Below are 55948 nucleotides of genomic sequence, written 5' to 3'. Positions count from 1 at the left end.
ACTGCACTGCCGGCGGCGACTACACCGCCCGGAGTGACCTGCACGTTGCCGACGATGCCGGCCACCGGGCTGGTGATGCGCACGCGGCCACTGGCATCGGGCGCACCGTTGGCAGCGGCCTGGGCCTGCGCGGCAGCGGCCTGGGCCTGTGCTGCCAGCGACCGTGCGCGCGAGGCTTCCATCTCCTGGCGGGCGACCACGCCCTGGTCGACCAGCGCCTTGTCGCGACCATAGGCCAAGCGCGCGGCCTCGGCTTCGGCCGAGGCGGCCAGCGCATTGGCGCGGAACACCGCCGCTTCGCCGCTGACCACGATCGCCAGTGCCTGGTTCTGCTTCACCGCGGTGCCCGGTGCGACCAGCACGCGTTCGACGCGGCCGGTCACGGTCGACGCCACCGAGGCGCGTGCACCGACCGACGGTTCGACCCGGCCGGACAGGCGCGTGGAGCTACCGCCACCACGACCGACCGCGACCACTTCGATACCGGACGCCTTGATCTGCTCAGGAGTCAGCTGCACGACACCCTCATCGCCATCGGCGGGCGCCTTTGCGGATTCGGCCTTGGCCGCCTTGCTGTCGGCGGCATGGCCGTGGCCATCGTCGGTGCCGGCCTTGGCCGCAGCCGGGTCTTCATTGGCAGGTGTCTGCGCGTTGCCAGCGCAGCCGGCCAGCAGCGCGGCCAGCAGCACGCCGCCGATCAGCGGGAAAGTACGGGAGAGCGTCATGGGACCTCCACAAAAGGTGCGCGCCCTTCAAGGCGGGCAAGATCGATTTCCGCGGCGACGCGCGACAGGCGCGCATCCACGGCGGTGCCGCGGGCGGCGATGAGGGCGCTGCGCGTGCTGCGCAGTTCCAGCTGCGAGATGCGCCCGGCGTCGAAGCCGATGCGGGCCAGGCGATACGCCTCTTCGGCGGCGACCACGCTTTCATCGGCGGCGCGGGTACGGCTGCCGGCGGCCTTCAAACCGGCCACCGCGGAGAGGCGTGCCGCCTCGCTGTCGCGGCGCCGCTGGTCCAGGCGTGCCTCGGCCGCGCGCTGGTCGGCATTGGCGGCGCGTATGCCCCCGCGGTTGCGGTCGAACAGCGGGATGCTGAGGCTGACCCCGAGGTTGTAGGCGCGCTCGCCCCCCTCGCGGAAGCGGGTCTGCGCGGCAGTGACGCTCAGGTCGGGCAGGGCGCGCTTGCGCTCCACGTCGACCAGCTTGCCCGCCGCATCCGCTTCGGCTTCGGCGATGCGCACCGCCAGCGCGGTATCGGTGGCACCGCGTGGCAACGGCGGCGCGCGGTCGAGCAGGCTGTCGCCGATCGACTGCACCGGCGCATCCAGCAGCGCGGCACCGGCCAGGCGGGCCAGCGCGGCATCGCGGAAGGCCTGCGCCTCATCCAGCGCGGCGCTGGCGTTGGCGACTTCGCTCTGCGCCTGCACGGCGCGCAGCTGCGGCTCGCGGCCCTGCTTGACCATCGCGTTGACCGCGTTGGCGTCAGCGCGGGTGAGGCTCAGTGCTTCTTCGGCCAGGGTGTAGCGGCGCAGTGCACTTTCCGCCTGTGCATAGACCACCGCCAGCTGGCTGGCCACGTCGCTGCGGCTTTGGGCACCACGCAGGTTGGCGGCCTGTGCCTCGGCACGGGCGGCACGGACACGCGCGCCACGCTGGCCCCAGACCTCCAGCGGCTGGGACAGGGTGAGCACGGTATCGGCCTTGCCCATGCCGCCATAGGAGCCGGTGCCCCAGGCGTTTTCGGCGGAGTAAGAGAGGGAAGGGTTGGGCAACGCACGGGCCTGGTCGGCGCGCGCGTCGGCGGCCTCGGCCAGCGCCGCACCGACGCGGGTGCCGGGCAGCTGGTCCAGGCGTTCAAGCAGGGTGTCGTAGGAAGGGGCGGCTTGCGCCATCACCGATGCCGCCGGGGCCAGGCCCAGCAACACGGCGACGACCCGCCCGGCCGCACGCAGCGGCCGACGTGTCAGGGTCGACATGAAGAATTTCCGGAGGTGAGGGGAACCGAAGCCCGCGAATGCGGGACGCGCTCAACTCACGCCCGGGGAGGACGCGTCAGTTCATCCTGGGCGACCGCATAGGTCGCCGCGTCGCCGGCATTCATCCAGCGCGCCGGAAGCGGCGCACCGAAGGCGGCGAAGGTACTGGCCGGCAGGCTCAGATTGGAGTGGTGGCAGTGGTTGTGGCCACAGGCACCGACGTGCTTGCCGTCGGCATCGCCATCGGCATCCGGTGCGGACTCCACATGCACCGTGCTGGCATGCGGTTCCACCGTGCAGGCCAGCGCGTCGGCCACCGGCACGACCACGAATGCCGCCATCAGCAGCATCAGCAGGGTCGAACGGAGGTGGCGGGTGATCCAGCGCATGGACGGCAGGCTAGCAAGCGGTTTTCGCCGGATACAATATCAATGGACGCTTCGGGAATTCGTCGGAATCTCCCGTTCAGCTGGGCCGGGCGCGGGGTCGGATCCCTTTCCTCCGGAAAGGGCTCTGACCCCACCACATCGTTCGGGTGCGCGCACATGTGCTCTGGTAGGTGTCGACCTTGGTCGACACGCTTTTCGACCCCACCGCGTTGCCGCCAGCGGCCGGCACTACCCGTATCACGGCAGCTTCGCGATCACCTTGATCTCGAACTGGAACCCATACAGCCAGGTCACGCCGATACCGGTCAGGGTCGGGTGCGGCGCCTCGCCCCAATACTCCGGCACGATTGCCCAGGCCTTCTCAAAGTTCTTCTCTGGATCGACCAGGAACACGGTCACGTCGATCACGTCATCGAACGTGCAGCCGGCAGGAGCCAACACCGCATTGAGATTCTCGAAAGCGCGGCGCACCTGCGTTTCGAAGTCTGGCTCGGGCGAGCCGTCCTCACGGCTGCCGACCTGGCCGGATACGAACAGGAAGCCGTTGGAACGGATCGCAGGCGAGTAGCGGTTGCGCTCGTACAGGGCCTGGCGGCCGGCGGGGAAAACGACATCACGCTGTGACATGGGGAAGATCCCGTGGGAGAGAACGCCATCCTCCCCGTCAGCGCTGTCTGGATAAACCGCGATGATCGGCCTAGATTGATTGTCAATTCCAAACAATCATGGCCCGCCATGGACCGTTTCGAGGCGATGCGGGCCTTTGCCCGGGTGGTGGAAACCGGCAGCTTCACCCGCGCCGCGCAGACCCTGCAGATCAGCCGCACCACGGCCACCCAGCTGGTGCAGCAACTGGAGGCACACCTGCGGCTGCGCCTGCTCAACCGCACCACGCGCCGGGTCAGCGTCACCGCCGACGGCGCGGCCTACTACCCGCGCATCGCCCGCCTGCTGGCCGAGCTGGAAGAGGTGGAAGGCGGGCTGGGTGACGCGGCCAGCCAGCCGCGCGGACGCCTGCGCGTGGATGTGCCCGGGCCGTACGCGCGGCTGCGGCTGGTGCCGGCGTTGCCGGATTTCCAGGCGCGCTACCCGGAGATCCAGCTGGACATCGGCGTGAGTGACCGCGAGGTCGATGTCATCGCCGACAACGTCGACTGCGTGATCCGGGGTGGCACCCCGGCCGACCCGGCACTGGTAGCGCGGCCGCTGGCGGCGCTGCCGATCGGCTTCCACGCCAGCCCCGGCTATGTGCAGCGTTTCGGCCTGCCGACCGATCCGCGCGCGCTGCAAGGGCCCGATCACCACATGGTTGGCTTCCTCAGCCCGCGCAGTGGCCGCGCACGCGTGTTCATTGCACAGCGCGGCGATGAACGCGTTGAGGTGCAGGGCCGCTATACGGTCGGCTTCGATGATGGAAACGCCTATCTGGCCGCTGCGTTGGCGGGGTTGGGCGTGGTGGCGCTGCCCAGCTACATGGCCGAGCCGCACGTGGCGCGCGGCGAGCTGTTGCCGGTGTTGCCGGACTGGCAGCTGCCGCCGATGCCGATGCATGTGATGTTCCCGCCGAACCGGCACATGAGCCAGCGGCTGCGGGTGTTCATCGATTGGGTGGTGGAGGCGTTGGGTTGATCGCGCGCGCGCATCTGTAGAGCCGAGCCCACGCTCGGCTGCTTCTGGCATCACCAAGCCCGCGCTACGCGCGCCAGCCGGGCGTGGGCCCGGCTCTACCGGCATGCGAAAATCACTACAGCACGTAACAGGAAACATCGCCACGCATGAGTCGCATCGTCGCACTGGATACCGAAACCACCGGCATCTCCCACCGCCTGGGGCACCGGGTGATCGAAATCGGTGCCGTCGAACTGATCGATGGCCAGCTCACCGGCCGCCAGTTCCACACCTACCTGCAGCCGCAGCGCAGGGTCGACTGGGGTGCACAGCGCGTGCACGGCATCAGTGATGCGATGCTGGTGGGCAAGCCACTGTTTTCCAGCAAGGCCGCCGAACTGCTGGACTTCCTGCGCGGCAGCGAGATGGTCGCGCACAACGCCACCTTCGATGTGGGCTTCCTGGACAACGAGCTGCGTCTGTCCGGTATTCCCGGCACGCTGGCCCAGCATTGCCGCATCACCTGCAGCCTGAAGCTGGCGCGCGGGCGCTGGCCCGGCCAGGGCAACAAGCTCGATGATGTGCTGCAGCGCCTGCGCATTCCCAGCCAGCGCGGCCTGCACGGCGCGCTCAAGGATGCCCATCTGCTGGCGCAGGTGATCCCGCACCTGCGCTGAGGCCTGGCCGCTGTTACACCGGCCGTAACCAGCGCTCGATCATCGCCACGCCACAGGCCACCCCGTCCTCATGGCCCATCGCCACGCCCAGGGCCGCCGCGCGTGCGCGTGTTGCGTCGGTTTCAACGAAGGTGATGGCTGCCGCCAGCGTTGCTGCATCCAGTCGCTTCGGTGACAACGGTGCCGGTGCCACGCCCAACCGATACAGGCGATCGGCCCAGAAGAACTGATCCGCGGCGAACGGCATCACCAGCGAGGGAATGCCGGCGCGGCAGGCCGAATGCGTGGTGCCGCTGCCACCATGGTGGATGGCGAGTGCGCAATGCGGGAACAGTGCTTCGTGTGGCGTCGGGCCGAGCACGAACACATCTGCTGGCAGCGCACCCGTCGGCAATCCGGCCCACCCTGGAAACAGCAGCACCCGGCGCGGTGCCAGCGCCTGCAGCAGGGCCGGCAGCACGCGCTCGCGATCGAATCCGGTCATGCTGCCAAAGCCCAGATAGACCGGCGGCGGCCCGGCATCGAGGAAGGCCTGCAGATCGGCTGGCGGCGTCCAGGGCGCATCAGGAAGCCGCCATTGGCCACAGGCGATGTGGTCGACCGGCCAGTCCGCCGGTGGCGGCAGCAGCTGCGGCGAGATGCCATAGAGCATCGGCAGGCCGGACCACAGCGCGCGACGCGGCGATTGCCCCAGTTGCTGGCGTGCCGCGTTGATCGGCCGACGGAACTGGCGCCAGATCAGGCCGTTGACCCACCCGTAACTGGCCCGGTTCAACCAGCCCGGCGAGCGTCCGGGCGGCAGGAACGGAGAGCGGAAGGCCCGCGTCGGGGTCAGCGGAATCATGCCGGTGCCGATGACCGGCAGACCCCGACGTTCGCCCACGCTCATGCCGACAAGGGCCGCCAGTCCGCCGGTCAGAATCGCATCGCAGCCTTCGGCGGCGGCATCGGCCTGGCGCATCCAGCCGCTGACATGCTGCAGCGCCATCCGTGCCAGACCGGTACTGGCGGCGGCAACACCGTTGCCCCGCGAGACAAGGGCGACCACTTCGTCATGGATGTCACCCTCAAGGGCCGCGTGGGGCACATCCAGGGCCTGCGCGCTGCCCAGGGTGCCGCCATCGGCCAGCAGTGTCACCGCGTGGCCTGCGCTGATCAGCCCATGGCAGAGCATGGCCAGCGGACGCGTATCGCCTTCGGTTCCGTAGGTCAGGGCCAGCAGCCGCATGGAAAGCTCCGCAGTGATCCGGGCCAGTATGCCGGTTGGCGAAGTCCCCCCGCCCCGCCGGTCCAGTCCCCGCCTGTGGGTAACTTGCGCAAGTGTTTGAACCCGTGCATAATGCGCGGCTCGCTGTGTCCGGTTTTCTACCGGGCGGCGCCCCCGGGAGCACGTCCCCGGCCGCCCAACGCCAGCGTAACCCTTTGATTCTCTTGACGTGTGGTGGGCAACCATCGAGGCCGCCGTCGCCCGGGCTACGGGCTGACAACTACTACTATCGAGGTGCGCAATGTCCCGCGTATGCCAGGTTTCCGGCAAGCGAGTGCAGACGGGTAACAACGTCTCGCACGCCAACAACAAGACCCGTCGTCGTTTCCTGCCGAATCTGCACGAGCGCCGTTTCTGGGTGGCCAGCGAGAACCGCTGGGTCAAGCTTCGTGTTTCCGCGCATGCACTGCGCACCATCGACAAGAACGGCATCGATTCCGTTCTGGCTGAGCTGCGTGCGCGCGGCGAAAAGGTCTGAGGAGTAAAGCATCATGGCAGGCAAGCGCGATAAGGTCCGTATGATTTCCTCGGCCGGTACCGGCCACTTCTACACGACCGACAAGAACAAGAAGAACACCCCGGGGAAGATGGAATTCCTGAAGTACGATCCGGTCGTGCGCAAGCACGTCCTGTACAAGGAAGGCAAGATCAAGTAATCCGCAAGGATTGCTGGTCCCCGCGAAGAAACCCGCCCTTGTGGCGGGTTTTTTCATGCCTGGCGTGCAGACTTCGGTAGCGGCCGACCTTGGTCGGCACTGCCGCACTCCCTGCGCACGCTGTCGCCAATGGCACCCTGCCTGAGGTGAAGGGCCGAATGCGATAAGTGATTGTTCCTACCGGTTCTGCCGCCTCGCGCGGTTCAAATCGATTGGAACGACGGGCCCCGCCGTGCCCATGATGGCTGGCCGCTGCGGTTGCAGTGGTCGGGCTTGCAATCCCGTCGAATCGGTAGCCAGTAAACTCGCCCGCCGTTGCCGGAAAGCTCCGCCGACGGCGGGCGACCCATCTGCCTCTATGGCGGACGGTGCGTGGGGGCCTCGCGCCCGCCGGTTTGGTGGCTACCGTTCCCGGTATTGCAACCACGCATCGTCCGCCACCTTCACGGTGGCCAGATCCGTTGAAGGAGGTTGCATGAACACCCCATCACACCGGCAGGACCTGGAACTGGGCTGGCTGCGCCTGCAGCGCATGCTGCAAGGCATCGAGGGCATGGCGCTGCTGCTGTGCGACCACCATCTGGCACTGGCCAACGGCGCGCCGTCGCCGCTGCCCGAGGCGCAGCTGGAGCGGGCCGCACAGGCGATCGCCTGCATGGCGCTCAACGGCCGCCGCCATGCCGACACGGTGCGGCAGCTGTGCGAGGTGCCGGTGCGGCATTGATCCATCCTGTAGAGCCGAGCCCACGCTCGGCTGCTGTGCGGTCGGACCGGAAGGCCGTCGAGCGCGGCTCGACTCCACAAGGGCCGGTGGGCAGAATGGCCCATCACCTCCCGACGGGCGACACGATGCTGTTCGAGTGGTTGCTGGGTTCGTACCTGCTGCTGATCGACTGGCTGATCCGGCTGGTTGCACTGTGCTGGATCCCCACCCGCACCACGCCGGGGGCGGCGCGTAGCTGGCTGCTGCTGGTCGGCTTCGTGCCGCTGCTGGGCCTGCCGCTGTACCTGCTGTTCGGCCACCCATGGCTGTCGCGCGAGCGCATCCGCCGCCAGGCCGAGGCCTCGCAGGTCATCCGCGAGGAACAGGCGCTGCAGCATCGCCTGCGCTGGACACCGCAGCCGGACACCGCCAGCGCCGAGATCGTGCCGCTGGTGCAGCGCCAGGGCGACTTCATGCCGGTGCACGGCAACGCCGTCGATCTGCTGACCGACTACGACGAATCACTGCACACGCTGATCGCCGACATCGACCAGGCCGAAGACCGCGTGCACCTGCTGTACTACCTGATGTTCGACGACGCGGTGGGCGAGGCGATCGTCGAGGCCCTGCAGCGTGCGGCTGCACGTGGCGTGCAGTGCCGCGTGCTGCTCGACGCGGTGGGCGCCAAGCGCGGCCTGCGTGCCTATCGCAAGCGCCTGCAGGCGCGCGACATCGAAGTGCGCGCGATGCTGCCCGGTGGCCTGCGCTGGCGCCGCAGCGGGCGCATGGACCTGCGCAACCATCGCAAGATCGCGGTGATCGACAACGAAGTGGCCTATGTCGGTTCGCAGAACCTGGCCGGCCCGCAGTTCGTGCCTGGCCACCCGAACCGCGAGCTGGTGGCGCGCGTGCGCGGCCCGGCGGTGGCGCATCTGGAAGCGGTGTTCGCCAGCGACTGGTACATGGAAACCGGCCAGCGCCTGGACGTGATCGCCGATGTGCCCGAGTGCAGCGACGACATCGCCACCCAGTTGCTGCCCAGCGGCCCCGCCTATCCCTACAGCAACGCACGCGATGCGGTGGCGGCGCTGATCCACCTGGCGCGGCGCCGGCTGGTGATGGTCACCCCGTATTTCGTGCCCGACGAAGCCACGCTCAGCGCCTTGCGCATTGCGGCCTTGTCCGGCGTGCAGGTGCAGCTGATCCTCTCGGCCAGCAACAACCAGCGGCTGACGTCGTGGGCGCAGGAGGCCTACTACGACGAGCTGCTGCGCTGTGGCGTGCGCATCGCGCTGTACGAGCCGCAGTTCCTGCACGCCAAGCACATGAGCGTGGACGAGGACATCGCCGTGCTCGGCTCGATCAACATGGATATCCGCTCGTTCGCACTGAATGCCGAAATCGGCCTGGTCTGCTACGACCGTGCGCTGGTGCAGCAGCTGTGCGCGATCGAGGATGGCTACCTGCGCGAGTCGCGGCAGCTGGACCTGCAGCAGTGGCGCAGCCGTCCCACGTGGCGGCGCAGCCGCGAAGGCATCGCACGGCTGGCCGATGCGTTGATGTGAAACGGCGGCAACCGCCCGCTTCGGCAATCCGGCCCGTCATCGCCGATGGCCTACAATCGGCGCATGACTGATTCACCGCGTAATGGCGAACTGGACCTGGCAATCATCGGTGGTGGTGCGGCCGGGGTGCTGGTGGCGATCCAGGTGTTGCGCCAGGCCCAGGCGCCGCTGGCGCTGGCCATCTTCGAACCGGCTTCGCAGCTGGCGCAGGGCATCGCCTATGCCACGCCGTGGCCGGAGCACCTGCTGAACGTGCCGGCGGCGAAGATGAGTGCGTTTGCCGACCAGCCCGGCGATTTCCTCGACTACCTGATGGCCGCCAACGCCTACCCGGGCGAGGCGCGCGAGGTGCTGGGCGAGCGTTACGTGTGCCGCCACTACTTTGCAGCGTACCTGCAGCGGCGCCTGCAGGAGGCCGCCGCGGCCAGCCCGGCACAGCTGCAGGTGATCGCGCAGCCGGTACTGGGCCTGCAGCCGGATGACCACGGCTACCAGCTGGCACTCGGCGATGGCCAGACGCTGCACGCCGCACAGGCAGTGCTCGCCACCGGCAACAGCATGCGGCCGCTGCCGGTAGCCGGTGCCGAGGCACTGCCCGCCGATGACGTGATCGAGGCCTGGGACTACGACGGCATACGCACCCTGGCCGGTGAGCAGGCCGTGGCCATCGTCGGCTCCGGCCTGAGCATGGCCGACACCGTGCTGGCGCTGGTTGCAGCCGGCCACACCGGCCCGCTGCACGTGATCTCGCGCCATGGCCTGCTGCCGTTGCCGCATGCGCATGGCGGCCCGCCCTCGTTCGACCCGGCTGCGCTGCTGCCGATGAGCCTGCGCCAGCGCCTGCGCGCGTTGCGCGGGTTCGCGCGCCAGGCGCAGGCCGATGGCCTGCCGTGGCAGGGGGTGATGGACCGCATCCGTCCGCACGGGCAGGCACTGTGGTGCAGCCTCGACGCGGCCGACCAGCGCCGCTTCCTGCGCCATGTGGTGCGCTACTGGGACGTGCATCGCCACCGCATCGCCGAAGAGGTCGACGCACAGCTGCAGGCGCTGATCGAAAGCGGCCAACTGCGTATTCACCGGTCCCGCCTGCAACGCGTCGGCCGCGAAGGCGATGCCCTGCGGCTGTCGGGCCGCGATGCCACCGGCAATGATCAGCAGTGGACGATCAGCGGGGTGATCAACGCCACCGGCGTGGAAACCCGCGCCAGCGCGCTGCGCAATCCCTTGCTGCAGCAGCTGCAGAGCGATGGCCTGGCCCGCCCCGGCCCGCACGGGCTGGGTCTGGACAGCACGGTGCCGGGCGACCGCCTGCGTGCCGCCGGTGGCCAGCCGCAGGCGCGGCTGGGCGTACTCGGCAGCCTGCGCATCGGCAGCCTGTGGGAAAGCCTGGCGGTGCCTGAACTGCGTCAGCAGGCGCAGGCACTGGCCACCCAGGTGGTCGCAGGAGCCGCGACGGCGATGCCGTAAAATGGGGGCATGGATGTCTCCCACCTGCTTGATGGCCTGAACCCGGCCCAGCGCGAAGCCGTCTCCGCTCCCCCCGGCCACCACCTGGTGCTGGCCGGTGCCGGTTCCGGCAAGACCCGCGTACTCACCCACCGCATCGCCTGGCTGCATGAAGTCGACGGCGTGCCGACCCACGGCATTTTCGCGGTGACTTTCACCAACAAGGCGGCCGGCGAGATGCGCCACCGCATCGACGCACAGCTGCCCCATGGCAGCCGTGGCATGTGGATCGGTACCTTCCACGGCCTGGCCAACCGCCTGCTGCGCCTGCACTGGCAGGATGCGAAGCTGCCCGAAGGCTTCCAGGTGATGGATTCGGACGACCAGCTGCGGCTGGTCAAGCGCGTGGTGCAGGCGCTGGAGCTGGACGACGGCAAGTACCCGCCCAAGCAGATCGCGTGGTGGATCAACGCGCAGAAGGACGAGGGCCGCCGCCCGCAGCACATCCAGCCCGAACCGCACGACGCGTGGCTGGAAACCATGCGCCAGGCCTACATCGAGTACCAGGCGCGCTGCGACCGCGCCGGCCTGGTCGACTTCGCCGAGCTGCTGCTGCGCGCGCACGAACTGCTGCGCGACAACCCGGCGCTGCTGTCGCACTACCGCGCCCGCTTCCGCGAGATCCTGGTGGACGAGTTCCAGGACACCAATGCCATCCAGTACGCCTTCGTGCGCGTGCTGGCCGGCGATTCCGGCCACGTGTTCGTGGTCGGCGACGATGACCAGGCCATCTACGGCTGGCGCGGCGCCAAGGTCGAGAACGTGCAGGGCTTCCTGCGCGATTTCCCGGGCGCGCAGACCATCCGCCTGGAGCAGAACTACCGCTCCACCGCCAACATCCTCGGCGCTGCCAACGCGGTGATCGCGCACAACCCGGATCGCATCGGCAAGCAGCTGTGGACCGACAGCGGTGACGGCGAGCCGATCGACCTGTACGCCGCGTACAACGAGATGGACGAGGCACGCTACATCGTCGAGCGTGCCCGCCAGTGGGTGCGCGACGGTGGCAGCTACACCGAAGTGGCCGTGCTCTACCGCAGCAACGCGCAGTCGCGCGCGCTGGAAGAAGCGCTGCTGAGCGAGCAGGTGCCATACCGCGTGTATGGCGGCATGCGCTTCTTCGAGCGTGCCGAAATCAAGGACGCGCTGGCCTACCTGCGCCTGCTGTCCAACCGCAACGATGACGCCGCGTTCGAGCGCGCGGTCAACACCCCCACCCGGGGCATCGGCGACCGCACGCTGGACGAAGTGCGCCGCGAGGCGCGCGCGCAGGGTATCTCGCTGTGGGAAGCAACGATGCTGGTCACCCAGGGCAACGCGCTGGCCGCACGCGCGCGCAATGCGCTGGCCGGCTTCCTGGGGCTGGTCAACGAGCTGCAGGCGCAGACCGTGCACATGACCCTGGCCGAGCGCGTGGACCACGTGCTGGCCCGCTCGCAGCTGCGCGAGCACTGGAGCAAGGAAAGCCGCAACGCGCTGGACTCGGAGTCGCGCACCGACAACCTCGACGAACTGGTCTCGGTGGCCTCGCGCTTCGTGCGCCGGGCCGACGACATCGAGGAAGTGGGCGAGGACATGGACGAGCTGGTCGCGTTCCTGGCCTATGCCGCGCTGGAGGCCGGTGAGGGCCAGGCGCAGGCGGGCGAAGAGGGCGTGCAGCTGATGACCCTGCACTCGGCCAAGGGCCTGGAATTCCCGCTGGTGTTCCTGGCCGGCCTGGAAGAAGGCCTGTTCCCCAGCGCACGCTCGCTGGAGGAAAGCGGGCGGCTGGAAGAAGAGCGCCGCCTGGCCTATGTCGGCATCACCCGCGCGCGCCAGAAGCTGGTGCTGAGCTATGCCGAATCGCGCCGCATCCACGGCCAGGACAACTACAGCCTGCCGTCACGCTTCCTGCGCGAGATTCCGCGCGAACTGCTGCACGAAGTGCGCCCGAAGGTGCAGGTCTCGCGCCCGGCTTCGATGGGCGCCAGCCGGGTGATGGGCCATGCCTCGATCGAGGCGCCGCCGGTCAAGCTCGGTGCGCTGGTTACCCATCCCAAGTTCGGCGAAGGCATGGTGACCGACTACGAAGGCAGCGGCGCGCACGCCCGCGTGCAGGTCGAGTTTGCTGATGCCGGCAGCAAGTGGCTGGTGATGGCCTACGCCAACCTGACGGTGATCTGATCACCGTCAGGGGGCGGGAATTCCTGTAGAGCCGAGCCATGCTCGGCTGCTTCAGGCGGGAAAACCAGCCGAGCATGGCTCGGCTCTACAACAGCGGTCGGCTATCAGCCGATGGTGAACTTCTCCACGGCTGCCACCAACCCGGCGCGGTCCATCGCTTCTTCATCCTGGCGGTTGCGGATCAGCGCGTAGTGGCCTTCCGCCGGCGACAACACCTCGATCACTTCGCCGCGGTAGTTGGTGATCTCGATGAAGCCGTTGCTCACTCCGCTAACGTTGTCGATCTCCGCTATCAATGTCTCCAGGCTCACAATGGCACCGTCCTTGTCCGTGCCGCCACCAGTGCGGGGATTGTCGAAGTACACGCTGATCTTCGGCTGCCTGGTCCTATGCCAGTTGTTGACGTCAACGATGTGATGTGTGGACCACCTGAAATCCTCTGCTGATTCGTTGCCGTTGAACTCACACCGGAAGATCGGCAGGCACAGGAACAGACCCGTGCGCTTCTCGATCCCATTCAGAAGCCCGTGATAAGTGCTGGGAACCACCATCGCATGAGTGAACCCATAGGCGTTGGAAGGAATTTCAAAGATCGTTGGCCCATCATGTGAAAGACGGGGCGGCGCGTTCAGCACAACGCTGGCGGCGAACTCCGGATCATCGACATTTTTGGACGCGATCGCGAGGTCATGTTCCTTGGCATTTCTGATGCAGCAATAGAGCACGTACGTCGCGACTACGTACTTGCTGAAGTAGCAGTCGTGCGCCTCGGCTACCTCTGCGAACGTCGTTAACAGGTCATCCTTGGTGATCATGGGCATCTGGACGGTGGAAAGGCCCATGATGGTCTTTCGAGTGTTTTCCGGCCATGCAACTTGTCCGAATGTACCTGAGTGGGGTCAGAGCCCTTTTCCGTTGGAAAAGGGATCCGACCCCGATTAGGCTGCGCTCATGACCCGCAATGTGCTCTTCCTCTGCAGCCAGAACCGCCTGCGCAGCCCGACGGCCGAGCAGGTATTCGCCGATTGGCCGGGCATCGAGACCGCCTCGGCCGGGCTGCTGGCCGACGCCGAGGAAGTGCTCAGCCCCGAGCTGCTGCAGTGGGCCGATATCGTGTTCGTGATGGAGCGCGCCCACCGCAACCGGCTGTCCAGCCGCTACAAGGCCTGGTTGAACGGCAAGCGGGTGATCTGCCTGGATATTCCGGATGACTACGAGTACATGGACCCGGTGCTGGTGGAACTGCTGAAGCGCAAGGTCACGCCGTTCCTGCGTTGACAGGCTGTTGTAGAGCCGAGCCCATGCTCGGCTGCTTTTCCGGCCAGAAGCAGCCGAGCATGGGCTCGGCTCTACAATAGGTGGCACTTCTTCCAGGAACGCCCCCATGACCGAACCCACGCTGCACGTCACCGTGAAGTTGAACGCCCGGCTGCAGCCGGAGCACCGCCACGAACTGTTCGAGGATCCGCTCGACGCGCTGCTGCAGGCGGCCCAGGTGGGCGAGCTGACCGGCGGCGGCACCGCGATGTCCGACCTGGGTGAGGTCGAATACGGCGATATCGAAGTGGCGCTGGTCGATGCGGCTGGCGTGCCGAAGCTGATCGACCTGCTGGAGCAGTTGGGTGCACCGAAGGGTTCGCAGCTGCAGGGCGCGGGTGAAGCCGACCGCAGCTTCGGCGTGACCGAAGGCCTGGGCATCTACCTGGATGGCCTGAACCTGCCGGACGAGGTCTACGAACAGTGCGATTCCAACCACGTGTTCGAGCAGCTGTCCGGGAACATCGACGGCCTGGGCGAGATCTGCAGCTGGTGGCAGGGCCCGACCGAGACCGCGCTGTACATGTACGGCCAATCGTTCGAGGCGATGCGCGATGCGATTGACGAGTTCGTGGCCAGCTACCCGCTGTGCCAGAACGCGCGCGTGGTGCAGATCGCCTGAGCGACGTTGTTGTAGAGCCGAAGGTAGCGGCAGGAGCCGCTGCCAACGTCGCTTGCGACGGCCCGAAGGGTGCCGGTCAGGACGACCGGCATAGCCCATGCTCCGCTGCTTTTCCCGCCAGAAGCAGCCGAGCACGGGCTCGGCTCTACAGAAGAGGGCGGGCCGAGCCTGTCCCCCGGACCACGTGACGGTGCGCACACGCCGCTGCGCGGCGCCGGATTGATCCTGCTCAAGGCGCCGCCTGCACATACGGTGTGCAATGGTGTCGTTCCCATCCGGCAGACCGCCACGGAGCCCCACCATGTACAAGCGCATCCTGATTGCCACTGACGGGTCCGAACTGGCCGACAAGGGCCTGGCCAAGGGCTTGGAGCTGGCCAAGGACCTTAACGCCGAGGTCGATATCGTCACTGTTTCCGAGCCGTGGGCCGTCGGCATGTACGACGCCATGGGCTGGAGCGTGGGCTACATGAACAGCCCCGAATACAAGGCCGACCGCGAGGAAGGCGCGCAGAAGGTGCTGCAGCCGGCGCTGGCCAAGGCCGCCGAGCAGGGCATCACCGCCAACCCGGTGCACGTGCTGGACCGCTATGCGGCCGACGGCATCATCGAGACCGCCGGCGAGCGCAACAGCGACCTGATCGTGATGACCTCGCACGGCCGCCGCGGCGTGACCCGTGTACTGCTGGGCAGCCAGACCGCCGAGGTGCTGGCGCGCAGCACGCTGCCGGTGCTGGTCATCCGCTGATCCATACCCGCTGATTCAAGCGTTCCCGGGGAGGGGACCCGACGCCGGCCGCAGGATGCGCGCCGGCGTTGTTTTTTGTGGGGGGATCGGGGCCGTGCCGGTGGCCCTGAGGGGGTCAGAGCCCTTTCCTGTGGAAAGGGATCCGACCCCGGTCACAACCCCGGTCACCTCACCAGCTGTACAGCTTCCAGTAGACCGGCGACACGCCGTCCTTGTCGTTGTCCATGCGGCCGTCGCCGTTCTTGTCGTACATGTAGAACGGGGCACCGCGCGACGGGGTCACCTTGACCATGCGCAGCTGGCCGGACACGCGGTATTCCTCGATGGTGTCACCGTTGTCCATGGTGCGCTTGGATACATCCGCGCCCTTGACGTCCACCGGGGGAGCGCCCGCGCCACCCATGCTGGCGCAGCCAGCGAGCAGGAGCAGGGAAGCCAGCATCAGGGTCTTCATCGGCGGGGCCTTTGCCTGGAAAGAGCCCTGATTATGCCCCATCGCGGTGTACGGGCCGTGTCGCCGCGGTGCAGGCACGGGCGCGTAGAATCGGCACATGAGCAGATTAGTCCTGATCGACGGGTCCAGTTACCTGTACCGCGCGTTCCACGCGCTGCCGCCCCTGTCCAATGCACAGGGTGAACCCACCGGCGCGCTGTTCGGCGTGGTCAACATGCTGCGTTCGACGCTGAAGGAGCGCCCGGCCTACGTGGCGTTCGTGGTCGACGCGCCGGGCAAGACCTTCCGTGACGACCTGTACGACCAGTACAAGGCCAACCGCCCGCCGATGCCCGATGAGCTGCGCAGCCAGGTCGAGCCGATGTGCCGCATCGTCGAAGCGCTGGGCATCAGCATCCTGCGCATCCCCGGCGTGGAGGCCGACGATGTGATCGGCACGCTGGCCCTTCAGGGCCTGGCGCAGGACCTGAAGGTGACCATTTCCACCGGCGACAAGGACTTCGCCCAGCTGGTGCGCCCGGGCATCGAGCTGGTCAACACCATGACCGGCAGCCGCATGGATTCGGATGCGGCGGTGATGGAGAAGTTCGGCGTGCGCGCCGACCAGATCATCGACCTGCTGGCGCTGATGGGCGACGCGGTCGACAACGTGCCGGGCGTGGAGAAGTGCGGGCCGAAGACCGCCGCCAAGTGGCTGGCCGAGTACCAGCACCTGGACGGCGTGATGGCGGCCGCGCCGGCCATGAAGGGCAAGATCGGCGAGAACCTGCGCGCCGCGCTGGAGCGGCTGCCGCTGAACCGCGAGCTGGTGACCATCCGTACCGACGTGCAGCTGGACGCCAGCCCGACCACGCTGGCCCTGCGCGAGCAGGATGTGCCGGCGCTGACCGAGCTGTATACGCGCTATGGCTTCACCCAGGCGCTGAAGGAGCTGGGCGCGCCGGTGCCGGCACCGGTGGCCGCCAGCGAGGCGACCCCGAGCCTGCGTGGCACCGCCGCTGGCTTCGCCCGTGGCAGCGTCGAGGCGCCCGCCGCTGGCACGCTGGATCCGGCACTGTCCGCGCCGGGTGAGTACGAGACCGTGCTGACCGCCGAGCAGCTGCAGGCCTGGGTCGAACGCCTGCAGCAGGCCGAACTGATCAGCTTCGATACCGAGACCGATGCGCTGGACGCGATGCGCGCGCGCCTGGTGGGCATCAGCCTGGCCGTCGAGCCGGGCAGGGCGGCGTACATTCCGGTCGGCCACGATTACCCGGGTGCGCCGGCCCAGCTGCCCATGCAGCAGGTGCTGGACGCACTGCGCCCGGCGCTGCAGGACCCGGCGAAGAAGAAGCTGGGCCAGCATGGCAAGTACGACCTGCATGTGCTGCGCCGCCACGGCGTGGCGGTGCAGGGCTACCACGACGACACCATGCTCGAGAGCTTCGTGCTCAATTCCACCGCCACCCGCCACGACATGGATTCGCTGGCGCTGCGTTACCTGGGCTACAGCACCATCAAGTTCGAGGACGTGGCCGGCAAGGGCGCCAAGCAGATCCCGTTCTCGCAGGTGGGCATCGACGAAGCCAGCCGCTACGCCGCCGAGGACGCCGACATCACCCTGCGCCTGCACCACGCATTGCAGCCGCAGCTGCTGGCCGAGCCGGCGCTGGACAGCGTGTACCGCAACATCGAGATGCCGCTGGTGCCGGTGCTGGCCAGCATTGAAGCCAATGGCGTGCGGATCGACACCGACGAACTGCGCCGGCAGAGCCAGGACCTGTCCTCGCGCATGCTGGCCGCGCAGCAGAAGGCCACCGAGCTGGCCGGGCGCAGCTTCAACCTGGATTCGCCCAAGCAGCTGCAGGCGGTGCTGTTCGACGAGCTGAAGCTGCCGGCGGTGGTGAAGACCCCGAAGGGCCAGCCCAGCACCAATGAAGAGGCGCTGGAGGCGATTGCCGACCAGCATGAGCTGCCGCGGGTGATCCTGGACTACCGTGGGTTGGCCAAGCTGCGCAGCACCTACACCGACAAGCTGCCGGAGATGGTCAACCCGGACACCGGCCGGGTGCATACCAGCTACCACCAGTCCGGTGCCGCCACCGGCCGCCTGTCCTCGTCGGACCCGAACCTGCAGAACATCCCGATCCGCACCGAGGACGGCCGCCGCATCCGCCGCGCGTTCATCGCCCCGGAAGGCTTCCAGCTGCTGGCGGCCGACTATTCGCAGATCGAACTGCGGATCATGGCCCACCTGTCCGAGGACCCGGGCCTGGTGCGTGCCTTCGAGCAGGGCGCCGACGTACACCGTGCCACCGCCGCCGAGGTGTTCGGGCGCACGCTGGAGGAAGTGACCCCGAACGAGCGCCGCGCCGCCAAGGCCATCAACTTCGGCCTGATGTACGGCATGAGCGCCTTCGGCCTGGCCCGCAACCTGGGCATCGACCGTGGCCAGGCGCAGGACTACGTGGCGCTGTACTTCAGCCGCTACCCGGGCGTGCGCGACTTCATGGAGCGGATGCGCCAGCAGGCTCGTGACCAGGGCTACGTGGAAACCCTGTTCGGCCGTCGCCTGTACCTGAACGACATCCACGCCCGCAACCAGGGCCTGCGTGCCGGTGCTGAACGCGCGGCGATCAACGCGCCGATGCAGGGCACTGCCGCCGACATCATCAAGCGCGCGATGGTGGATGTGGACCAGTGGCTGCGTGACAGCGGGGCGCCGGCACGGATGATCCTGCAGGTGCACGATGAACTGGTGTTCGAAACCGAAAGCAGTTTCGTCGAGGACCTGCGTTTGCAGGTGGTGGAGCGCATGTCGCAAGCGGCCAAACTGCGGGTGCCACTGGTGGTCGACACGGGCGTCGGCAACAACTGGGACGAAGCGCACTGACGGTGTTTCAGGCCGAAAACGACGTGAATTTGTTCATGAGTCGGGTGTTTCTGACTCGACCATGAATGTTGCCCCTATTGAAATTCATTAAATGGGGCCCCTTCACGAACCGTTAGTGTTCGAAGTGCTTCTATAACTCCCGACAGGCGCAACGCCTGTTGTGGATCTCTCCCATCCCCTGGAGCAGATCTCGGAACGGGGACTCCTCCCCAAGTGCCCGTTCCCCGGCCCCGTTGACCTCCCCCTGGTCAGCGGGGCTTTTTATTTGCGCCAACGGAACACACACTGGGGGTCAGATCCCTTTGCCCGCCGGGCAAAGGGATCTGACCCCAGGTGCTAGGCTGGGCCACCGTTCTGCAGGGGAAGACCACATGCCCGACCTGTTCGCCCTGGCCATGCCGTGGTGGGAATTCATCCTGCGCGCGGTGGTGGTCTATGTCGTGGTGCTGGGCATGGTCCGGCTGGGCGGCAAGCGGGCTCTGGGGCAGATCACGCCTTTCGACGTGCTGCTGATCGTGCTGCTGGGCAACGCGGTGCAGAACGCGCTGCTGGGCACCGACACCTCGCTGGGCGGTGGCCTGCTGCTGGCGGCCACCCTGATCGTGCTGAACTACGGGGTGGGCTGGTTGACCACCCGGAATCGGCGCATGGAGCGGATGATCGAAGGAGAGCCCACCGTGATCGCGCGTGATGGCCGGCTGTTGGAGGGCGTTCTCCGCCGCGAACTGATCAGCCGGGCCGATTTCGATGCCGCGCTGCGCCAACAGGGCGGCCTGCGGATCGAGGACGTGCAGATCGCCCTGCTGGAGACGACCGGGCACATCACGATCATCGCGCGGAAGAGCACCTGACCTCGTAGCGCCGGGCCCATGCCCGGCTCAACAGGTGCCTGGCCTCAGGGAGCGGCTTCAGCCTTCAGCGCCGGCCAGTTGCGCGTCGCGTCCACATCGCAGGCGACGTGGGTGCCCTTGGCGTCCTTCGCGCAGATCGCCGCCATGGCCTGCGGAATCTTCGGATCCGCAGTATGCGCATACACCGCGGCCATTGCCAGGCAACCTTCGCGCACACCCGCGCTGCACAGCGTCTGGAAGTAGGACAGCGATGCGGCCCATTGTTCGTTTTTGAACAGTGCCTCGCCGGCAACCTTGCAGCCCAGCAGCTTGCCATCGGTGCAGCAGGCCTTGGCGCCGTCCTTGCGGTCCAGGGTCGGGCAGTCCAGCGGCAGGGGGATCTCCACGAAGGCCACCGGCGGTGCGCAGCTGGCATTGCCTGAGCCCGGCTTGCGCTCGTAGTAGGCGAAGCGGTTGCCGCCGTCGACGCTGGCCAGGTTTCCGTTCTTCAGCGGCTGCAGTACGAAGTCGCTGCCGACGTCGCGATGGATGAGGATGCGCCCGTCCTGCAGGCTCGCGCGCAGGCGCTGGTCGCGGCCCCCGGCTTCCACCAGGCCACCATCGAGGAAGCGCAGCTGCGAGAGCACGCCGTACTCCGCTTCATAGCCCCCACAGGGCAGCGCGGAAGCCGGCACCGGGGCCAGTGCAGCGGCCGGTACCGAGGCCAGTCGGGCAAGCGCCTCGGCGCGGCCGCAGGCCACGCCCTCCGCGCGCTGGGCGCACGACAGCTGCAGCGCCTCATGGGCCTGCAACAGGCGCCCACCACTCCACAGCGCCTCGGCAACGTCGGCGCAGAACGCCTCGCCGTGCTGCTGCCGGCACAGTGCGGCCAGTTCATCGAGCTGTGCGGTCGGCAAGACAGGGTCGTTCGAATGCTGCAGGCCGAGCACGGCCTTGCCCATCATCTCGGCGCCGACCACCTCGGCGATCGCCCTGCAGCCCTGGGCATTGAACGACGCCGAATCCTCCTTGCAGATCTCCGGCATCGGCGGCTCGGAACGTGCAGGCGCCGGCGCTGCGTCCTTGGCCTGCCGCTGGTAGGTCTCCAGCAGCTGCAGGCAGGCCGCGCCCACGCCTTCGGCGCACCAGGCATGCAGCTTCAGCGGTTCGGCTTCCGGCAACGCCTCCAGGCACTCGGAGGTGTTCATTACGCAGCCGCCCTCGATGGGCTCCGGCATCGTCTTGCAGACGGCGGTGTGCTCGCGGGTGAATTCGCGATAGGGGGTGCTGATCGTGCGATCGTTGTCCGAGAAGTACCAGTTTTCCAGGCGGCCGGTGGACAGGTTGCCGGTGCCGAGCACGTCCTCCTGGCGGGCGATGCGCAGCTGCTCGGTGGCTTGGTAGGGGCCGGACAGGAAACCATGGCCTTCACTTTCGATGGTCAGCGTGGTGTTGCCGTCGACGTCCTTGTAGGTACCGCAGGCCATCGATTGCGCGGCGGCCGGCAGGCTGGCCGAGGCCAATGCAAGCAACAGCAGGGAGCGCCAGCCCGCGGCGCGGGGGCGGAAGGGAACAGCAGCAGGCATGGGGTCATCCTTGAAGGAGGCAGTGCAGGGCCTGTCCGGCGCGGGGCGCACCACAGGCGTAAGAAGGCGCCACGGATCAGGCGTGGCGCCGGACGATCAGAGCCAGTCGCGTGGCACCAGGTAGTCGGCCAGGCGCGCCTCGGCGCTGCCCGCTTCCGGGGTGAAGCCGTACTCCCAGCGCACCCGCGGCGGCAGGCTCATCAGGATGCTTTCGCTGCGGCCACCGCTCTGCAGCCCGAACAGGGTGCCGCGGTCGTAGACCAGGTTGAACTCCACGTAGCGGCCGCGGCGGTACAGCTGGAACTCGCGTTCGCGCTCGCCATATGCGGCGTCCTTGCGCTGCTGCACGATCGGCAGGTAGGCGTCGAGGAAGCCATCACCGACCGCACGCAGATAAGCGAAATCGCGCTCGAAATCGCCGTGCAGGTCATCGAAGAACAGGCCGCCGACGCCGCGCGTTTCATTGCGGTGGCGCAGGAAGAAGTATTCATCGCACCAGCGCTTGTGCGCGGCATAGCGCTCGTCGCCGAACGGCGTGCACAGGTTGCGTGCGACCCGGTGCCAATGCTGCACGTCCTCGTCGAACGGGTAGAACGGAGTCAGATCGAAGCCGCCGCCGAACCAGCTGGCCACCACTTCGCCGTCGCGCTGCGCCTGGAAGAAGCGCACGTTGGCATGGGTGGTCGGCACGTAGGGATTGAGCGGGTGGAACACCAGCGACACGCCGGTGGCGCGCCAGGAGGCGCCGGCCAGTTCCGGGCGGTTGGCCGAGGCCGACGGCGGCAGGCGGCTGCCGGCCACGTCGGAGAAGCCGATGCCGGCCTGCTCGAACACCGCGCCGTCGCGCAGCACGCGGGTACGCCCGCCACCGCCCTCGGCCCGCTGCCACAGGTCTTCCTGGAAGCGGGCCTGGCCATCGACGGCCTCGATCGCCGCACAGATGCGGTCCTGCAGGTCGGTGAGGTAGGTGCGCACGCGCTCGAATTCGTTCATGGCGCTACTTTACCGCAGGGCCCGCCCGAAGCTGCGGGCAGGCCTTGGCCGGCTCATCGCTTGCGGTTGGAAGCGCGCGGCGCCGGAGTGTCCTCGGCCGTCGCTTCGTCCACCGCCTCCTGCAGGACACGGCCCAGCTCCAGGGCGCTCCAGTTTCCGGTGTCCAGCACGTCGCAGGCGACGTGGCGCCCGCTGCGGTCGGCGGCACACAGCCGCTCCAGCGTCGCATGGGCGTCGATGTCGCTGCTGCGGCCCTGCGCTGCGACCAGGTTTTCGCAGCCCTCGCGCACGCCGGCACGGCACACGGTGGTGTAGTGCTCTGCCGCCTGCCGCCACTGGCCGGACAGCGCAAGACGGTTGCCAAGAATGTTGCAGCCCTGCAGCTTACCCTGCGCGCAGCAGGCTTCGGCACCGCCGCTGGCCAGCGCCTGCGGGCAGTCCTGAGGCAGCGGCAGCACCGTGTAGTGTTTCGGCGGGCTGCAGGTGCTCGCGCCCTCGCCGGTCGGCACGAACACCTGGAAGCGTGTCCACGTGTCCAGGCCCAGCAGCTGGCCCCCGGGCAACGGCCGCAGCACGAAGTCGCCGCCCTTGTCGTGGCGGATGCGGATGTCGCCGTCTTCGACACGAGCACGCAGTTGGCTGTCCCAGCCGATGCCGACCCGTCCTGCATCGCCGAAGTCCAGCGTATCCATCAGGCCACCTGCGGCGCGGAAGGTGCCGCAGGGCAGCGCCGTAGCCGGCTGCGGCCGCAACGAGGCGCCCAGCGCCTGCAATGCGGGCAGGCGCTCGCAGGCGGCGCTTTCCTTACCGGGCGCGCACGCTGTGGTCAGTGCCTGCACCGCCTGCAAGGGGTCGCCGGATTCCCACGAGAGCTCGGCCACGCGGCTGCAGAAGCCGCCATGGCCGACCTGCTGGCACAACTGCAACAGCTGCTGGCGCTGCGCGGCCGGCACCACCACCGGCGTGGAGGGTGACAGCACGGAGCTCACGGCTTCGACCATCGCCGCACCCATCGCGGCCTTGACGATCTGCTCCTGCAGCGCCGGATCCGCTTCCAGCGCCGCTGCACAGGCCGGTGTCTCGTTGCTGAAGCCGCCATTCCGGCACGGCACAGGCAGTTCGATGCCGGCCAGTGCGGTATCGAGGATGGCCTGTTGCTGCGCCTCATCCGGCGTGGCCGGCGCCCTGGCCTCGTCATGCCAGCGATCGGCCAGCTGCAGGCACATGCCGGGCACGCCTTCCCGGCACCCTGCTTCCAGCGCGGCCGGGGGCGCTTCACGGCGGTTGTCCAGGCACGCCGCCGCATCGGCCAGGCAGCTGCCTTCAGCCGGCCTGGCTGCGGCGGCGCACTGTGCGGGGGCCTGCAGGATGTAGACCGTGCCATCCACCTCGACCGTGCGGCCACGATCGCGCACCTGCAACGCGCTGGGCAGGCCGTACTCCAGATTCACCAGTTGCAGCTTTCCGTCGATCTGCTGGAACGCGACCGGAGACGGCGCACTGCCGAAGTGCTTCTGCTCGCCGCGGTTCGGTGAGCTGATGCGCAGCGTGCTGCTGCCTTCGTCGGCCTTGAACAGGCCGCATTGCGGTGACTGTGCGGCGGCCATCGGCGCGGCCAGCAGCAGCGCCCAGACCAGCCAGCGGCGGCGCGGTGCGGGTGAATGCATGTCGTCTCCTTGACGATCGAACGGGAAACTCCAGGCGCTACGGCGAACCACGGCCCTCGCGCGGGGGCGTGCATTGTGCCGTGCCGGGCACCGGCTGGTAGCGCTGGTAACCGGTCTGCGTATCCATGCCAAGCAGATCGCCGTTGCCCAGCTGGCGCAGGACAAGGGTTTCGCCGTCCTGCTGAAGGTGGATGGCGCCGTCTTCCAGTCGGCCGCGCGTGCCATCGCCGAAGTCGAGCCTGTCGATCGCGCCGCCATCGGCCTGATAGCGGCCACAGGGCACTTGCTGGAGAGGCACGAGGCGTAGATCGGTGCCGAGTTCACGCAATGGCGCACTACGTTCGCAGGCACTGGCGCGCCCAGCATCGCAGACCACCTGCAGCGCCTGCACGGCCAGCGCGGGTTCCAGCGCGATCAACTGCTGCTCGGCAACCTCGGTGCAGAAGCGACCACCGCGCTGGTGCAGGCAGAGCCGCTGCAGCGTGGTGCGCTGCGCGGCAGGCAATGGCGCGTCCTGCTGCCCGGCTGCGGCGGCGGGTGCAGCGAGAAAGTGGCGCAACAGCGCCGAGCACCCGGCGCCGACGCTTTCCTCGCACGCGCGTTGCGCCTGTTCCGGCGGCGCATCCGCGAGCCGCGCAATGCACAGCGCAGGTTGGCCCAGGCAGCCGTCGGTGACGGGCGCAGGGGCGCGCTGGCAGGCCTGGGGTCGATGCAACTCGAAGTCGGTCATGCCGTCGTTGATATGCGCCCCGTCAGCAGCCACGCTGATGGCGGTGGATACACCGTCGTCGAGAAATACCAGGCGCAGATCGCCGCCGCTGCGGTCGATGCGCACAGGCGCGTGTTCCTGGCCTTCCAGAGCGCGATAACCGGCAGCGGATGATTCGAACACCAGCGCCATGGCGCCCTCGGTGCTGCGGTACTCGCCACATCGCAACGCGTCGGCGGACGCAGGTTGCGCGGCGAACAGCAGCAGTGCGGGGAGCAGGGTCAGCACGCGCATGCGACGGTCCTTGTCCAGCGGGAATCGGATGGGGCTCAGCGGAAGCGCGAGCGGATGTCCGGCCTCAACAGGCGCCAGGCCAGCCAGCCCTGCAGGCCGAGGAACAGGATCGAGGTACCGACCACGATGAAGGTGACCATCCAGCGCCGCGGCTGCAGCTCCTGCTGCAGGGCCGGGTCATCGGCCAGCAGTGCGATGAGATCGCGCATGCACGCGTCCAGCCACCAGGCGATCGCGAAGTTGGCCAGTGCGCTCAGCAGCAACAGCGCCACGAAGCCCCACAGGCCCCAGCGGCGTTCGCGCAGCAGGCCCCAGCTGGCTGCGGTCGAGACCAGGCAGGCCAGCGCGATGATCATCGAGGCGCCCACCGGGTGGGCCAGCAGCCAGGTGACGCTGTGCACCCGGTGCGCCTGCGCCATTCCGGCGAGCGACTGCCACAGCGGGGTGCCGTGCAGTGGCCACAACAGCAGCGCCTGCAGCACGAAGTAGAGCGTCAGCAGCAGGCACAGCCAGAACGACGCCTGCGCCATCGGGCGCACCCAGGCGTGAGCGGGTGGCGTGGTGCGGGTGGGAAGCGGCGGGAGCGGCACTGACATCCGATGTCCTTGCAGTCGGCGCCCGCCTGCTCAGCGGGCCGTCACCCGGGTGGCGACCGCCGGCAGGATATGGTGTTCGCTCAAGGGTGCCAAGGGCAGGCCATGCGGTGGTTGCAGCGGCACCCAGGCCAGTTCGGCAATTTCGGCGCGCGCCTGCGGCGTGCCGTCCACCTGCACCCACCACGCCTGGGCCTGCACGCGGTGGCCGGGCTCGTTCACCGCCCAGTCCTCGAAGGTGCCCAGCGCGATGGCAGCATCGGCGCACAGCCGTACGCCCAGTTCTTCGTCCAGCTCGCGCGCCAGCGCCTGCAACGGTGCTTCGCCGGGTTCTGGCTTGCCACCGGGCTGGATGAAGCGGCGGGCACCGTGCTTGCGCACCAGCAGTGCCCGGCCGCGGTCATCCAGGATGACCGCGGCCACGATCCGGATCGTGCCCGCGGCGTTGCTCACTTCAGGTTCTGCTCGAACAGCTTGAGGATGCGCTTGTACTGGTCCAGCCAGGAATCGGCACGCACGTAGCCGTGGCGTTCCAGCGGGTACGGTGCGATCGACCAGTTGTCCTTGTGCAGTTCGATCAGGCGCTGGGTCAGGTTCACCGAGTCCTGGAAGAACACGTTGTCATCCATCATGCCGTGGGCGATCAGCAGGTTGTCCTGCAGGTTCTGCGCGTACTCGATCGGCGAGGACACGCGGTACGCCTCCGGATCGATGTCCGGGGTGTTGAGGATGTTGCTGGTGTAGCCGTGGTTGTAGTTGTGCCAGTCGACCACCGGGCGCAGCGCGGCGCCGGCCTTGAACGTGCCCGGTGCACGGAACAGCGCCATGAAGGTCATGAAGCCGCCGTAGGAGCCGCCGTAGATGCCGGCGTGGTCACGGTCGCCCTGCTGGGTGTCGACCAGCCAGTCCAGGCCATCCTTGTAGTCTTCAAGTTCCGGGTGGCCCATGTTGCGGTAGATGGCCGTGCGCCAGTCGCGGCCGTAGCCCTCGCTGCCGCGGTAATCCATGTCCAGCACGATGTAGCCCTTCTGCACCAGCAGGTTGTGGAACATCTGCTCGCGGAAGTAGGCCGGGTAGCGCTGGTGCACGTTCTGCAGGTAGCCGGCGCCGTGCACGAACATCACGATCGGGTACTTCTTCCCCGGTTCCTTGTTTTCCGGCTCGTAGTACTTGGCCCAGACCACGCCCGCACCGTGCCTGGACGGTACCGCGACCAGCTTCGGCTGGATCCACTGGCGTGCCTTGTAGTCGGCGGTGCGGGTGTCGGTCAGCACGCGTGCCTGGCCGCCGGTGCTGGGCAGCACCGCCAGCTGCGGCGGCAGGTAGGCACCGGAGTAACGCACCAGCAGCTGCTGGCCATCCGGCGACAGCGAGAAGTCTTCCACGCCATTGAGGCTGGTCAGCTCGCGTACCTGGCGGTTGCCGGTGTCGACCGCGCAGACTTCGTAGTCATGCGGCGCCTGCTGGTTGCACAGGAAATAGAAGCCCTTGCCATCAGCCGACGGCACCGGTGCCGAGGTTTCCCACTTGCCGCTGGTCAGCGCCTGCGGCTTGGCGGTGCCGGCCTGGGTGTACAGGTGCGAGAAGCCCGATTCCTCGGACAGCAGCCACAGCGTGCGGCCATCGGCCATCCAGCCGAAATCGTTGAAGCCCCAGTTGATCCAGGCGTTGTCGGTCAGGCGGTGGCGGTTCTGCACGCGACCGTCGGCGGCATTGACGCTGATGATCCAGCGGTCCTTGTTGTCGTTGGCACGCAGCATCACCGCGGCCTGCTGGCCGTCGGCGCTCCAGCGGATGCCGCCGCCCATGAAGTCGCTCATCACCTGCACGCTGCGCTCGCCCTTCAGCGCATCCTTGCCGGCCTTGCGGCGCAGCTCGGCCAGCGGGTCGGTGCTGATGCCCGGCAGGCTGGACAGCGAGACTTTCTCGGCCTTGCCGGTGCGCACGTCCACGTACCACAGGGTGTGTGGCTCGAAGCCGTTGCGGCCGACGCGGGTGCGGGTGTCCTCGGTTTCCTCGTAGCCCGACTCGGTCACGTACAGCGGCATCTTGCTGGTGCGGCCGTCGTCGAAGTCCTTCGGCTTGGTCACCACAATCAGGTGGGTCAGGTCCGGCGACAGCACGCTGTCACCGATCTCGACGTCGGCGCCCAGGTAGACCGGGCCCGGTGCGCGGGTCGGGTCGGCCTGGCGCCAGCGCTGGTCCTGGTCCTTCAATGCCTCGCGCTGCTCGCGGTCGCGGCGCAGGGTTTCCAGCGTGCGCAGCTGCTGGTCGCGCAGCACGTCGGCCTTCGGTGGCGTACGCGGGTCCTTCTCGGCCTTCAGGCTGGCCACCTGCTGCACGCCGCTGGCGGCGGTCCAGTGGAACCAGTTCTGGCCGACGCGCCAGATCACGCCGTTGTCGGCGGCAAAGTTCACGTTGCCCGCGCGCTCGTTGCTGCGGGTGAGCTGGGTCAGCGCGCCGCTGCGCAGGTCGCGCACGAACACATCGCCATTGCGCACGAAGGCGCTGCGGCTGCGGCTGCGGTCGTAGACCGGCTCGGCCACGTCCAGGGTGCCGCGCTGGTCATCGGCCACCTGCGCGGCCACGCCACCGGCCACCGGCTGGCGGAAGGTATCGCGTACCGGGCTGCCGTTGCGCTTGAGCTGGTACTCCACCTGCTGGCTGTTCCACGACCACCAGGCCTTCTCGACCGGCGGACCGATCCAGTCCGGGTCGGCCATGGCCTGTTCGATGGTGATCGGCGTCGGCGCGGCATGCGCAGCCGGTGCGGCCAGCACGGCCGACAGCAGGAGGGACAGGGGCAGCACTCGGGACATGGGCGGACGGCACCAGTAGAGGAAACCGGGCAAGCGTAGCAGCCGCACGGGCCCGGGGCAGGGGCCACAGGTCATGGCAGCGGAATCGGCAAAATGGCCCCCTCCAGGTCGCTGCGACGGCGTGTGCGGCATGATGGCCATTCCGTTCGGATGGAACCGATATGTACTGCTACGACTACAGGATTTCGCTGCGCGTGCAGCACCCAACAGAGGCCGGCGCCGGGATTGCCGCCCGGCTGGATCTGGAACCGGCGTTTTCCCGAGACGTCGGAACCGGATACCGGGATCGCGACGGCAGCCTGATCAGCGGGCATGCGGAGACCCGCGTGGTGTTCGTACTGGAGAGGGGCAAGGACGGCTGGCTGATGGACGCCTGGCCGGCGTTGGTCGATCTCCTGCGGGCACGCGCCGATGTGATCGGGGAACTGCTGCAGGAGGGGGCTTCGATCGGCGTGCGTGTCGGCATCTTTGGAAAGACCGCATGGGCGGGTTTTGTGCTGGATCAGCAGTTGCTGCGACTGTTGGCGGACCTGCAGCTGGGTTTCCAGGTGGAGACCTATTTCCCGGACCCGGCGGACACGCCCGGCGCCAGCGACGAGGTGGCAGGCAGCTAGTGCAACCGGTTGCCGTGGTCGCGCATCCATTCTCCTGAACCCGCATCATCCATCGAACAGGAGCCCGACCATGCAGGAACTGATCCCGATCACCCTCTTCATCTGCATCGCCTACGCGATCCATGCCATTGCCGATGCGCGCGCGCGCAGCAAGCTGGTGGCCCCGCACGTGCCGGAGGAAGTGATCCGCTCGCTGGCCGTGCTGGAAGAAGAGCGGCGCCGCCAGGGGGCGTTGCGCTGGGGCATCAGCCTGGTCTGCCTGGCCCTGGCCATGGCCCTGCTGGAGGCCATCGGTGCGCGTGACCTGACCTTCGGTGCCGCTGCCGCGCTGGTCGGCAGTGCCGGCCTGGGCCAGCTGCTGGCCTGGCACTTCACCCGTCCTGCCGCACGCAAGGGCTGAGCCGGCGCATGCCACGGGCACAGGGGGCGCCCCGCGCATGAGCCTGCTCGGCGAAGCGCTGTCGGCACTGCGGGGCCGTCGCCGCGAGGATACGGCGGCGACGGCGGCTCCCGCCAAAGCGCTGGACGCGGACCAGGCCCTGGTGCGGGCCATCATCGATGGCTCGCAGTCGGCCTTCGCGCAACTGGTTGAAGCCCAGCAGCGCACCTGCGCGCATGTGATCGGACGCATGGTGGGCGACCGCGACCAGGTGGCTGACCTGCTGCAGGAAACCTTCCTGGCCGTGTTCCGCCAGCTGCACCGGTTCCGCTTTGAATCTTCGTTGCGTACCTGGGTTTCGCGGGTGGCCTACACCACTGCACTACAGCACCTGCGCCGGCGGCGGCTGGAGGCGCAATGGATGGTGGCGGTGGAGGTGCCGGAGGAACTGGGGATCGGCGATGAAGGCCCCGGGCCCGCCGAGTTGAGCGAGGCGCTGCAGGCCGGGCGCCAGCTCGGCGCGGCACTGGAACGGCTGAGCGCGCCGCAGCGCCTGATCGTCGGCCTGCATTACCTGGAGGATTTCGATCTGGCCGAGATCGAGCAGGTGACCGGACTGGCACGCGGTACCATCAAGAGCCACCTGCACCGCGCGCGCCAGGTCCTGAAGCAGGAACTGACGCGGCATGCCACTGTCGGAGAGCTGCTGTGAACCCACCCACCGATCCTCGCGATGCGGAAGCGCGCGTGCTGGCACAGGCGTTGCGCGAGCAGGCGCAGCAGGAAGCAACGCCGGATGTGAGCGAGGCGCTGCAGAAGCGCATTGCCGCTGAGTCGCGCGACGGTGGCGTGGGCTATGTGGTGGTGCAGGTGCTGTTGTTTGGCGCGCTGCTGGCTGCAGCGGCCTGGTATTTCTGGCTCTGAGGCGCCCTCCGGGCGGTGGGCCGTTCCAGTCGCCGTTGGCAGATGCCGACCTGGGTCGGCGTTTGGGCGTGTGTGCCAACCAAGGCTGGCAGCTACCAGAACGGTTGACCCCTGCGACAAAGTGAAGCAGCGCGTCACCCGGTCGCATCCCACCTTAACGAAATCCTCCTAAAGTGGTCCGGTATCCCACCGGTCGCAGGCAGGAGGCGTCCCTTGGACGCGTTGTTGTTGTCCCGGATCCAGTTCGGATTCGTCATCAGTTTCCACGTGCTGTTCCCGGCCTTCACCATCGGCACGGCCAGCTGGCTGGCCTTCATCGAATGGCGCTGGCTGCGCACGAAGTTGCCCGTGTGGCGCGAGCTGTATTTCTTCTGGCAGAAGATCTTCGCGGTGTCGTTCGGCATGGGCGTGGTCAGCGGCATCGTCATGGCCTTCCAGTTCGGCACCAACTGGCCGCGGCTGAGCGAGGTGGCCGGTACGGTCATCGGCCCGCTGCTGACCTACGAGGTGCTGACCGCGTTCTTCCTGGAAGCCAGCTTCCTCGGCGTGATGATGTTCGGCTGGGGCCGGGTCTCGCCGCGCCTGCATTTCCTGTCCACCTGCATGGTGGCGCTGGGCACGTTGTTCTCCACGTTCTGGATCCTGTCGTCCAACAGCTGGCTGCATACGCCTGCCGGCTACGAGATGGTCAACGGCATCGTGCATCCGGTGGACTGGTGGCAGGTGGTGTTCAACCCCTCGTTCCCGTACCGCCTGGCGCACATGGCGCTGGGCTCGTTCATCACCACCTGTTTCGTGATTGGTGGCGTCGGTGCGTGGTACCTGCGCAGGGGCCCGCACGTGGAAGCGGGGCGGCGCATGCTGATCGCCGCCGTTGCATTCGCGGCATTGACCGTGCCGGTGCAGATCTTCGTCGGCGACATGCATGGCCTGAACACGCTCAAGCACCAGCCGATGAAGATCGCGGCGATGGAGGCGCACTGGCATGAAACCAAAGAAGGCGAGGGCGTGCCGCTGGTGGTGTTCGCGCTGCCGAACGAGAAGGAAGAGCGGAACGATTTCGAAGTGGCCATTCCGAAGCTGGGCAGCGTGATCCTTACCCACAGCCTGGACGGCACCTTCGATCCGCTCACCTCAGTACCGGCCAGCGAGCGGCCGCCGGTGACGCCGGTGTTCTTCGCCTTCCGCATCATGGTCGGGCTGGGCACGCTGATGCTGCTGTTGGCCTGGGTGTCAGCGTTCCAGCTGTGGCGCAGGAAGCTGCTGGATTCACCGTGGCTGCTGCGCGGATGGAACTGGATGCTGCCGAGTGGCTTCATCGCGCTGCTGTCCGGTTGGTTCGTCACCGAGATGGGGCGCCAGCCGTGGGTGGTCTACGGCGTGCTGCGCACCGCCGATGCGGTTGGCCCCCAGAGCGCGTGGATGACGGCGTTGTCGCTGGGAGTGTACGTGGTCGGCTACGCCTTCGTGTTCGGCTGGGGCATCTGGTACCTGGTGAAGATCCTGCGCCACGGGCCGCAGCCGTATGCCGAGGGGCCGTCGCTGGACCATGGCAGCCATACGCCGGCACGCCCGCTGTCGGCGGCTGACGAACCGCTGGAGGAGCGCTGACATGGACCTGATGACCTGGCTGCCGGTGGCGTGGTTCGCGGTGATCGGCTTCGGCGTGCTGATGTACGTGGTGCTGGACGGCTTCGTGCTCGGCATCGGCATCCTGGCCCCGTTCGCCGAGGACGAGGAGCAGCTGGACCTGATGATGAACACCGCCGCGCCGATCTGGGACGGCAACGAGACCTGGCTGGTACTGGGCGGCGCCGGGCTGCTGGCGGCGTTCCCGAAAGCCTATGCGGTGCTGTTGTCGGCGCTGTACCTGCCGGTGCTGCTGCTGGTGGTGGCGCTGGTGTTCCGCGGCGTGGCGTTCGAGTTCCGCTTCAAGGCACATCGTTCGCGCCGCTTGTGGAGCGTGGGGTTCGGCCTGGGCTCGCTGCTGGCCACCTTTGCCCAGGGCGTGATCCTGGGCACGCTGGTGCAGGGCATCCCGCTGGTGGACGGTGCCTACCAGGGCGGCGCGTTCGCCTGGTTCAGCCCGTTCGCGATGCTGACCGGTGCCGCGCTGGTGGCCGGCTATGCGCTGCTGGGCAGCACCTGGCTGATCCTGAAGACGGAAGGGCGCGTGCAGGCGCTGGCGCGGCAGATGACCCGCCCGCTGGTGGTGGCGGTGATCGCGGCGATGGGCCTGGTGAGCAGCTGGCTGCCGTTCCTCGATTCGCGGTTGATGGACCGCTGGTTCAGCGACGGCAACTTCTGGTGGCTGTCGCCGGTCCCGCTGCTGACCCTGGCGGTGGCGGCCGCGCTGTGGCGCAGCGCGACCCATCCGCGCCGCGACCTGCCGCCGTTCCTGCTCAGCCTGGCCCTGTTCGTGCTCGGCTTCCTTGGCCTGGTGCTGGGCATGTGGCCCTACCTGCTGCCGCCGTCGATGACCCTGTGGCAGGCCGCCGCGCCGGCCTCCTCGCTGGGCTTCACCCTGGTCGGGCTGGTCATTCTGCTGCCGGTCATCCTCGGCTACACGGCGTGGTCGTACCGGGTGTTCCGCGGCAAGGTGCACGCCGACACCGGTTACCACTGATCGTTTGAATGCGGGGCCGGCCGGTGCCGGCCCCCGCGTTGGGGAATGTGAAACCTGCACACCCCGCGCAGGACGTGCTAGCGTGCGCTCCTTTCCGGCGGCCAGGGGGGCAGCCGGCGACGTCCTGGACGGACGCACGGCTGCAGGAATGGGGGGCCGCCGCGCGTCGCCGTAATGGCTCGTGCCTATCGTTCTCCCGTTGAAGCACCATCGCTAAATGATCGAATTCTCCATCGTCGACTGGGCCGCCTGGGCGCCCGGCCTGAGCGAGCGTAGCCAGTGGCTGGGCTGGGCCGATGCGCCGTATCCGCCGCAGGGCGAAGACACGCCGGCGTTGGCCGAGATCCCGGCGATGCAGCGCCGCCGCATCGAGCGGCTGGGCCGGATGGCGATCCAGGCTGCCTGCTGGTGCGAGGACGGGCAGGGCGCTGACAGCCAGGTGCCGCTGGTGTTCGCCAGCCGCCACGGCGACGTGGCCCGTTCGATGGACCTGCTGGGGGCGCTGGCCAGCGATCAGCCCCTGTCCCCCACCGGGTTCGGCCTGTCGGTGCACAACGCGATCGCGGCGCTGTACTCGATCGCCCGCGGCCACCGCGGCAACTACCTGGCGCTGGCCGCCGGCCAGGCCACGGTCGAGACCGCCTGCCTGGAGGCCGCCGGGCTGCTGGCCGATGGTGCCCGCGAAGTGCGGGTGGTGGTCTATGAGTCGCCGCTTCCTGAAATTTACGCGACGTTTGCCGACGAACCCGACCCGTTCTTTGCCTGGTGCTGGCGTTTGACCGCGCCGACAGCGGGCCAGCCGACGCTCTCGCTGCAATGGGAGGCGGCGCCGGAGGCCACCGCCACCGCCCCGGGCACGCTGCCGCACGCGCTGGACCTGCACCGCTTCCTGCTGTCTGGCGCGCCGGCGCTGGAGCACGTGGCCCAGGGCCAGCGCTGGCGCTGGGGACGCCGTGGCTGAGGCGCTGCGCCGCCTCGATCATGCCTGGCGGGTGTTCGGCACCGGCCTGAGCTTCGCCGCATTTGGCGTGGGCGGCCTGCTGCTGGGCGTGCTGGTGATGCCGGTGTTGCTGCTGATGCGCGACCCGGTGGTCCGCCGCCGCCGCGCCCGCCGCGTGGTCCAGGTCGCCTTTGCCAGCCACCTGCGCCTGATGCGTGCGCTGGGGGTGATGACCTACCAGATCGAGGGCGGGGAACGCCTGCAGCGCGACGGTTTGCTGGTTCTGGCCAATCACCCGACCCTGATCGACGTGGTCTGCCTGATCTCGCTGCTGCCCAACGCCGATTGCGTGGTGAAGCGGGCCGTGGCCTGCAACCCGTTCATGCGCGGCCCGGTGCGGGCGGCCGGCTACATCGCCAACGATGACGGGGCCGGCCTGGTCGACGACTGCGTAGCGGCGGTGCATGCCGGCGGTACCCTGGTGATCTTCCCGGAGGGCACCCGCAGCGTGCCGGGCCAACCGCCGCGGCTGCAGCGCGGGGCCGCCAACATCGCCGTCCGCGGCCGGCTGGACATCACCCCGGTACGGATCACCTGCACCCCGCCCACGTTGACCAAGGGACAGAAGTGGTATCGTGTCCCCTCACGTCGCTTTCACGTTCGGCTGCAGATCGGCGAAGATATCCCGATAGCGCCCTTCCTGGCCGATGACGACTCGCCAAGGGGGGATGCCTTGGCAGCACGCCGCGTCACCGAGCACCTTTCTCGTTATTTCGACCTGTCTGGAGATCCGCCCCGTGCAAGCACTTGAGCACGAGATCAAGGAATTGATCATTTCCTCCCTTTCGCTGGAGGACATCACGCCGGAGGACATCGATCCGACCGCGCCGCTGTTCGTCGAGGGCCTCGGCCTGGATTCGATCGACGCGCTGGAACTGGGCCTGGCGCTGCAGAAGAAGTACGGTGTCAGCCTCTCGGCCGATTCGGAAGAAACCCGTCGCCATTTCTCCAGCGTGCGCGCGCTCGGCGAGTTCGTCGCCGCCCGCCAGTCGTAACGGCGCCAGGAATTGCCATGACCAAGAATGAACTGTTCGAACGCATCGTCAGCATCCTGACCGACAGCTTCGAGATCGAAACCGCCCGGATCACCCCCGAGGCCCGCCTGTACGACGACCTGGACATCGACAGCATCGATGCGGTCGACCTGATCGTGCAGCTCAAGCCGCTGCTCGGCCGCAATCTGCAGCCGGAAGCGTTCAAGGCCGTGCGCACCGTGCAGGACATCGTCGATGTCGTGCATGGACTGCTGCCGGACCAGGCAGCCGCCTGACCGCAGCGCCGGCGGCTTCGCCATGGCTCGCGCACGTACCGTCGTGGTGGCAGCGATTTCGCTTGCCTACCCGCTGCTGGTGTACCTGGCGATGGGCCGTTTCGAGCCGCGCTGGCTGTCGCTGCTGCTGTTCACCCTGGCCCTGCTGCGTGCGCTGAGCACGCGACAGCCGCTGTGGTGGGCCGCCGCCGCTGGCACCGGCCTGCTGGCGGTGCTGGCCACCGTGCTCAACCAGGCCCTGCCGCTGAAGCTGTACCCGGCGCTGGTCAACGTGGTGATGCTGGCGGTGTTCGGCACCAGCCTGCGCTTCGGGCCACCGCTGGTGGAGCGCCTGGCGCGGCTGCAGGAGCCGGACCTGCCGCCGTTCGCGGTGGCCTATACCCGCCGCGTCACCCAGGTGTGGTGCGGCTTCTTCGTTCTCAACGGCAGCCTGGCCCTGCTGACCGCGCTGTACGCGTCGGACCGGGTCTGGATGCTCTACAACGGATTGTTGGCGTACGTGATGATGGGCGTGTTGTTCGCAGGGGAGTGGCTGGTGCGGCGGCAGGTGAAGGCGGCGCACGCGCATGGCTGAGTGGATTGCCCTGGACCGGCTGCTGCTGGAGGCACGGCCGCAGCGCAGCGTCGGCCTGTGCGACGGCGAGGTGATCGACCATGCCGGCTTCCGCCAGCGCGTACTGGCCTGGCGCGCCGCCTTTGCGGCCGCCGAAGGCCGCGACTGGGCCCTGTACTTCGATGATGCCGTGGCCTTTGCCGCCGCGCTGTTCGGTGCCTGGCATGCCGGCAAGCGGGTGTTCCTGGCCGCCGACAACCTGCCAGCCACGCTGCAGGCGCTGCAGCCGCAGGTGAGCGGCTTCGCAGGCGACGTGTCCGCCGACTACCGCTCGCTGGTGGCGCTGGACGCCGCGCTGGACGATGAGCTGCAGGCGCTGGACGAGCGCGCCTGCGAGCTGTGCGTGTTCACCTCCGGCAGCACCGGCCAGCCCAGTGCGATCGGCAAGCGCCTGGACCAGCTGGCGCGCGAGGTGGAGGCGCTGCAGGCCGCGTTCGGTGCGCAGATGGAGGGTGTGCAGGTCCATGGCACGGTGTCCCACCAGCACATCTACGGGCTGCTGTTCCGCGTGCTGTGGCCGCTGGCCGCCGGCCGCCTGATTCATCCGCGCCGGTTCTTCCACGAAGACCTGGTGGGTGCGCTGGCCGGTACCGATACGGTGCTGGTGGCGACGCCGGCCCACCTCAAGCGCCTGCCCGGGCAGCTCGACTGGGCCAGCCTGCATGGCCGCCTGCGCGCGGTGTTCTCCTCCGGTGGTCCGCTGCCGGAAGACGCAGCGCGGCAGGTGCGGCAGTGGCTGGGCGTGGCCCCGACCGAGGTCTATGGCAGCAGCGAGACCGGCGGCATCGCCTGGCGCCGCTGGGACATCGACCTGCCGCCGTGGCAGCCGCTGCCGGGCGTGCAGTGGCGCATCGACGATGGCTGCCTGGCGGTGGCCTCGGCGCACCTGGACACTCCCGGTTGGTGGCGCACCCAGGACCGTGTCGAAGCCCTGGTCGACGGCCGCTTCCGCCTGCTGGGCCGGGCCGACCGCATCGTCAAGATCGAGGAACGCCGGGTGTCGCTGGATGCGCTGGAACGCGCGCTGCGCGAAGACGCCGAGGTGGATGACGCGCGCGTGCTGGTGCTGCCCGGGCAGCGCGAGCAGCTGGCCGCCGTGGTGGTGCCGGCCGATCCGGCGCTGCTGGAGGGCGGCGACGCTGCGCGGCGGGCGCTGGGCCAGCGCCTTGGCGCCCGCCTGGCGCATGCGCATGACGCAGTGACCCGGCCGCGTCGCTGGCGCCTGGTGCAGGCGCTGCCGATCAATGCGCAGGGCAAGGTGACCCAGGCCGCGCTGGCGGCGCTGTTCCAGCCGTTGATGCCGGTGCCGGCGTGGGATCACCGCGATGCCGCCAGCGCCACCCTGCGCATGACCCTGGACCCGGCGCTGCGGCCGTTCCAGGGCCACTTCCCGCAGGCGGCAATCCTGCCCGGCGTGGCGCAGCTGGACTGGGCGGTGCGCTTCGCCCGCCAGGCGTTTGTGATGCGGGGCGCGTTCGTGCGCATGGATGCGGTGAAATTCCAGCACGTGGCCCGCCCCGGTGACGAGTTGACCCTGCAGCTGGACTGGGATGCCGCACGCAACGTGCTGGCCTTCCGCTACACCTCCAGCCACGGTGTGCATGCCAGCGGCAGGGTGGTTTTCGCTGATGCGGACTGACCCGGCCGTTGCCGGTGCCGCATTCGCGCCACTGGTGGTGATCCCTGTCTACGACCACGAGCACGCCATCGCGGCGGTGGTCGATGGCGTGCAGGCCGCGGGACTGCCCTGCCTGCTGGTCGACGATGGTTCGCACGATGGGTGCGCGGCGGTGCTGCGCGCTCTGGCACAGCGCCAGGGCGTCGACCTGCTGCGCCTGGACGTCAACCAGGGCAAGGGCGGGGCGATGCTGGCCGGCTTTGCCGAGGCCGGCGCGCGTGGCTACAGCCACGTGCTGCAGATCGATGCCGACGGCCAGCACGATACCACTGACCTGCCACGCTTCATCGAAGCCGCGCGCGCCCATCCCGAGGCGGTGATCTGCGGCATTCCGGCTTACGACGCCAGTGTTCCCAAGGCGCGCCTGTATGGCCGCTACGCCACCCACATCTGGGTCTGGATCAACACGCTGTCGCTGCACCTGCGCGACACCATGTGTGGCTTCCGCGTGTATCCGCTGCCGCCGGTACTGCGCCTGATCGGTGAAGAGACCATCGGCCGGCGCATGGATTTCGATACCGAAGTGATGGTGCGGCTGTACTGGCGGCAATTGCCGGTCGAGCACCTGGCCACGCGTGTGACCTATCCATCCGATGGCGTGTCGCACTTCGATGTGTGGCGCGACAACGTGCGCATCAGCCGCATGCATACCCGCCTGTTCTTCGGCATGCTCTGGCGTGCGCCGCGGCTGCTGTGGCGCCGCCTGCGGGGGCAGCGCTGAGATGGCGGCCGCGCAGGGTGCCCCGCACTGGGCCGACATCGGCGAATCGACGTCGGTGGCCGGCGTGCTGTTCCTGTGCTGGGTGCACCGCTGGTTCGGGCGCTGGCCGTTCCGCCTGTGCGTGTGGCCGGTGGTGGCCTGCCATTGGCTGGGCAACCGTATAGGGCGCCAGGCTTCGATGCAGTACCTGCAGCGGCTGCAGGCGCACAGCGGCGTGCTCGGCCGCGCGCCGACACGGCGTGACAGCCTGCGCCACTTCTTCGCCTTCGCCGATACGATGCTGGACAAGATCCTCGGCCTGGGCGGGCGCTACCCGGCCGAGCGCATCCACCTGCATCGTGACCTGGTGCTGCAGAAGATCGCGCGCCGCGAGGGCGGGCTGATCCTCACCGCGCACATCGGCTGCTTGGAGCTGTGCCAGGTGCTGGCCGAACAGGTGCCGGGGTTCCGCATCACCGTGCTGGTGCACACCGCGCATGCGCAGCGCTTCAACCGCCTGCTGCAGCGGCTGGACCCGCTGGCGGCGGTGGAACTGGTGCAGGTGACCGAAATGGGGCCGGCCACCGCGGTGATGCTGGCCGAGCGCGTGGCGGCGGGGGGCTTCGTTGCCATCGTCGGCGACCGCACGCCGGTACAGGGTGGCCGCAGCGTCACTGCCGATTTCCTGGGCCACCGCGCGCCGTTCCCGATCGGCGCCTATGTGCTCGCCGCGGCGCTGGGCTGCCCGGTCTACACCATGGCCTGCCTGCACGAGGGCGACGGCTATCGGGTGGCATTCGAACAGTTCGCCGAACGCATCGTGCTGCCGCGTGGCTCGCGCGACGCCGCGCTGGCCGAACAGGCACAGCGCTTCGCGCGCTGGCTGGAACTCCAGGTCATCCAGTCCCCGTTGGACTGGTTCAATTTCTTCCCCTTCTGGGATCAGGCTCCGCATGACGACTGACGCCGTACCCGTGTGCCGCTTTGGCGACGCACCGTTGACCATCGAAGACGTGGTTGCCCTGGCCCAGCGCCAGTGCGAGGCCGCACTGAGCGACGCGCCGGCGTTCCGCGCGCACATCCAGCGCGGTGCCGACTTCCTCGACCGCCTGCTGCGCGAGGACGGCGTGATCTACGGCGTGACCACCGGCTACGGCGACTCGTGCACGGTGAACATCCCGCCGGCGCTGGTGGCGGAACTGCCGCACCACCTGTACACCTACCACGGCTGCGGCCTGGGCCGTTACCTGGACCCGGTCGAGACCCGCGCGGTGCTGGCCGCGCGCCTGGCGTCGCTGGTGCGCGGCATGTCCGGCGTCAGTGTGCCGCTGCTGGAAGGCCTGGCCACGCTGCTGCAGCACGACGTGCTGCCGATGATCCCGGCCGAAGGCTCGGTCGGTGCCAGCGGCGACCTGACCCCGCTGTCGTACGTGGCGGCGGTGCTGTGCGGCGAGCGCGAGGTGCTGCATGACGGCCGCGTGCAGCCGGCGGCCGAAGTGCTGGCGAAGATCGGCATGACCCCGCTGAAGCTGCGGCCGAAGGAAGGCCTGGCGATCATGAACGGCACCGCGGTGATGACCGGCCTGGCCTGCCTGGCCTGGCAGCGCGCCGATTACCTGGCGCGCATGGCCACGCGCCTGACCGCGTTCAACGTGCTGGCCAGCGACGGCAACGCGCACCACTTCGACGAAACCCTGTTCGCCGCCAAGCCGCACCCGGGCCAGGGCCGCATCGCTGCGCGCCTGCGCAGCGACCTGCACAGCGAACGCCCGCCGCGCAACGAACAGCGCCTGCAGGACCGCTATTCGCTGCGCTGCGCGCCGCACGTCATCGGCGTGCTGGAAGACAGCCTGCCGTTCCTGCGCCAGCTGATCGAAACCGAACTGAACAGTGCCAACGACAACCCGCTGATCGACGCCGACGGCGAGCGCATCCTGCATGGCGGCCACTTCTACGGCGGCCACATCGCACTGGCGATGGACACCCTGAAAAACACCGTGGCCAACGTTGCCGACCTGCTCGACCGGCAGCTGGCGCTGGTGGTGGATGCCCGCTACAACCATGGCCTGCCGGCCAACCTGTCGGCGGCCACCGGCCCGCGCGCGGCCATCAACCATGGCCTGAAGGCGCTGCAGATCAGCGTGTCGGCCTGGACTGCCGAAGCGCTGAAGCAGACCATGCCGGCCAGCGTGTTCTCGCGTTCCACCGAGTGCCACAACCAGGACAAGGTCAGCATGGGCACCATCGCCGCGCGCGACTGCCTGCGCGTGATCGAGCTGACCGAACAGGTGGTGGCGGCAATGCTGATCGCCGCGCGCCAGGGCCTGGCGCTGCGTGAGCGGGTTGGCCTGAATGCGCAGCTGCATGGCAGTCTGGCCGACATGTACGCCGACCTGGGGCAGCGCATCGCCCTGGTCGAGGAAGACCGCGCGCTGGATCGCGAACTGCGGGAACTGCTGGTGGAGATCCGCGCGCAACGTTGGGAGCTGTATGCCGGTGAATGAGGCCATCGAACGGGTTGGCGAAATTGCGTTGACCCCTGCCTTCCATGACTGCGATCCGATGAACGTGGTCTGGCATGGCAACTATTTCAAGTACTTCGAGATCGCGCGCTGCGCGCTGCTCGGGCGCTACGACTACGACTACCCGCAGATGCTCGAATCGGGCTACCTGTGGCCGGTGGTCGATGCGCGGGTGAAGTACGTGCGGCCGCTGCTGTTCAACCAGGCGCTGCGCGTGGTCGCGCGCATCGTGGAATGGGAGAACCGGCTGAAGATCGAGTATGAAATCCTCGATGCGCAGAGCGGCCAGGTGCTGACCCGCGCGATGACCATCCAGGTCGCGGTGGACGCGGCCAGCAAGGAAATGCTGTACCAGTGCCCGCCGGTACTGTGGGAACGCCTGGGAGTACCTGCGCCGTGAACCCCCTTGTCCGTCTTTCGAGCGTGCTGCTGTGCGCGCTGATCTTCGTTGCCGCACCGCAGGTGCAGGCGGCCGACCCCGCCATCGATGCGATCACCCAGGCGGTGGCGCGGCCGGACGTGCTGCGTGGCCAGTTCAGCCAGGAAAAGCAGGTCAGCGGCTTCAGGAACCCGCTGCGCTCGCAGGGCCAGTTCGTGGTCGCGCGCCGGCACGGCGTGATCTGGACCACGCTCAAGCCGTTCCCTTCCGAAGTGGTGGTCACCGCCGACCGCATCCTGAGCCGCCAGCGCGATGGCAGCACCCGTGTCGAGCTCGATGCACGGCAGCAGCCGGCGATGCGTTCGGTGAACGCGATCATGTTCGCGCTGATGAGTGGCGACGTGCAGGCGCTGTCCAGCCAGTTCAACGTGGCGGCCAGCCGTGAAGGGCAGGGCTGGCGGCTGCGGCTGACGCCGAAGTCGGCGATGCTGGCCAAGGCGTTCCAGTCGCTGACCCTGCAGGGTGACCGCTACGTGCGCCAGGTCGAGATCGTCGAGGCCAACAAGGACCGCACGCAGATCCAGTTCAGTGCATTGAGCGAGGCGCCGGCCACCCTCACCGCCGACGAGGCACGCCGCTTTGAGTGAGGCCGTCGCATCGAACGCACCGGAGCGGCTGCGGCGCTGGTGGCACTGGCTGGGCATCGCCTGGCTGTTGCTGCTGCTGGTACTGGGCGCGCAGCAGTGGCACCTGTGGAGCCAGCAATCGCGGATCGACACCGACATCCTCGCGCTGCTGCCGCAGGATGCGCATGACCGCCTGTTGAGCGACGTCACCCGGCGCATCGCCGACGGCAGCTCGCGGCAGGTGGTGGTGCTGCTGGGCAGCAGGGACGGCGCCGCCGCCAAGCGTGCGCAGGCGGCCTTTGCCGCGGCCATGGCCAAGGACACTGACCGAGCCCTGCTGGTGCCCAGTGGTTCGATCGAAGGCTGGTTCGATGAGGCGCGCGCGTTCTACGCGCCGTACCGCGACCGCCTGCTGACGCCGGCCCAGCGCGAGCAGCTGCAGGGCAGCGAACCGGGCGCGTTGGCCGAGCAGGCGTTGGCCGCGCTGTACGGCCCGATGGGCGCTCCGCGCCTGACCGACTGGCGGCAAGACCCGTTGTCGTTGTGGCCGCAATGGTGGCAGCAGCAGGCGCAGGGGTCGGGGTTGCGGCTGGGCGATGACGGCCTGCTCGAAGCCGAGGGCAGGCACTGGGCCGTGCTGCAGTTCGATACACCGGGTTCGGCGTTCCAGCTCGACGGTGAGCGTCATCTCGACGGCCTGCTGGAACGTGCCGGGCGGGCTGCCAGGGCGGCAGCACCGGAGCTGGAAATCCTGCATGCCGGCGTGCCGCTGCACGCCGAGGCGGCCGCGGTGCAGGCCAACCAGGAAATCAACACGATCGGCTGGGGCTCGCTGGCCGCGGTGCTGCTGCTGGTGTGGCTGGCGTTCCGTTCGCTGCGGCCGATCCTGCTGGTCGCCGCGTCGTTGCTGATCGGTTGTGGCGTGGCGCTGGCGGTGACCGTGCTGGTGTTCGGCAAGGTGCACGTGCTCACCCTGGTGTTCGGTGCGTCGCTGGTGGGCGTGGCCGAGGATTACGGCATCCACTGGTTTGCCTCGCGCCAGGCCGAGCCGGCCGATCGCCGCTGGAAGCTGCTGCGGCACCTGTTGCCGGGCCTGTGGCTGGCCTTGCTGACCAGCGCGCTGGCCTACCTGGCCCTGGGCCTGGCCCCGTTCCCGGGCCTGCGCCAGATGGCGCTGTTCTCGGTGGTCGGCCTGGCCGCCGCGTTCCTCACGGTGATCTTCTGGTTCCCGTGGCTGGATGGCGGCGAGATCCGCCAGACCCGTTTCTCGCAGTGGCTGGGCAACACGCTGGAGCGCTTCCCGCGGTTGCATGGCCGCCGGCCGGTGACGGTGTTCGTGGTGATCACGCTGGCGCTGTCTGCCATCGGCATCGCCCGCCTGCACAGCAATGACGACCTGCGCAGCCTGCAGTCCTCACCGCCGGCACTGATGGCCCAGCAGATCCGCCTGAGCCAGCTGCTGGGCATGCCCAGCCCGGCGCAGTTCTATCTGGTGCAGGGCAGTGACGCTGCACAGCTGCTGCAGCGCGAAGAAGCACTGACCGAACGCCTGCGTGTACTGGCCAACGACAAGCGCATCGGCGGTTACCGCGCGATCAGTGACTGGCTGCCGTCGCCGGCACGCCAGCAGGCCGATGCGGCGCTGACCGCCAAGGTGGAACCGGGCGTGCTGCAGGCCGTGTCCGATGCGGTCGGAGAACCCTTGCCGCGCCCCGACTTCGCCACCACGCCGCTGACCGCGGAGGCGTTCCTGGCCTCGCCGGCCTCGCAGCCGTTCCGCCACCTGTGGGTGGGTGAGGTCGGTGGGCAGATGATCAGCGTGGTGATGGTCGATGACCTGTCGCGCGCCGATGCGCTGGCGACCCTGCGCGGGGCGGCCGAAGGCCTGCCCGGCGTGCGCTGGGTGGACCGCACCGCCGACTTCTCGCAGCTGCTGGGCCACTACCGCAAGCTGATGGGGGGGCTGCTGCTGGTCGGCATCGTGCTGGTGTTCGGCGCGCTGTGGCTGCGCTACCGCCGCCAGGCCTGGCGCGTGTTCGCGCCGACCCTGATTGCCGGTGCGTTGACCCTGGGCCTGCTGGGCCTGTTCGGCCAGCCACTGCAGCTGTTCAACGTGCTGGCACTGATGCTGCTGCTGGGCATGGGCATCGACTACGGCATCTTCCTGATCGAGCACCGCGGCGATGCCAGTGCCTGGCTGGCGGTGTGCGTGGGCGCGGCCAGCACCTGGCTGTCGTTCGGCCTGCTGGGACTGTCGCAGACCCCGGCGCTGCGCGCGTTCGGCCTGACCCTGCTGTTCGGCATCGGCCTGGTCTGGCTGATCTCGCCGCTGTTCCGGCCGCCGCCGCATGATCTGCCGCGGGCCTGAGCCTGCTTCCGACTTCCTTCTTTCCACTTGATCGAGCAACAAGGACGCACCGATGAATACTGCTGTGGATGCTGTCGAACGTACTGAAATCCTGATCATCGGTGCCGGCCCGGCCGGCTCCGTGGCTGCGGCGATGCTGCGCCAGCAGGGCCGCCAGGTGCTGATGCTGGAGCGCCAGCAGTTCCCGCGTTTCTCCATCGGCGAAAGCCTGCTGCCGCAGAGCATGGAGTACATCGAGGCCGCCGGCCTGCTGCAGGACGTGGTCGAAGCCGGCTTCCAGCACAAGAACGGCGCGGCCTTCGTGCACGGCGAAGCGCGTACCGCATTCGACTTCAGGAAGAAGTTCTCGCCGGGCTGGGGCACCACCTACCAGGTGCAGCGCGCCGACTTCGACAACGTGCTGGCGCGCGGTGCCGAGCGCATGGGGGCCACGCTGCGTTTCGGTGATGAAGTGCTGTCGGTCGAAGCCGGCGAGCAGCCGGCGGTGACGGTGCGCCGCCCGGACGGCAGCGAGTACCGCATCGAGGCCGATTTCATCCTCGACGCCTCGGGCTTCGCACGCCTGCTGCCGCGCCTGCTGCAGCTGGAATCCCCGTCCAACTTCCCGGTGCGCGGGGCGATCTTCTGCCACGTGCGCGACAACATTCCGGCCGAAGCGGACTTCGACCGCAACAAGATCCTGATCACCACCCATCCCGAGCACGTCGACGTCTGGTACTGGACAATCCCGTTCTCCAACGGCTGCTGCTCGCTGGGCGTGGTCGCCGAACCGTCGTTCTTCGAGCGCTACGAGGGCGACGACCTGCAGAAACTGCAGGCCATCGTCGGCGAGGACCCGAACCTGACCCGGCTGCTGGCCAATGCCGAATGGGCGGTGCTGCCGGTGCGCCGCATCACCGGCTACTCGGCCAATGTCAGTTCGTTGTGGGGGCCGGGCTATGCCCTGCTGGGCAATGCCGGCGAGTTCCTCGACCCGGTGTTCTCGTCCGGCGTGACCATCGCCTTCAAGTCCGCGCAGCTGGCCAGTGCATGCCTGGCGCGCCGCTATGCCGGCGAAGCCGTGGACTGGGAAGCGGAGTTCTCGGTCCCGCTGCGGGCGGGCGTGAAGACCTTCCGCCGCTTTGTCGAAAGCTGGTACGAAGGCGGTTTCCAGAAGATCATCTACCACCCGCAGCAGCAGCCCGAAGTGCGCGACATGATCAGCTCCATCCTGGCCGGTTACGCCTGGGACACCAACAACCCGTACGTGGCCGATGACAGTGGCCGCCGCATGCGCGTGCTGGAGCAGCTGTGCGGCGCCTGATCGCCCCTGCGACAGCACTGCTGCTGAGCCTGCTGCTGGTGGCCTGCGCCGGCCGCATGCCGAAGCCGTTGGTGGAACTGCCGCCGCTGCGCCTGTCGCCGGCCAGCCTGCCGGCGCCGCTGGCGTTGCAGCAGCAGTTGCATTTCCGGTTCGGCACGCATGAGCGCGACCTGGATGCACTGCTGGAAGCCGATGCGCAGCAGGTGCAGCTGGCGGTGCAGGCGATGGGCCAGACCGGCGTGCGCCTGCAGTGGGACGGCCGGCAGCTGACCCAGCAGCGCGCGCCGTGGCTGCCGCCGCAGGTGCGCGCCGAGCGCGTGCTGGATGACCTGCAGTTCGCGCTGTGGCCGACCGCAGCCATCGCGGCCGCGCTGCCAGCCGGCTGGCAGGTCCGTGACGATGGCCATCAGCGCAGCCTGTCGCGCGACGGCACGGTGTGGCTGCAGCTGCAGCGCCTGGACGATGGCAGCGTGCAGCTGGACAACCGCGCCGAAGGCTATGCGCTGCGCATCGAATCGATCGACATGGCCGGGCCGGATCGATGAGTGCACCGATCTATCTGAACGATCTGGGCGTGGTCTGCGCGCTCGGCGATGGCCGCGACGCGGTGGCTTCGGCGATGTTCGCCGGCGTGCCGGGCGGGCTCAGCGACAACGATACCCTGCTGCCGGGGCACACCCTGGCGCTGGGGCAGGTGCGTACACCGCTGCCGACGCTGGAAGAACTGCCGGCCGCCCTGCGCGGGCGCAACAACGCCCTGCTGGACGTGGCACTGGCGCAGATCGCACCGGCGGTGGCCGCCGCGATCGCCCGCCACGGCGCCGAACGCGTGGCGGTCGTGCTGGGCACCAGTACCTCGGGCATCGGTGAATCCGAGCAGGCCCTGCGCACCCATGCCGAACAGGGCCAATGGCCGCCCGGGTTCGATTACGCCCAGCAGGAAATGGGTACTGCCGCGCAGTTCGTGCGCCAGCGCAGCGGCGCTCAGGGGCCGGCGTGGACCCTGTCCACCGCCTGCTCGTCCAGTGCCAAGGCACTGATGTCGGCGGCACGCATGCTGCGGGCCGGTATCGTCGACGCCGTGATCGCAGGTGGCGCGGACTCGCTGTGCCGCTTCACCGTGGCCGGCTTCAGCGCGCTGGAATCGGTGTCGGCCCTGCGCTGCAATCCATTCTCGCAGCACCGTGCCGGCATCAACATCGGCGAGGGTGCCGCGCTGTTCCTGCTCACCCGCGAACCCGGCCCGGTATGCCTGGCCGGCTGGGGCGAATCGGCCGACGCGCACCATATGTCCGCCCCCGATCCGCAGGGCCTGGGTGCCATCGATGCCCTGCAGCAGGCGCTGCAGCGCGCCGGCTGGGCGGCCGATGAAGTGGACTACGTGAACCTGCATGGCACCGCCACCGGCCACAACGATGCGATGGAAAGCCTGGCGGTGTCGCAGGTGCTGGGCAACCAGGTGCCGGCCAGTTCGACCAAGCCGCTGACCGGCCATACGCTGGGTGCTTCAGGCGCGATCGAAGCTGCACTGTGCTGGATCGTGCTGGCCGGGAACCCGCAGCAGCAGCTGCCACCGCACTGGTGGGACGGCGTGGCAGACCCCGCGCTGCCGGCACTGCCGCTGGTCGCACCGGCCACCCGCCTGGCACAGGCACCGCGGCGGGTGCTGAGCAATTCGTTCGCCTTCGGCGGCAGCAATGCCGTGCTGGCGCTGGAGCGTCGATGAACACGCTGTACGCGATCGAAGAGGTGGTGCCGCACCGCCAGGACATGTGCCTGCTGGAGCGCATCACGCACTGGGACCAGGACACCATCGAGGCCGAACTGGTGGTGCCCGACGCGGGCCTGTTCGTCGAGGAGGGCCAGGTGCCGGCGTGGGTCGGCATCGAATACATGGCGCAGGCCATCGCGGCCTGGGCCGGTTGCCGTGCGCGTGCGGCGGGCAAGCCGCCGCAGTTGGGCTTCCTGCTTGGCAGCCGCCGCTACAGCAGCCCGCGCAGCAGCTTTCCCAGCGGATCGCGGCTGCGCGTACAGGCGCGCTGCGAGCTGTTGGGTGACAATGGATTGGGGATGTTCGCCTGCCGCATCCTGGCAGGCGAGGACGAATGGGCGACAGCCAACGTGTCGGTGTTCGAACCGGCCGATGCGATGGCCTATCTGGAGAGTGGACAGGCATGACAGGGAATCGAAGCGTGCTGGTGACCGGCGCCAGCCGGGGCATCGGCCGGGCCATCGCGCTGCGCATCGCGCGTGACGGCTTCGACGTGGTGGTGCATTGCCGCAGCCGCCTGGATGAGGCACAGGCCGTGATGGCCGAGATCCACGCGTTGGGCCAGCAGGCCCGCGTACTGATGTTCGACGTGGCTGATCGCGAGGCCGCACGCGCTGTGCTGGAGGCCGATGTCGAAGCGCACGGCGCGTACTACGGCGTGGTCTGCAACGCCGGCATCGCCCGTGACGGTGCCTTCCCGGCACTGTCAGCGGAGGATTGGGACCAGGTCATCCACACCAACCTGGACGGTTTCTACAACGTACTGCATCCGCTGATCATGCCGATGGTGCGCCGGCGCAAGCCTGGCCGCATCATCACCCTGTCGTCGGTGTCCGGACTGGCCGGCAACCGCGGGCAGGTCAATTACAGCGCCGCCAAGGCCGGCATCATCGGTGCCACCAAGGCCCTGGCGCTGGAACTGGCCAGCCGCCAGATCACCGTCAACTGCGTGGCCCCGGGCCTGATCGAGACCGAAATGCTCAACGATGAAGTGGTTGAACACGCGCTCAAGCTGATTCCCGCCGGCCGCGTCGGTCGTCCCGACGAAGTGGCGGCCACGGTGGCGTTCCTGCTGTCCGAGCCGGCCGGCTACATCACCCGCCAGGTGATCTCGGTGAACGGAGGCATGATCTGATGGCCGCCGATCGTCGCGTGGTGGTCACCGGTGCCGCCGCCATCAGTCCGCTCGGCCACGACTGGCCGACCATCGAGGCACACCTGCGCAGCTGCCGCAATGCGGTGCGTGCGATGCCCGAGTGGGATGTCTATGCCGGGCTGAACACCAAGCTGGCCGCGCCGGCGCAGGATTTCGAGCTGCCGCCGAACTACAACCGCAAGACCACCCGCTCGATGGGCAAGGTCGCGATCATGTCGGTGCGCGCCACTGAGGTGGCACTGCGTGAAGCCGGCCTGCACGAGCATCCGGTGCTGCGCAGCGGCCGTACCGGCGTGGCCTACGGCTCGTCCTCGGGCAGCCACGAGGCCACCGGTGAATTCGGGCGCATGCTCAACGAGTTCACCACCGATGGCATCAGTGCCACCACCTACCTGAAGATGATGAGCCACACCGCGCCGGTCAACATCGGCGTGTTCTTCGGCCTGTCCGGGCGCGTGTACACCACCTCCAGTGCCTGCACCTCCGGCAGCCAGGGCGTGGGTGCGGCCTATGAAGCGATCCGCAGTGGCAAGCAGACGGTGATGGTGGCCGGCGGTGCCGAGCAGCTCGATGCCACCGCAGCGGCGGTGTTCGACACCCTGTTCGCCACCAGCGTGCGCAACGATGCGCCGCAGACCACCCCGCGCCCGTTCGATGCCGGCCGTGATGGCCTGGTGCTGGGCGAGGGCGCCTGCACGCTGATCCTGGAAGACCTGGAGCACGCGCAGGCGCGCGGCGCCACCATCCTTGCCGAGGTGGTCGGCTACGGCACCAACAGCGATGGCCAGCACGTCACCCAGCCCAGCGCCGACACCATGGCCCAGGCCATGCGCCTGGCGCTGGAGGATGCCGGCCTGGACGCGGCGCAGATCGACTACGTCAACGCCCACGGCACCGCCACCGACCACGGTGACATCGCCGAAACCCAGGCGACCGCGCAGGTGTTCGGCAACCGCGTGCCGATCAGCTCGCTGAAGAGCTATGTCGGCCACATGCTGGGTGCCTGTGGCGCGTTCGAGGCCTGGCTGAGCATCCAGATGATGCGCGCCGGCTGGTTCGCGCCGACCCTGAACCTGGCCGAGGTCGACCCGCGCTGTGGCCAGCTCGACTTCATCACCGGGCAGGGCCGCGAACTGCAGGCCGAGTACGTGATGAGCAACAACTTCGCCTTCGGCGGCATCAACACCTCACTGGTGTTCCGCCGCTGGAGCGAGTGATCCACCGCCCCACCGCACTGTTTCCGCCATCCACCCGCACCCCTGACAAGGAGAAGTTTCGATGCGCCGCACTCTCATGATCGCCACTGCCACCGCGCTGCTGGCCCTGACCTCCACCGCCTCTGCCCGCGATACCCGCGTCGAGCAGTCCCTGCAGGAGCTGGTCAGCTCGCAGGCTGCCAAGGACGCCGGCATCGACGGCAGCGTGCGCTTCTACCTGGCCGGCCAGCCGGTCAGCGTGCAGCAGCGCCTGGGTGAAGACGTGACCAACAAGAAGACCAACGCCGCCAACAAGAGCGATGCCGAGGCCTGCCGCTGGGTCGCGCTGTCGGCGCTGCGCGCGCTGCAGGACGGCGCCAGGTCGCGCGGCGCCAACGCCGTGGTCGACATCGTCAGCTACTACAAGAAGAACGAGTTCAAGAGCAGCACCAATTACGAGTGCTACGCCGGCACCATCCTCGCCGGTGTCGCGCTGAAGGGCACCTACGCCAAGGTCAAGTAAGCGCCCGTGTGGCGGCGGCGTTGGCTGAACGTCGCCGCCACATTGCTGAACCCCGCAGGGGAAACGCCGCCGATCGCGCCGCCATCGTCGGCTGACGGCTTTCCCCGGTGTCGGCTTTCCGACACAATCATGGCTCTTCCCGGGTTATCGTCCCGCGGACATGCACGCCTACGTCTATAAAAGCCAACTCAAGCCGGACACCTACGTCTACGTTCCCCGACGCGATGACTTCAGCGCGCTGCCCGCGCCGCTGCTCACCTCGCTGGGGACGCTCACCTTCGTCCTGGAGGTGGCCCTGGATGTCCAGCGCCGCCTGGCCCAGGCCGATCCTGAAAAGGTCCGCAGCGAAATGAGCGAACGCGGGTTCTACCTGCAGGTACCGCCGTCGGTGGCCAGCCTGATGCCGCGACACTATGACTGACACCTCCCGTCCGCGTGCCCTGTCGATCGCCTTCGCCGTGGGTGCCATGCTGGCGTTGGGCGCTGCGGTGGGCGGTGTGCCGGGTGCCATCCTTGCCGCACTGGCGCAGCCGGCGTTCGCGCTGGGCGTGTCGTGGTGGCGTCGCAGCCGTGCGCTGCTGCCGCTGAAGGTGGTCGCACGCCAGGACCTGCCCGCACTGCTGGCGCTGTGGGCTGCCGCGCCATTGCTGCTGGCGCTGCTGCTGGCCTGGCCGCTGGCGGCCCTGCGTGACAGCGGCAGCCTGGCGGCGGTGTTGGGCCTGAGCGTGCTGGTCAGTGCCGGCCTGCTGGCGGCCTGGCGCACCTGGCCGCTATGGAACGATGTCGAACGCCTGGATGGCAGCCTGGCCCAGCACTGGCAGGCGCTGGCCGGCCGCGACCTGACCGCCTGGCGTGGTCTTGGCGTGGCGGCGCTGGTGATCGCCTTGGCCGCACTGGTGGTGCTGCCGGCCTGGCCGGGCCTGTTGCCGGACGGCGCACGCTGGCCCGCCGCACTGGCGGTCGTGCTGCTGTCGCCGGCGCTGCACCTGCTGCTGCAGCGGGTCGCGCCCGCGCCGCTGGTGTCGCTGCGCCCCAGCCCGTTCGCCGCTGCCAGCAGCGAACAGGAACCGATGTTCCCCGCTGCGGCCGAAACCGCGCCGCTGGAGGCGATGGCGCCGCAGGAACTGACACCGGCCCTGTATGAGGCCGCGCGCCAGGGCCGCGTCGACCGCGGCCTGCAGCTGCTGCAGGCCGGTGCTGATCCGTATGCGCTGCCGGACCCGAACTGGCGTGACCAGCGCAGCCTGGCGGTGCTGGCGGCGGTGCTGCCGGACCTGCGCCTGCTGCGCGAGCTGATTGCCCGCGGCGTTGATGTGAACGCGCCGCACCGGGGCATGACCCCGCTGCTGGCCGCCACCCGCGACAGCTGGCATGGCCGCCCCGAAGCGGTGATGACCCTGCTCGCCAACGGCGCCGATTCACGTGCCACCGACAGCGATGGCAACACCCCGCTGCACCATGCCGCACGCAGTTCCGACCCGGGCGTTGCCGCGCTGCTGCGCGATGCCGCTGCCGAAGTCGATGCGCTGAACCGCGAGGGCTGGTCGCCGCTGGCGGTGGCCTGCCAGGTCGGCAACTGGCGCCTGGCCCGCTTCCTGCTCGAGCGCGGTGCACGCAGCGAACCGGCCGACGGCACCCCGGTGCTGCTGGCCGCCGCCGCCACCGAGGACGACGATCCGGCCGGCGTGCAGCTGCTGCTCAAGCACAAGGCACGCGCCGACGCGCGTGATCGCCAGCGCCGCAGCGCGCTGCACGAGGCAGCGCTGGCCGGCCACGTGGAGATCATCGGCGTGCTGCTGGGCGCCGGCGCCAACCTGGAAGCGCGCGATGCACTGGGCCGCACGCCGTGGCTCGAAGCCGCCCGTGCCGGCCGTGCCGCCGTGGTCGAGCACCTGCTGCCGCACAAGCCGGACCTGGTCGCGGTGGACGGCGAAGGCCGCAATGCGGTGCAGCTGGCAGTGATGGCCGAGGATGTCTCGCCGCTGCTGATCAAGCGCCTGGTGGAACTGGGCATCGCCGCCGACGCCACCGACCCGGTTGGCCGCCGCGCGGTGGACTATGCGGCCGAAGCGGGCCGCTGGGCGATCGTGGCCTTGCTGGACCCGTCCTATCCGCTGCCGGCAGCCGTCAGTGATGGCCTGGCCGAGCGCGGTGAAGCGGCCAGCGCCAGCGGCCTGTTGCCGGACCGTCCGCCGCTGACCCTGCTGCGCGAAGCGCTGGGCTTCGGCAACACCGATGGCATGGCCGCGCTGGCCAGGCTGTGCCAGCCGGAAGAACTGGGCGGCCTGCTGCTCGATCCGGAGCTGGCCCTGGAGCCGCGCGCGGTCGATTGGCTGCTGGCCCACGGTGCCGATCCCTATGTGCGCGACGCCTGCGCCGATACGCCGATGTTCGCGCTGCTGTCGCGCGGCATCGACGCGGTGCCGGCGCTGCAGGTCATGCTGCAGCGCGGCCTGTCGCCGGCCGGGCGCGGTGGGCTGGCACGCTTCCTGGCCGCCTGCGCACAGCACGACCAGGCCGCCCGCGGCCTGGAACAACTGGCGCTGGAACTGCTGGAGCGTGGCGCCGATCCGTTCGCCGCTTCGCCGGCTGGTGACCCACCGCTGTCGCTGGCGGTACGCCTGGGCTGGCTGCGCCTGCAGCAGGCCCTGCTCAAGGCCGGTGTCGATCGCGAAGCGCGCGACAGCCATGGCATGACCGCATTGCACCTGGCCACCGCACTGGCCCGCGAAGGCGCACTGAAGCTGCTGGTGCAGCACGGTGCCTCGCCGGAAGCACGTGCCGCCGACGGTCAGACGCCACTGGGCGTGGCGCTGTCGATCGGTCGCCGTGACCTGGCCGACTGGCTGGACTGGCGGGTGTGGCCGCTGCCGCGCCGTACCCTGCGCGAGGCCGATCTGCCGGCCGCTGCGATGGCCGGTGATGTAGACGCCGTGCGCCGCCTGATCGATCTGGGATTTGCCGTCGACGCGGTCGACGCACAGGGCTGCACCGCGCTGCTGCGTGCGGCCGGTGGTGGCCACCTGGCCGTGACCGACCTGCTGCTGGCGCGCGGTGCCGATCCGCAGCACGCCGCTGCAAGCGGTGCGACGCCGCTGTCGGCGGCGGTCAGCATGCGCCAGGTCGACATCGTTTCGGCCCTGCTCGATGCCGGCGCCAAGCTGGAACACCGCCTGCCGGGCGGGGTGACCGTGCTGATGCTGGCCTCGGCGCTGGGCCTGCCGGACATCGTCGCGCGCCTGCTCACTGCCGGTGCCGACGTGCATGCCGGTGACGCGCAGCAGCTGGGCCCGCTGCACTGTGCCGCGCTGTACGGTTTCAGTGCCCGCGACCGCTCGCGCCTGCTGGCCCTGCTCGACACCCTGCTGTTGGCGGGCGCCGAGCCGGACCAGGCCGCCGCCGGTTCGGTCACGCCGCTGCTGCTGCTGCTGGGCGCACGCGCCGAGCCGGGAACCGCCTGCGACGAGCAGGTGGTGATGGCGGCGGTAGAGCGCCTGCTGGATGAGGACGTCAGCCTGGACGTGCGCGATCCGCGCGGCTTCGGCCCGCTGCATCTGGCCGCCCTGCATGGACTGCCGCTGCTGGTGCAGCGCCTGTTGCGCGCCGGTGCCGATCCGGAAGTGCGCGACAGCCTCAACCGCAGCCCGCGCGAGATCGCGGTGATGCGCGGCTTCATCGACGTCGCTGGAGAGTTCGAACCGCGCGTGCCGGGCGTTTCGTCGATGGCGCGGTTCCTGCGCGACAACGGTTGAGCACCGGGATCGGAATCCGCAGTGGGTAGTGCCGGCCGCTGGCCGGCAACCTCCTGAGACCTCCGGGATACCGAGGCTGCCGGCCAGCGGCCGGCACTACCGGGTCCGCCATCTATCGGGTCGGTGCCAACCCTGCCCCCGGTGGGTGCCGATCGTGCCCCCGGTGGGTGCCGACCGTTGGTCGGCACGCCTACTTGCCGTCGCTTTCCGCGTCGGCCTCGAACAGATGCATCAGGTCGTTGCGTGCGTCGCGCGAGGTCTGGATCACCGCTGCCTCGTCGTCGTACACCAGATACTGGTCGCGCAGCAGCTGCTCATCGTGCTCGCGGAAGCGCTGCACATGGCGTTCGGCCACGTCCGGCGCCACGCCCAGCGCGGTCAGCACGCGCCCGCTCATCTCAAGGCTGGTGCCGAACACTTCGCGGAACGGCTCGGCCGACATGTCCATCAGGCGCCACGCATGCTGGCGGTTGCGTGCACGCGCCAGCACCGTCGCGTCCGGGTACAGCCGGCGCACCATGCGTACCGCGCGCAGGTTGGTCTCCGGGTCATCCACGGTGATCACGAACACATCGATGTGCTCGCTCCCCGCCGCACGCAGCATCTCCGGCCGGGTCGGATCGCCGTAGTACAGCTGGTTGCCGAAGCGGCGCAGGTCGGCAACGGTGTCCGGGTTCGCCTCCAGCGCCACGAACGGCACCTTCTGCGCGGTCAGCAGGCGCGCGATCACCTGGCCGAAGCGCCCCATGCCGGCGATCAGCACCTTGGGCCGGTTGTCCGGCGCCACCTTGTCGGCCTCGGCCGCCGCGCGTGGTGCGGTTTTTTCCTGGCCGAGCAGCTTGAGCAGCGCGATCATCAGCAGCGGCGTGATCGCCATCGACAGGCCGACGATCGCCACCAGCCGGTCGTGGTTGGCGTTGCCCAGCAGGTGCGCGCGCTGTGCCTCGTTGAATACCACGAAGGCAAACTCGCCGCCCAGCCACAGCACGCTGCCCAGCAGCAGCGATTGCCGCGAGCTGAGCCGGGCGACACGTCCAACCGCGTAGAGCAGGCTGAACTTGACCACCAGCAGGATGCCGACACCCGCGGCGATCAGCCACGGCTCGGCGGCGATGCGGTCCAGGTCGATGCCCATGCCCACTGCGATGAAGAACAGGCCCAGCAGCAGCCCCTTGAATGGTTCGATCTGCGCTTCCAGCTCATGCCGGAACTCCGAATCGGACAGCAGCACGCCGGCCAGGAACGCGCCGAGGCTGGGGCTGAGGCCGGCTTCCTGCATGAACCAGGCGGTGCCCAGCACCACCAGCAGGGCGGTGGCAGTGAATACTTCCGGGCTGCGGGTGCGCGCAATGATGCTGAACACCTTGCGCAGCACCGGTCGTCCGCACAGGATCACCACCGCCAGCGCACCCAGCGCCACGGCCGCATCTTCCCAGCGCAGGGTCTCGTTCTTCACTCCGCCCAGCAGCGGGATGGCCGCCAGCAGCGGGATCGCGATCAGGTCCTGGAACAGCAGGATCGCGAACCCGAGCCGGCCATGGTCGCTGTTGATCGCCTTGTGCTCGGACAGCAGCTGCAGGCCGACCGCGGTGGATGACAGCGCCAGCGCCACGCCGACCACCAGCGCGCTCTTCCACTGGAAGTGATCGAGCAGCAGCAGGCCGCCCAGCACCAGCCCGGACAACGCCACCTGCGCCGCGCCGGCGCCGAACACCGAGCGCCGCATCACCTTCAGGCGTGCCGGTGACAGCTCCAGGCCGATCACGAACAGCAGCATCACCACACCGATCTCGGCGGCACCGAGGATGCGGTCGGCGTCCTGCACGAAGCCCAGCCCGTCCGGGCCCAGCACCACGCCGGCCGCCAGGTAGCCCAGTACCGCGCCGAAGCCGAACTTCTTGAACACCGGCACGGCGATGACCGCCGCCAGCAGCAGCACCAGGGCCAGTTCCAGACCACCGCTATGCATGGGAATACCTGGTCATCGGGGGAGCCCGCTGTGCGTCCGTTCGGATGGGGGAGGGCGTGGCGAGCGCCACCACGACATTATGCGCGCCGGCCTGTGTATGCACGAGAACAACCGGCCGGGCGGCCACCCAGCGCGGGGCGCCCAGGTTGACCTGCATGGCCCACGGGTCCAGACTGCCCGCCGCTGGCGGCGCGTCCGTTGGCATACGCATCCCGGAGTCCCCAACCCATGTCCAGCGACAGTAGAAGTCGACCTCGTTCGACGCCAGCGATGGCCACCGCCTGACACCGGGACGGTTTGCCTGCGTTGGCGTTGCGCGAGGTCGCATCCCCACAAGGCAAAACCGATGAACCAGAAGCAATTGCTGCGCCCGGTGGCCGATGCCGCCGCACTGGCCGCACCGCTGGCGAACTACAACACCGCCGACGCGGTGGAATTCCTCAACACGCTGGACCTGACCCGCGCCGCGGAAACGCTGGCTGCGCTGCCGTTGCCGCGTGCAGTGAAGATGCTCGAAGCGCCGGAGCTGCACCGCAGCGGTGAGCTGGTGGCCGCGCTGCCACCCG

At 68.7% G+C, this 55948-nt stretch carries 56 protein-coding genes (2 of these 56 cut by a window edge); 41 read left to right on the top strand and 15 right to left on the bottom strand.

Going from position 1 to position 55948, the window contains the following annotated elements; translation table 11 throughout:
• The 4 genes from AC5P8R_RS17275 to AC5P8R_RS17260 form a co-directional block, all read right to left on the bottom strand.
• A protein-coding gene (locus tag AC5P8R_RS17275) for an efflux RND transporter periplasmic adaptor subunit (RefSeq protein WP_014648876.1) crosses the window boundary here: on the bottom strand, nt 1-725 show its 5' portion. The gene continues 481 nt to the left of window position 1, outside the view; only the first 725 of its 1206 coding nucleotides appear in the window; the start codon lies at nt 723-725; its stop codon lies beyond the left edge, outside the window.
• Nucleotides 722-1975, bottom strand: a complete 1254-nt coding sequence (locus tag AC5P8R_RS17270; protein ID WP_014648875.1) for a TolC family protein — start codon at nt 1973-1975, stop codon at nt 722-724. The genes AC5P8R_RS17275 and AC5P8R_RS17270 overlap by 4 nt, the downstream gene beginning before the upstream one ends.
• Before the next feature lie 56 nt (nt 1976-2031).
• Nucleotides 2032-2364, bottom strand: coding sequence for a hypothetical protein (locus tag AC5P8R_RS17265; RefSeq protein ID WP_014648874.1), 333 nt, complete (start codon nt 2362-2364; stop codon nt 2032-2034).
• A gap of 237 nt (nt 2365-2601) precedes the next feature.
• Nucleotides 2602-2991 carry a RidA family protein gene (locus tag AC5P8R_RS17260; RefSeq protein ID WP_495223663.1) on the bottom strand — a complete coding sequence of 130 codons (390 nt, stop codon included), beginning with the start codon at nt 2989-2991 and terminating at the stop codon, nt 2602-2604.
• A gap of 108 nt (nt 2992-3099) precedes the next feature.
• On the opposite strand from AC5P8R_RS17260, the gene AC5P8R_RS17255 reads away from it, so the two are divergent.
• A complete protein-coding gene (locus AC5P8R_RS17255) occupies nt 3100-3993 on the top strand; it encodes a LysR family transcriptional regulator (RefSeq protein WP_046433244.1) in 894 nt (297 codons plus the stop codon).
• 146 nt (nt 3994-4139) lie between these two features.
• Nucleotides 4140-4649, top strand: coding sequence for a DNA polymerase III subunit epsilon (gene dnaQ, locus AC5P8R_RS17250; protein ID WP_014648871.1), 510 nt, complete (start codon nt 4140-4142; stop codon nt 4647-4649).
• Nucleotides 4650-4662: 13 nt separating this feature from the next.
• On the opposite strand, the gene AC5P8R_RS17245 is transcribed toward dnaQ, so the two are convergent.
• Nucleotides 4663-5877, bottom strand: a complete 1215-nt coding sequence (locus AC5P8R_RS17245; protein ID WP_049442086.1) for a glycosyltransferase — start codon at nt 5875-5877, stop codon at nt 4663-4665.
• Nucleotides 5878-6157: 280 nt separating this feature from the next.
• Here AC5P8R_RS17245 and rpmB point away from each other — a divergent pair, with 280 nt between their 5' ends.
• The 6 genes from rpmB (at nt 6158) to uvrD (ending at nt 12509) form a co-directional block, all read left to right on the top strand.
• Nucleotides 6158-6394, top strand: coding sequence for a 50S ribosomal protein L28 (rpmB, locus tag AC5P8R_RS17240; RefSeq protein ID WP_005411638.1), 237 nt, complete (start codon nt 6158-6160; stop codon nt 6392-6394).
• Between the two features lie 10 nt (nt 6395-6404).
• Nucleotides 6405-6572, top strand: a complete 168-nt coding sequence (rpmG, locus tag AC5P8R_RS17235) for a 50S ribosomal protein L33 (RefSeq protein ID WP_169411268.1) — start codon at nt 6405-6407, stop codon at nt 6570-6572.
• A 475-nt stretch (nt 6573-7047) separates the two neighbouring features.
• On the top strand, nt 7048-7296 hold the full coding sequence (locus tag AC5P8R_RS17230; protein ID WP_049442085.1) for a hypothetical protein: 249 nt from the start codon (nt 7048-7050) through the stop codon (nt 7294-7296).
• A 125-nt stretch (nt 7297-7421) separates the two neighbouring features.
• Nucleotides 7422-8840: a cardiolipin synthase gene (gene cls / locus AC5P8R_RS17225; protein ID WP_014648869.1), complete on the top strand. Its 1419-nt coding sequence runs from the start codon at nt 7422-7424 to the stop codon at nt 8838-8840.
• Nucleotides 8841-8885: 45 nt separating this feature from the next.
• Nucleotides 8886-10307: an FAD/NAD(P)-binding protein gene (locus AC5P8R_RS17220; RefSeq protein WP_329890437.1), complete on the top strand. Its 1422-nt coding sequence runs from the start codon at nt 8886-8888 to the stop codon at nt 10305-10307.
• Nucleotides 10308-10316: 9 nt separating this feature from the next.
• A complete protein-coding gene (gene uvrD / locus AC5P8R_RS17215) occupies nt 10317-12509 on the top strand; it encodes a DNA helicase II (RefSeq protein ID WP_014648867.1) in 2193 nt (730 codons plus the stop codon).
• 104 nt (nt 12510-12613) lie between these two features.
• Here the strand turns inward: uvrD and AC5P8R_RS17210 are convergent, their stop codons facing one another.
• Nucleotides 12614-13351, bottom strand: coding sequence for a hypothetical protein (locus AC5P8R_RS17210; protein ID WP_249327265.1), 738 nt, complete (start codon nt 13349-13351; stop codon nt 12614-12616).
• 109 nt (nt 13352-13460) lie between these two features.
• Here AC5P8R_RS17210 and AC5P8R_RS17205 point away from each other — a divergent pair, with 109 nt between their 5' ends.
• From AC5P8R_RS17205 to AC5P8R_RS17195, 3 genes are all read left to right on the top strand, one after another.
• Complete coding sequence (locus tag AC5P8R_RS17205) at nt 13461-13787, top strand: low molecular weight protein tyrosine phosphatase family protein (RefSeq protein WP_032960648.1); 327 nt, start codon at nt 13461-13463, stop codon at nt 13785-13787.
• 106 nt (nt 13788-13893) lie between these two features.
• The gene (locus tag AC5P8R_RS17200; protein WP_169411230.1) at nt 13894-14448 is read left to right on the top strand and encodes a hypothetical protein; all 555 of its coding nucleotides are present in this window, start codon (nt 13894-13896) and stop codon (nt 14446-14448) included.
• A gap of 301 nt (nt 14449-14749) precedes the next feature.
• The gene (locus AC5P8R_RS17195) at nt 14750-15196 is read left to right on the top strand and encodes a universal stress protein (protein ID WP_005411629.1); all 447 of its coding nucleotides are present in this window, start codon (nt 14750-14752) and stop codon (nt 15194-15196) included.
• Nucleotides 15197-15365: 169 nt separating this feature from the next.
• On the opposite strand, the gene AC5P8R_RS17190 is transcribed toward AC5P8R_RS17195, so the two are convergent.
• Nucleotides 15366-15650 carry a DUF2782 domain-containing protein gene (locus AC5P8R_RS17190; protein ID WP_014038952.1) on the bottom strand — a complete coding sequence of 95 codons (285 nt, stop codon included), beginning with the start codon at nt 15648-15650 and terminating at the stop codon, nt 15366-15368.
• Between the two features lie 97 nt (nt 15651-15747).
• On the opposite strand from AC5P8R_RS17190, the gene polA reads away from it, so the two are divergent.
• Together polA and AC5P8R_RS17180 are read left to right on the top strand one after the other, a co-directional pair.
• Nucleotides 15748-18522 carry a DNA polymerase I gene (gene polA / locus AC5P8R_RS17185; RefSeq protein WP_111205375.1) on the top strand — a complete coding sequence of 925 codons (2775 nt, stop codon included), beginning with the start codon at nt 15748-15750 and terminating at the stop codon, nt 18520-18522.
• Between the two features lie 371 nt (nt 18523-18893).
• Complete coding sequence (locus tag AC5P8R_RS17180) at nt 18894-19373, top strand: DUF421 domain-containing protein (RefSeq protein WP_014648862.1); 480 nt, start codon at nt 18894-18896, stop codon at nt 19371-19373.
• Between the two features lie 44 nt (nt 19374-19417).
• Here AC5P8R_RS17180 and AC5P8R_RS17175 read toward each other — a convergent pair whose 3' ends face one another.
• The 7 genes from AC5P8R_RS17175 to AC5P8R_RS17145 all read right to left on the bottom strand — a co-directional run bounded on the left by AC5P8R_RS17175 (nt 19418) and on the right by AC5P8R_RS17145 (nt 28013).
• Complete coding sequence (locus AC5P8R_RS17175) at nt 19418-20938, bottom strand: hypothetical protein (protein WP_495223662.1); 1521 nt, start codon at nt 20936-20938, stop codon at nt 19418-19420.
• A gap of 96 nt (nt 20939-21034) precedes the next feature.
• Nucleotides 21035-21931 (bottom strand): oxygen-dependent coproporphyrinogen oxidase, encoded by an 897-nt coding sequence (gene hemF / locus AC5P8R_RS17170; RefSeq protein WP_032960638.1) that lies wholly within the window; start codon nt 21929-21931, stop codon nt 21035-21037.
• Nucleotides 21932-21984: 53 nt separating this feature from the next.
• Nucleotides 21985-23598, bottom strand: coding sequence for a hypothetical protein (locus AC5P8R_RS17165; protein WP_495223661.1), 1614 nt, complete (start codon nt 23596-23598; stop codon nt 21985-21987).
• 37 nt (nt 23599-23635) lie between these two features.
• On the bottom strand, nt 23636-24499 hold the full coding sequence (locus tag AC5P8R_RS17160) for a hypothetical protein (RefSeq protein ID WP_495223660.1): 864 nt from the start codon (nt 24497-24499) through the stop codon (nt 23636-23638).
• Between the two features lie 137 nt (nt 24500-24636).
• Nucleotides 24637-25197, bottom strand: coding sequence for a hypothetical protein (locus AC5P8R_RS17155; protein ID WP_014648857.1), 561 nt, complete (start codon nt 25195-25197; stop codon nt 24637-24639).
• A 30-nt stretch (nt 25198-25227) separates the two neighbouring features.
• Complete coding sequence (locus AC5P8R_RS17150) at nt 25228-25647, bottom strand: NUDIX hydrolase (RefSeq protein ID WP_069117644.1); 420 nt, start codon at nt 25645-25647, stop codon at nt 25228-25230.
• Nucleotides 25644-28013 (bottom strand): S9 family peptidase, encoded by a 2370-nt coding sequence (locus AC5P8R_RS17145; RefSeq protein ID WP_481453671.1) that lies wholly within the window; start codon nt 28011-28013, stop codon nt 25644-25646. Before AC5P8R_RS17145 ends, AC5P8R_RS17150 begins: the two co-directional genes overlap by 4 nt.
• Before the next feature lie 161 nt (nt 28014-28174).
• On the opposite strand from AC5P8R_RS17145, the gene AC5P8R_RS17140 reads away from it, so the two are divergent.
• The 27 genes from AC5P8R_RS17140 to AC5P8R_RS17010 all read left to right on the top strand — a co-directional run bounded on the left by AC5P8R_RS17140 (nt 28175) and on the right by AC5P8R_RS17010 (nt 53413).
• The gene (locus AC5P8R_RS17140; RefSeq protein WP_014648854.1) at nt 28175-28627 is read left to right on the top strand and encodes a hypothetical protein; all 453 of its coding nucleotides are present in this window, start codon (nt 28175-28177) and stop codon (nt 28625-28627) included.
• Nucleotides 28628-28697: 70 nt separating this feature from the next.
• Entirely contained in the window at nt 28698-29027 is a 330-nt protein-coding gene (locus AC5P8R_RS17135) for a hypothetical protein (RefSeq protein WP_005414880.1), read from the top strand.
• Between the two features lie 37 nt (nt 29028-29064).
• Nucleotides 29065-29718, top strand: coding sequence for an RNA polymerase sigma factor (locus AC5P8R_RS17130; protein WP_495223659.1), 654 nt, complete (start codon nt 29065-29067; stop codon nt 29716-29718).
• Complete coding sequence (locus tag AC5P8R_RS17125) at nt 29715-29930, top strand: hypothetical protein (protein ID WP_014648852.1); 216 nt, start codon at nt 29715-29717, stop codon at nt 29928-29930. Before AC5P8R_RS17130 ends, AC5P8R_RS17125 begins: the two co-directional genes overlap by 4 nt.
• Nucleotides 29931-30143: 213 nt before the next feature.
• Nucleotides 30144-31541, top strand: a complete 1398-nt coding sequence (locus tag AC5P8R_RS17120; protein WP_495223658.1) for a cytochrome ubiquinol oxidase subunit I — start codon at nt 30144-30146, stop codon at nt 31539-31541.
• Between the two features lies 1 nt (nt 31542).
• Complete coding sequence (gene cydB, locus AC5P8R_RS17115) at nt 31543-32556, top strand: cytochrome d ubiquinol oxidase subunit II (RefSeq protein WP_032960627.1); 1014 nt, start codon at nt 31543-31545, stop codon at nt 32554-32556.
• Nucleotides 32557-32773: 217 nt separating this feature from the next.
• A complete protein-coding gene (locus AC5P8R_RS17110) occupies nt 32774-33517 on the top strand; it encodes a beta-ketoacyl synthase chain length factor (protein WP_014648849.1) in 744 nt (247 codons plus the stop codon).
• Nucleotides 33510-34307 (top strand): lysophospholipid acyltransferase family protein, encoded by a 798-nt coding sequence (locus tag AC5P8R_RS17105; RefSeq protein ID WP_014038937.1) that lies wholly within the window; start codon nt 33510-33512, stop codon nt 34305-34307. Before AC5P8R_RS17110 ends, AC5P8R_RS17105 begins: the two co-directional genes overlap by 8 nt.
• Nucleotides 34294-34551 carry a phosphopantetheine-binding protein gene (locus AC5P8R_RS17100; protein ID WP_005411610.1) on the top strand — a complete coding sequence of 86 codons (258 nt, stop codon included), beginning with the start codon at nt 34294-34296 and terminating at the stop codon, nt 34549-34551. The genes AC5P8R_RS17105 and AC5P8R_RS17100 overlap by 14 nt, the downstream gene beginning before the upstream one ends.
• Nucleotides 34552-34568: 17 nt before the next feature.
• Nucleotides 34569-34826 (top strand): acyl carrier protein, encoded by a 258-nt coding sequence (locus AC5P8R_RS17095; protein WP_005411609.1) that lies wholly within the window; start codon nt 34569-34571, stop codon nt 34824-34826.
• A 22-nt stretch (nt 34827-34848) separates the two neighbouring features.
• Nucleotides 34849-35400 (top strand): COG4648 family protein, encoded by a 552-nt coding sequence (locus AC5P8R_RS17090; protein WP_046433259.1) that lies wholly within the window; start codon nt 34849-34851, stop codon nt 35398-35400.
• Complete coding sequence (locus tag AC5P8R_RS17085) at nt 35393-37078, top strand: ApeI family dehydratase (RefSeq protein ID WP_134809428.1); 1686 nt, start codon at nt 35393-35395, stop codon at nt 37076-37078. Before AC5P8R_RS17090 ends, AC5P8R_RS17085 begins: the two co-directional genes overlap by 8 nt.
• The gene (locus AC5P8R_RS17080) at nt 37068-37838 is read left to right on the top strand and encodes a glycosyltransferase family 2 protein (protein ID WP_014648846.1); all 771 of its coding nucleotides are present in this window, start codon (nt 37068-37070) and stop codon (nt 37836-37838) included. The genes AC5P8R_RS17085 and AC5P8R_RS17080 overlap by 11 nt, the downstream gene beginning before the upstream one ends.
• 1 nt (nt 37839) lies before the next feature.
• Nucleotides 37840-38781 carry a lysophospholipid acyltransferase family protein gene (locus AC5P8R_RS17075; protein WP_014648845.1) on the top strand — a complete coding sequence of 314 codons (942 nt, stop codon included), beginning with the start codon at nt 37840-37842 and terminating at the stop codon, nt 38779-38781.
• Complete coding sequence (locus AC5P8R_RS17070; RefSeq protein WP_032960620.1) at nt 38771-40321, top strand: HAL/PAL/TAL family ammonia-lyase; 1551 nt, start codon at nt 38771-38773, stop codon at nt 40319-40321. The genes AC5P8R_RS17075 and AC5P8R_RS17070 overlap by 11 nt, the downstream gene beginning before the upstream one ends.
• Nucleotides 40308-40739 (top strand): acyl-CoA thioesterase, encoded by a 432-nt coding sequence (locus AC5P8R_RS17065; RefSeq protein ID WP_032960618.1) that lies wholly within the window; start codon nt 40308-40310, stop codon nt 40737-40739. Before AC5P8R_RS17070 ends, AC5P8R_RS17065 begins: the two co-directional genes overlap by 14 nt.
• On the top strand, nt 40736-41365 hold the full coding sequence (locus tag AC5P8R_RS17060; RefSeq protein WP_046433189.1) for a LolA family protein: 630 nt from the start codon (nt 40736-40738) through the stop codon (nt 41363-41365). Before AC5P8R_RS17065 ends, AC5P8R_RS17060 begins: the two co-directional genes overlap by 4 nt.
• Entirely contained in the window at nt 41358-43712 is a 2355-nt protein-coding gene (locus tag AC5P8R_RS17055; protein ID WP_032960614.1) for an MMPL family transporter, read from the top strand. The genes AC5P8R_RS17060 and AC5P8R_RS17055 overlap by 8 nt, the downstream gene beginning before the upstream one ends.
• A 52-nt stretch (nt 43713-43764) precedes the next feature.
• On the top strand, nt 43765-45015 hold the full coding sequence (locus AC5P8R_RS17050) for an NAD(P)/FAD-dependent oxidoreductase (protein WP_014648840.1): 1251 nt from the start codon (nt 43765-43767) through the stop codon (nt 45013-45015).
• Nucleotides 45003-45560: a DUF3261 domain-containing protein gene (locus AC5P8R_RS17045; protein ID WP_014648839.1), complete on the top strand. Its 558-nt coding sequence runs from the start codon at nt 45003-45005 to the stop codon at nt 45558-45560. The genes AC5P8R_RS17050 and AC5P8R_RS17045 overlap by 13 nt, the downstream gene beginning before the upstream one ends.
• Nucleotides 45557-46741 carry a beta-ketoacyl-[acyl-carrier-protein] synthase family protein gene (locus AC5P8R_RS17040; RefSeq protein ID WP_014648838.1) on the top strand — a complete coding sequence of 395 codons (1185 nt, stop codon included), beginning with the start codon at nt 45557-45559 and terminating at the stop codon, nt 46739-46741. The genes AC5P8R_RS17045 and AC5P8R_RS17040 overlap by 4 nt, the downstream gene beginning before the upstream one ends.
• Nucleotides 46738-47193, top strand: a complete 456-nt coding sequence (locus tag AC5P8R_RS17035; protein ID WP_032960608.1) for a hotdog family protein — start codon at nt 46738-46740, stop codon at nt 47191-47193. The genes AC5P8R_RS17040 and AC5P8R_RS17035 overlap by 4 nt, the downstream gene beginning before the upstream one ends.
• Nucleotides 47190-47921 (top strand): 3-ketoacyl-ACP reductase FabG2, encoded by a 732-nt coding sequence (locus AC5P8R_RS17030; protein WP_032960607.1) that lies wholly within the window; start codon nt 47190-47192, stop codon nt 47919-47921. Before AC5P8R_RS17035 ends, AC5P8R_RS17030 begins: the two co-directional genes overlap by 4 nt.
• Nucleotides 47921-49159 carry a beta-ketoacyl-ACP synthase gene (locus AC5P8R_RS17025; RefSeq protein WP_014648835.1) on the top strand — a complete coding sequence of 413 codons (1239 nt, stop codon included), beginning with the start codon at nt 47921-47923 and terminating at the stop codon, nt 49157-49159. The genes AC5P8R_RS17030 and AC5P8R_RS17025 overlap by 1 nt, the downstream gene beginning before the upstream one ends.
• A gap of 61 nt (nt 49160-49220) precedes the next feature.
• A complete protein-coding gene (locus AC5P8R_RS17020; protein WP_032960605.1) occupies nt 49221-49661 on the top strand; it encodes a hypothetical protein in 441 nt (146 codons plus the stop codon).
• 160 nt (nt 49662-49821) lie between these two features.
• Nucleotides 49822-50082 carry a YcgL domain-containing protein gene (locus AC5P8R_RS17015; protein WP_049404015.1) on the top strand — a complete coding sequence of 87 codons (261 nt, stop codon included), beginning with the start codon at nt 49822-49824 and terminating at the stop codon, nt 50080-50082.
• Nucleotides 50075-53413 (top strand): ankyrin repeat domain-containing protein, encoded by a 3339-nt coding sequence (locus AC5P8R_RS17010; RefSeq protein ID WP_032960601.1) that lies wholly within the window; start codon nt 50075-50077, stop codon nt 53411-53413. Before AC5P8R_RS17015 ends, AC5P8R_RS17010 begins: the two co-directional genes overlap by 8 nt.
• Nucleotides 53414-53603: 190 nt before the next feature.
• On the opposite strand, the gene AC5P8R_RS17005 is transcribed toward AC5P8R_RS17010, so the two are convergent.
• A complete protein-coding gene (locus tag AC5P8R_RS17005) occupies nt 53604-55382 on the bottom strand; it encodes a monovalent cation:proton antiporter-2 (CPA2) family protein (RefSeq protein WP_495223657.1) in 1779 nt (592 codons plus the stop codon).
• 346 nt (nt 55383-55728) lie between these two features.
• On the opposite strand from AC5P8R_RS17005, the gene mgtE reads away from it, so the two are divergent.
• Nucleotides 55729-55948: the start of a magnesium transporter gene (gene mgtE, locus AC5P8R_RS17000; RefSeq protein WP_014648829.1), read on the top strand. 1151 nt of this gene lie beyond the right edge of the window; only the first 220 of its 1371 coding nucleotides appear in the window; its start codon is at nt 55729-55731; the stop codon falls past the right edge of the window.

The organism is Stenotrophomonas sp. YJH_SMC_73, assembly GCF_059370155.1.
The sequence above is the reverse complement of the archived record's forward strand: the minus strand, read 5'-3'. Positions and strand labels throughout refer to the sequence as shown.

Coding starts and splice junctions, on each gene's coding strand:
- AC5P8R_RS17270 (WP_014648875.1), bottom strand. CDS start 1,975: ATGTCGACCCTGACACGTCGGCCGCTGCGTGCGGCCGGGCGGGTCGTC.
- AC5P8R_RS17265 (WP_014648874.1), bottom strand. CDS start 2,364: ATGCGCTGGATCACCCGCCACCTCCGTTCGACCCTGCTGATGCTGCTG.
- AC5P8R_RS17260 (WP_495223663.1), bottom strand. CDS start 2,991: ATGTCACAGCGTGATGTCGTTTTCCCCGCCGGCCGCCAGGCCCTGTAC.
- AC5P8R_RS17255 (WP_046433244.1), top strand. CDS start 3,100: ATGGACCGTTTCGAGGCGATGCGGGCCTTTGCCCGGGTGGTGGAAACC.
- dnaQ (WP_014648871.1), top strand. CDS start 4,140: ATGAGTCGCATCGTCGCACTGGATACCGAAACCACCGGCATCTCCCAC.
- AC5P8R_RS17245 (WP_049442086.1), bottom strand. CDS start 5,877: ATGCGGCTGCTGGCCCTGACCTACGGAACCGAAGGCGATACGCGTCCG.
- rpmB (WP_005411638.1), top strand. CDS start 6,158: ATGTCCCGCGTATGCCAGGTTTCCGGCAAGCGAGTGCAGACGGGTAAC.
- AC5P8R_RS17230 (WP_049442085.1), top strand. CDS start 7,048: ATGAACACCCCATCACACCGGCAGGACCTGGAACTGGGCTGGCTGCGC.
- cls (WP_014648869.1), top strand. CDS start 7,422: ATGCTGTTCGAGTGGTTGCTGGGTTCGTACCTGCTGCTGATCGACTGG.
- AC5P8R_RS17220 (WP_329890437.1), top strand. CDS start 8,886: ATGGCCTACAATCGGCGCATGACTGATTCACCGCGTAATGGCGAACTG.
- uvrD (WP_014648867.1), top strand. CDS start 10,317: ATGGATGTCTCCCACCTGCTTGATGGCCTGAACCCGGCCCAGCGCGAA.
- AC5P8R_RS17210 (WP_249327265.1), bottom strand. CDS start 13,351: ATGGGCCTTTCCACCGTCCAGATGCCCATGATCACCAAGGATGACCTG.
- AC5P8R_RS17205 (WP_032960648.1), top strand. CDS start 13,461: ATGACCCGCAATGTGCTCTTCCTCTGCAGCCAGAACCGCCTGCGCAGC.
- AC5P8R_RS17200 (WP_169411230.1), top strand. CDS start 13,894: ATGACCGAACCCACGCTGCACGTCACCGTGAAGTTGAACGCCCGGCTG.
- AC5P8R_RS17195 (WP_005411629.1), top strand. CDS start 14,750: ATGTACAAGCGCATCCTGATTGCCACTGACGGGTCCGAACTGGCCGAC.
- AC5P8R_RS17190 (WP_014038952.1), bottom strand. CDS start 15,650: ATGAAGACCCTGATGCTGGCTTCCCTGCTCCTGCTCGCTGGCTGCGCC.
- polA (WP_111205375.1), top strand. CDS start 15,748: ATGAGCAGATTAGTCCTGATCGACGGGTCCAGTTACCTGTACCGCGCG.
- AC5P8R_RS17180 (WP_014648862.1), top strand. CDS start 18,894: ATGCCCGACCTGTTCGCCCTGGCCATGCCGTGGTGGGAATTCATCCTG.
- AC5P8R_RS17175 (WP_495223662.1), bottom strand. CDS start 20,938: ATGCCTGCTGCTGTTCCCTTCCGCCCCCGCGCCGCGGGCTGGCGCTCC.
- hemF (WP_032960638.1), bottom strand. CDS start 21,931: ATGAACGAATTCGAGCGCGTGCGCACCTACCTCACCGACCTGCAGGAC.
- AC5P8R_RS17165 (WP_495223661.1), bottom strand. CDS start 23,598: ATGCATTCACCCGCACCGCGCCGCCGCTGGCTGGTCTGGGCGCTGCTG.
- AC5P8R_RS17160 (WP_495223660.1), bottom strand. CDS start 24,499: ATGGCGCTGGTGTTCGAATCATCCGCTGCCGGTTATCGCGCTCTGGAA.
- AC5P8R_RS17155 (WP_014648857.1), bottom strand. CDS start 25,197: ATGTCAGTGCCGCTCCCGCCGCTTCCCACCCGCACCACGCCACCCGCT.
- AC5P8R_RS17145 (WP_481453671.1), bottom strand. CDS start 28,013: ATGTCCCGAGTGCTGCCCCTGTCCCTCCTGCTGTCGGCCGTGCTGGCC.
- AC5P8R_RS17140 (WP_014648854.1), top strand. CDS start 28,175: ATGTACTGCTACGACTACAGGATTTCGCTGCGCGTGCAGCACCCAACA.
- AC5P8R_RS17135 (WP_005414880.1), top strand. CDS start 28,698: ATGCAGGAACTGATCCCGATCACCCTCTTCATCTGCATCGCCTACGCG.
- AC5P8R_RS17130 (WP_495223659.1), top strand. CDS start 29,065: ATGAGCCTGCTCGGCGAAGCGCTGTCGGCACTGCGGGGCCGTCGCCGC.
- cydB (WP_032960627.1), top strand. CDS start 31,543: ATGGACCTGATGACCTGGCTGCCGGTGGCGTGGTTCGCGGTGATCGGC.
- AC5P8R_RS17110 (WP_014648849.1), top strand. CDS start 32,774: ATGATCGAATTCTCCATCGTCGACTGGGCCGCCTGGGCGCCCGGCCTG.
- AC5P8R_RS17095 (WP_005411609.1), top strand. CDS start 34,569: ATGACCAAGAATGAACTGTTCGAACGCATCGTCAGCATCCTGACCGAC.
- AC5P8R_RS17090 (WP_046433259.1), top strand. CDS start 34,849: ATGGCTCGCGCACGTACCGTCGTGGTGGCAGCGATTTCGCTTGCCTAC.
- AC5P8R_RS17085 (WP_134809428.1), top strand. CDS start 35,393: ATGGCTGAGTGGATTGCCCTGGACCGGCTGCTGCTGGAGGCACGGCCG.
- AC5P8R_RS17080 (WP_014648846.1), top strand. CDS start 37,068: ATGCGGACTGACCCGGCCGTTGCCGGTGCCGCATTCGCGCCACTGGTG.
- AC5P8R_RS17075 (WP_014648845.1), top strand. CDS start 37,840: ATGGCGGCCGCGCAGGGTGCCCCGCACTGGGCCGACATCGGCGAATCG.
- AC5P8R_RS17070 (WP_032960620.1), top strand. CDS start 38,771: ATGACGACTGACGCCGTACCCGTGTGCCGCTTTGGCGACGCACCGTTG.
- AC5P8R_RS17065 (WP_032960618.1), top strand. CDS start 40,308: ATGCCGGTGAATGAGGCCATCGAACGGGTTGGCGAAATTGCGTTGACC.
- AC5P8R_RS17050 (WP_014648840.1), top strand. CDS start 43,765: ATGAATACTGCTGTGGATGCTGTCGAACGTACTGAAATCCTGATCATC.
- AC5P8R_RS17040 (WP_014648838.1), top strand. CDS start 45,557: ATGAGTGCACCGATCTATCTGAACGATCTGGGCGTGGTCTGCGCGCTC.
- AC5P8R_RS17035 (WP_032960608.1), top strand. CDS start 46,738: ATGAACACGCTGTACGCGATCGAAGAGGTGGTGCCGCACCGCCAGGAC.
- AC5P8R_RS17030 (WP_032960607.1), top strand. CDS start 47,190: ATGACAGGGAATCGAAGCGTGCTGGTGACCGGCGCCAGCCGGGGCATC.
- AC5P8R_RS17025 (WP_014648835.1), top strand. CDS start 47,921: ATGGCCGCCGATCGTCGCGTGGTGGTCACCGGTGCCGCCGCCATCAGT.
- AC5P8R_RS17020 (WP_032960605.1), top strand. CDS start 49,221: ATGCGCCGCACTCTCATGATCGCCACTGCCACCGCGCTGCTGGCCCTG.
- AC5P8R_RS17015 (WP_049404015.1), top strand. CDS start 49,822: ATGCACGCCTACGTCTATAAAAGCCAACTCAAGCCGGACACCTACGTC.
- AC5P8R_RS17010 (WP_032960601.1), top strand. CDS start 50,075: ATGACTGACACCTCCCGTCCGCGTGCCCTGTCGATCGCCTTCGCCGTG.
- AC5P8R_RS17005 (WP_495223657.1), bottom strand. CDS start 55,382: ATGCATAGCGGTGGTCTGGAACTGGCCCTGGTGCTGCTGCTGGCGGCG.